At 44.4% G+C, this 54,529-nt stretch carries 44 protein-coding genes and 4 tRNA genes; 20 read left to right on the plus strand and 28 right to left on the minus strand.

From position 1 onward, the window contains the following. The first annotated feature begins 285 nt into the window (after positions 1-285). The 5 genes from ACFI6L_RS06690 to ACFI6L_RS06710 all read left to right on the plus strand — a co-directional run bounded on the left by ACFI6L_RS06690 (position 286) and on the right by ACFI6L_RS06710 (position 5,177). Positions 286-1,179: a type 2 periplasmic-binding domain-containing protein gene (locus ACFI6L_RS06690; RefSeq protein WP_462573640.1), complete on the plus strand. Its 894-nt coding sequence runs from the start codon at positions 286-288 to the stop codon at positions 1,177-1,179. After that, on the plus strand, positions 1,179-2,132 hold the full coding sequence (locus ACFI6L_RS06695) for a hypothetical protein (RefSeq protein ID WP_462573641.1): 954 nt from the start codon (positions 1,179-1,181) through the stop codon (positions 2,130-2,132). Before ACFI6L_RS06690 ends, ACFI6L_RS06695 begins: the two co-directional genes overlap by 1 nt. 188 nt (positions 2,133-2,320) lie before the next feature. Beyond that, entirely contained in the window at positions 2,321-2,944 is a 624-nt protein-coding gene (udk, locus tag ACFI6L_RS06700; RefSeq protein ID WP_014950808.1) for a uridine kinase, read from the plus strand. 12 nt (positions 2,945-2,956) lie between these two features. Beyond that, the gene (locus tag ACFI6L_RS06705) at positions 2,957-4,168 is read left to right on the plus strand and encodes a NupC/NupG family nucleoside CNT transporter (RefSeq protein ID WP_014950809.1); all 1,212 of its coding nucleotides are present in this window, start codon (positions 2,957-2,959) and stop codon (positions 4,166-4,168) included. A gap of 169 nt (positions 4,169-4,337) precedes the next feature. Next, a complete protein-coding gene (locus ACFI6L_RS06710; RefSeq protein ID WP_014950810.1) occupies positions 4,338-5,177 on the plus strand; it encodes an isopenicillin N synthase family dioxygenase in 840 nt (279 codons plus the stop codon). Between the two features lie 55 nt (positions 5,178-5,232). Here ACFI6L_RS06710 and ACFI6L_RS06715 read toward each other — a convergent pair whose 3' ends face one another. Next, positions 5,233-6,387, minus strand: a complete 1,155-nt coding sequence (locus tag ACFI6L_RS06715) for a tetratricopeptide repeat protein (protein WP_462573642.1) — start codon at positions 6,385-6,387, stop codon at positions 5,233-5,235. 285 nt (positions 6,388-6,672) lie between these two features. Between ACFI6L_RS06715 and ACFI6L_RS06720 the strand changes: the two genes are divergently transcribed. From ACFI6L_RS06720 to ACFI6L_RS06730, 3 genes are all read left to right on the plus strand, one after another. Further along, positions 6,673-7,179, plus strand: coding sequence for a fasciclin domain-containing protein (locus ACFI6L_RS06720; RefSeq protein WP_462573643.1), 507 nt, complete (start codon positions 6,673-6,675; stop codon positions 7,177-7,179). A gap of 222 nt (positions 7,180-7,401) precedes the next feature. Beyond that, positions 7,402-7,821: an MAPEG family protein gene (locus tag ACFI6L_RS06725; RefSeq protein WP_462573644.1), complete on the plus strand. Its 420-nt coding sequence runs from the start codon at positions 7,402-7,404 to the stop codon at positions 7,819-7,821. 134 nt (positions 7,822-7,955) lie between these two features. After that, the gene (locus ACFI6L_RS06730) at positions 7,956-8,936 is read left to right on the plus strand and encodes a GGDEF domain-containing response regulator (RefSeq protein ID WP_462573645.1); all 981 of its coding nucleotides are present in this window, start codon (positions 7,956-7,958) and stop codon (positions 8,934-8,936) included. Positions 8,937-8,968: 32 nt separating this feature from the next. On the opposite strand, the gene ACFI6L_RS06735 is transcribed toward ACFI6L_RS06730, so the two are convergent. The 4 genes from ACFI6L_RS06735 to ACFI6L_RS06750 all read right to left on the minus strand — a co-directional run bounded on the left by ACFI6L_RS06735 (position 8,969) and on the right by ACFI6L_RS06750 (position 13,567). Then, positions 8,969-9,658 (minus strand): 3'-5' exonuclease, encoded by a 690-nt coding sequence (locus ACFI6L_RS06735; protein WP_462573646.1) that lies wholly within the window; start codon positions 9,656-9,658, stop codon positions 8,969-8,971. Between the two features lie 4 nt (positions 9,659-9,662). Further along, positions 9,663-11,492, minus strand: a complete 1,830-nt coding sequence (locus tag ACFI6L_RS06740) for a putative nucleotidyltransferase substrate binding domain-containing protein (protein WP_462573647.1) — start codon at positions 11,490-11,492, stop codon at positions 9,663-9,665. A gap of 98 nt (positions 11,493-11,590) precedes the next feature. Continuing rightward, positions 11,591-13,297: a sodium:solute symporter family protein gene (locus tag ACFI6L_RS06745; RefSeq protein ID WP_014980378.1), complete on the minus strand. Its 1,707-nt coding sequence runs from the start codon at positions 13,295-13,297 to the stop codon at positions 11,591-11,593. Between the two features lie 3 nt (positions 13,298-13,300). Then, the gene (locus tag ACFI6L_RS06750; protein ID WP_014950817.1) at positions 13,301-13,567 is read right to left on the minus strand and encodes a DUF4212 domain-containing protein; all 267 of its coding nucleotides are present in this window, start codon (positions 13,565-13,567) and stop codon (positions 13,301-13,303) included. Between the two features lie 257 nt (positions 13,568-13,824). Between ACFI6L_RS06750 and ACFI6L_RS06755 the strand changes: the two genes are divergently transcribed. Continuing rightward, positions 13,825-17,268 (plus strand): PAS domain-containing hybrid sensor histidine kinase/response regulator, encoded by a 3,444-nt coding sequence (locus ACFI6L_RS06755; RefSeq protein WP_462573648.1) that lies wholly within the window; start codon positions 13,825-13,827, stop codon positions 17,266-17,268. A gap of 47 nt (positions 17,269-17,315) precedes the next feature. On the opposite strand, the gene ACFI6L_RS06760 is transcribed toward ACFI6L_RS06755, so the two are convergent. Continuing rightward, positions 17,316-17,939 (minus strand): mechanosensitive ion channel family protein, encoded by a 624-nt coding sequence (locus tag ACFI6L_RS06760; protein ID WP_014950819.1) that lies wholly within the window; start codon positions 17,937-17,939, stop codon positions 17,316-17,318. 276 nt (positions 17,940-18,215) lie between these two features. Here ACFI6L_RS06760 and rimK point away from each other — a divergent pair, with 276 nt between their 5' ends. The 4 genes from rimK to ACFI6L_RS06780 all read left to right on the plus strand — a co-directional run bounded on the left by rimK (position 18,216) and on the right by ACFI6L_RS06780 (position 21,713). Further along, complete coding sequence (rimK, locus tag ACFI6L_RS06765; protein ID WP_014950820.1) at positions 18,216-19,121, plus strand: 30S ribosomal protein S6--L-glutamate ligase; 906 nt, start codon at positions 18,216-18,218, stop codon at positions 19,119-19,121. Between the two features lie 48 nt (positions 19,122-19,169). Next, entirely contained in the window at positions 19,170-20,201 is a 1,032-nt protein-coding gene (locus tag ACFI6L_RS06770) for a succinylglutamate desuccinylase/aspartoacylase family protein (protein ID WP_462573649.1), read from the plus strand. Between the two features lie 17 nt (positions 20,202-20,218). Continuing rightward, positions 20,219-20,653 carry an ATP-dependent zinc protease family protein gene (locus tag ACFI6L_RS06775; protein ID WP_014950822.1) on the plus strand — a complete coding sequence of 145 codons (435 nt, stop codon included), beginning with the start codon at positions 20,219-20,221 and terminating at the stop codon, positions 20,651-20,653. A 61-nt stretch (positions 20,654-20,714) separates the two neighbouring features. Then, on the plus strand, positions 20,715-21,713 hold the full coding sequence (locus tag ACFI6L_RS06780) for an amino acid ABC transporter substrate-binding protein (protein WP_462573650.1): 999 nt from the start codon (positions 20,715-20,717) through the stop codon (positions 21,711-21,713). On the opposite strand, the gene ACFI6L_RS06785 is transcribed toward ACFI6L_RS06780, so the two are convergent. Then, positions 21,673-22,317 carry a response regulator transcription factor gene (locus ACFI6L_RS06785; protein WP_014950824.1) on the minus strand — a complete coding sequence of 215 codons (645 nt, stop codon included), beginning with the start codon at positions 22,315-22,317 and terminating at the stop codon, positions 21,673-21,675. The genes ACFI6L_RS06780 and ACFI6L_RS06785 overlap by 41 nt on opposite strands. A gap of 18 nt (positions 22,318-22,335) precedes the next feature. Next, a complete protein-coding gene (gene acs, locus ACFI6L_RS06790) occupies positions 22,336-24,282 on the minus strand; it encodes an acetate--CoA ligase (RefSeq protein WP_014950825.1) in 1,947 nt (648 codons plus the stop codon). 245 nt (positions 24,283-24,527) lie between these two features. Here acs and ACFI6L_RS06795 point away from each other — a divergent pair, with 245 nt between their 5' ends. Then, positions 24,528-25,691: a DcaP family trimeric outer membrane transporter gene (locus ACFI6L_RS06795; protein WP_014950826.1), complete on the plus strand. Its 1,164-nt coding sequence runs from the start codon at positions 24,528-24,530 to the stop codon at positions 25,689-25,691. Positions 25,692-25,783: 92 nt separating this feature from the next. Here ACFI6L_RS06795 and ACFI6L_RS06800 read toward each other — a convergent pair whose 3' ends face one another. The 3 genes from ACFI6L_RS06800 to ACFI6L_RS06810 form a co-directional block, all read right to left on the minus strand. Then, complete coding sequence (locus ACFI6L_RS06800) at positions 25,784-26,938, minus strand: Na/Pi symporter (protein ID WP_462573651.1); 1,155 nt, start codon at positions 26,936-26,938, stop codon at positions 25,784-25,786. A gap of 110 nt (positions 26,939-27,048) precedes the next feature. Further along, the gene (locus ACFI6L_RS06805) at positions 27,049-28,101 is read right to left on the minus strand and encodes an aldo/keto reductase (RefSeq protein ID WP_014950828.1); all 1,053 of its coding nucleotides are present in this window, start codon (positions 28,099-28,101) and stop codon (positions 27,049-27,051) included. Between the two features lie 82 nt (positions 28,102-28,183). Further along, the gene (locus ACFI6L_RS06810; RefSeq protein ID WP_462573652.1) at positions 28,184-29,242 is read right to left on the minus strand and encodes a chemotaxis protein; all 1,059 of its coding nucleotides are present in this window, start codon (positions 29,240-29,242) and stop codon (positions 28,184-28,186) included. 393 nt (positions 29,243-29,635) lie between these two features. Here ACFI6L_RS06810 and ACFI6L_RS06815 point away from each other — a divergent pair, with 393 nt between their 5' ends. From ACFI6L_RS06815 to ACFI6L_RS06840, 6 genes are all read left to right on the plus strand, one after another. Continuing rightward, positions 29,636-32,113, plus strand: a complete 2,478-nt coding sequence (locus ACFI6L_RS06815; RefSeq protein ID WP_462573653.1) for a S8 family peptidase — start codon at positions 29,636-29,638, stop codon at positions 32,111-32,113. 92 nt (positions 32,114-32,205) lie between these two features. Further along, the gene (locus ACFI6L_RS06820) at positions 32,206-33,051 is read left to right on the plus strand and encodes a DUF6689 family protein (RefSeq protein WP_423084026.1); all 846 of its coding nucleotides are present in this window, start codon (positions 32,206-32,208) and stop codon (positions 33,049-33,051) included. Between the two features lie 159 nt (positions 33,052-33,210). Continuing rightward, on the plus strand, positions 33,211-34,050 hold the full coding sequence (locus ACFI6L_RS06825) for a GAF domain-containing protein (protein ID WP_462573654.1): 840 nt from the start codon (positions 33,211-33,213) through the stop codon (positions 34,048-34,050). 79 nt (positions 34,051-34,129) lie between these two features. Continuing rightward, the gene (locus ACFI6L_RS06830) at positions 34,130-37,288 is read left to right on the plus strand and encodes a protein kinase domain-containing protein (RefSeq protein ID WP_462573655.1); all 3,159 of its coding nucleotides are present in this window, start codon (positions 34,130-34,132) and stop codon (positions 37,286-37,288) included. After that, positions 37,281-37,970: a sensor histidine kinase gene (locus ACFI6L_RS06835; RefSeq protein WP_014950835.1), complete on the plus strand. Its 690-nt coding sequence runs from the start codon at positions 37,281-37,283 to the stop codon at positions 37,968-37,970. The genes ACFI6L_RS06830 and ACFI6L_RS06835 overlap by 8 nt, the downstream gene beginning before the upstream one ends. Continuing rightward, the gene (locus ACFI6L_RS06840; protein ID WP_014977493.1) at positions 37,967-38,596 is read left to right on the plus strand and encodes a response regulator; all 630 of its coding nucleotides are present in this window, start codon (positions 37,967-37,969) and stop codon (positions 38,594-38,596) included. The genes ACFI6L_RS06835 and ACFI6L_RS06840 overlap by 4 nt, the downstream gene beginning before the upstream one ends. A 255-nt stretch (positions 38,597-38,851) precedes the next feature. Here ACFI6L_RS06840 and ACFI6L_RS06845 read toward each other — a convergent pair whose 3' ends face one another. The 17 genes from ACFI6L_RS06845 to ACFI6L_RS06925 all read right to left on the minus strand — a co-directional run bounded on the left by ACFI6L_RS06845 (position 38,852) and on the right by ACFI6L_RS06925 (position 54,329). Next, entirely contained in the window at positions 38,852-41,299 is a 2,448-nt protein-coding gene (locus ACFI6L_RS06845; protein WP_039228572.1) for a S8 family serine peptidase, read from the minus strand. A gap of 223 nt (positions 41,300-41,522) precedes the next feature. Continuing rightward, positions 41,523-42,065 carry a hypothetical protein gene (locus ACFI6L_RS06850; protein ID WP_462573656.1) on the minus strand — a complete coding sequence of 181 codons (543 nt, stop codon included), beginning with the start codon at positions 42,063-42,065 and terminating at the stop codon, positions 41,523-41,525. A 108-nt stretch (positions 42,066-42,173) separates the two neighbouring features. Next, a complete protein-coding gene (locus tag ACFI6L_RS06855) occupies positions 42,174-42,791 on the minus strand; it encodes an ankyrin repeat domain-containing protein (protein ID WP_014950839.1) in 618 nt (205 codons plus the stop codon). A 150-nt stretch (positions 42,792-42,941) separates the two neighbouring features. Next, positions 42,942-44,558 (minus strand): catalase, encoded by a 1,617-nt coding sequence (locus tag ACFI6L_RS06860; RefSeq protein WP_462573657.1) that lies wholly within the window; start codon positions 44,556-44,558, stop codon positions 42,942-42,944. Then, positions 44,555-44,731 carry a hypothetical protein gene (locus ACFI6L_RS06865; protein ID WP_155279885.1) on the minus strand — a complete coding sequence of 59 codons (177 nt, stop codon included), beginning with the start codon at positions 44,729-44,731 and terminating at the stop codon, positions 44,555-44,557. Before ACFI6L_RS06865 ends, ACFI6L_RS06860 begins: the two co-directional genes overlap by 4 nt. A gap of 272 nt (positions 44,732-45,003) precedes the next feature. Continuing rightward, on the minus strand, positions 45,004-46,356 hold the full coding sequence (locus ACFI6L_RS06870; RefSeq protein ID WP_462573658.1) for an alkaline phosphatase PhoX: 1,353 nt from the start codon (positions 46,354-46,356) through the stop codon (positions 45,004-45,006). A 548-nt stretch (positions 46,357-46,904) separates the two neighbouring features. Further along, on the minus strand, positions 46,905-48,089 hold the full coding sequence (gene tuf / locus ACFI6L_RS06875) for an elongation factor Tu (RefSeq protein ID WP_014977498.1): 1,185 nt from the start codon (positions 48,087-48,089) through the stop codon (positions 46,905-46,907). 67 nt (positions 48,090-48,156) lie between these two features. Then, a tRNA-Thr gene (locus tag ACFI6L_RS06880) sits at positions 48,157-48,232 on the minus strand. Positions 48,233-48,239: 7 nt separating this feature from the next. After that, positions 48,240-48,314 (minus strand) — tRNA-Gly (locus ACFI6L_RS06885). A gap of 33 nt (positions 48,315-48,347) precedes the next feature. Beyond that, a tRNA-Tyr gene (locus tag ACFI6L_RS06890) sits at positions 48,348-48,432 on the minus strand. 7 nt (positions 48,433-48,439) lie between these two features. Beyond that, positions 48,440-48,515 (minus strand) — tRNA-Thr (locus ACFI6L_RS06895). 109 nt (positions 48,516-48,624) lie between these two features. Next, positions 48,625-49,383: a type III pantothenate kinase gene (locus ACFI6L_RS06900; RefSeq protein WP_462573659.1), complete on the minus strand. Its 759-nt coding sequence runs from the start codon at positions 49,381-49,383 to the stop codon at positions 48,625-48,627. A 148-nt stretch (positions 49,384-49,531) separates the two neighbouring features. Beyond that, positions 49,532-50,518: a bifunctional biotin--[acetyl-CoA-carboxylase] ligase/biotin operon repressor BirA gene (gene birA, locus ACFI6L_RS06905; protein WP_039222269.1), complete on the minus strand. Its 987-nt coding sequence runs from the start codon at positions 50,516-50,518 to the stop codon at positions 49,532-49,534. Continuing rightward, positions 50,515-51,546, minus strand: a complete 1,032-nt coding sequence (murB, locus tag ACFI6L_RS06910) for a UDP-N-acetylmuramate dehydrogenase (RefSeq protein ID WP_462573660.1) — start codon at positions 51,544-51,546, stop codon at positions 50,515-50,517. The genes birA and murB overlap by 4 nt, the downstream gene beginning before the upstream one ends. Positions 51,547-51,718: 172 nt before the next feature. After that, positions 51,719-53,284, minus strand: coding sequence for a methyl-accepting chemotaxis protein (locus ACFI6L_RS06915; RefSeq protein ID WP_462573661.1), 1,566 nt, complete (start codon positions 53,282-53,284; stop codon positions 51,719-51,721). Positions 53,285-53,616: 332 nt separating this feature from the next. Further along, a complete protein-coding gene (locus tag ACFI6L_RS06920; protein ID WP_462573662.1) occupies positions 53,617-54,144 on the minus strand; it encodes a hypothetical protein in 528 nt (175 codons plus the stop codon). Positions 54,145-54,191: 47 nt separating this feature from the next. Then, entirely contained in the window at positions 54,192-54,329 is a 138-nt protein-coding gene (locus ACFI6L_RS06925; RefSeq protein ID WP_155279878.1) for a hypothetical protein, read from the minus strand. Positions 54,330-54,529: the final 200 nt, after the last annotated feature.

The following is a 54,529-nucleotide window of genomic DNA, read 5'->3' on the forward strand; positions in this document are numbered from 1 at the left end:
TGTCGTAAACATTCGTGTCAGTTTTATTACAGTTTTACATTTTTATTTAACAGCAATCGCCCGAGGCTACTGAGTTTGAAAATTATTTCTTGACCACATGGTCAAGTTAATTTACTTGTTATTATTATTGTCTATCCATAACGATTAGCTGAACCTATTCTTGACAGATATGCGACTAATAAACAGCGTTTAATAAAAATCAGGTTTACCCATAAAAATAATTTAAAAATCAAATATATAACTCTTTAAAATAAACTTACCTATTGCAATAAATAACCTTAACTGATGAAATCACACTATAAATCGTTAATTCATTTGGTCGTTTTTTTGACGAATTTCAGAATTGTTGCCTCCGGGAAATGGATAATTTTTATTATCGCTGCAGTCACCTGCGGTGCGGTGAACTATTTCCAACACTCAGTCACATACACTGATATCGCCCCTCAAACCGGTCAAAATATGAGCTGCAAGACAGACCTTGTGGGAAATTTCGATGTTTTTTCTGTTTATGTAACCGACGGCAGAATAGCTGAGATGGCAAAGGAGAAACTGTGCAGCGACCAAATTATTAAGCGTCAATTCGGCGAAGTAAAAATAATCATCGGACAAAGCGATTACGACACGTTTCGTTATATCAATCACGGCGTTGTCGATTTGGCGTTGGTCAAGAGCAACGTAGTTGATGCTTTCGGAGCAGATCAGATTTACGGCTTAACTAAGATCGCGTCGCATCCTAACTATTCTGCATTTTTCATTGCTTTACGAGAAAGACCCGAACTTTCAAAAGAGTACCTTTTAGGAAAGCGCATTGGCTTATTGGACTATCCTAGCAGTCGCTCAGGCCATATTGTACCGAAGACTGTGATGCAAGACTTAGGGCTGAGCGACAATAATGTCGATATTGTATATTTTAGCTCGCATCAAGAACTAAGACGCGCGCTGCTTGCCGGTGATGTGGACATTATTTCTTCTTACTGGGCTGAAGAAGATAAAGAAAGGTTTTCACGAAACTACGCCACGCCGCTTTTAGAGAGCGTAAGCGGAATGCAATGGTTTTTGAAAATGCAAACGCAGAATACCGACTTGTTTTGTGCAATGCAGTCAGTCGTTCACGATATAGCGATGTCTCACCCCAGACCCTATTACAAAACTATTACATTGGAAGAGGGGTGTAACTAATGGGTAATAAAAAGGTTTATTTCAAGTCCAAGCCCCTAATTGCTATTAACGTTTTAGCTTTAATAGTAGCACTACAATGTGTGGCGATAACCGCACAATATTTCTCATACCAATCTTCTGTTCATCAAGCGCTTGATAATGTTCAGCGAAGAATTAGTTTAGATAGCGCCTTTTTAGATGTGGGTAATAAAACACTTAACACGCCAGTCAATCAATTCGCGATTCACCGATATCTGAGTAGATTGAACAGCAGCCTCAAAGAAGAAGACTATCCAGTTCTGGTAAAGGGTATTCAAGGTATAGAAACGAATTCTGAAGACTTCAGCCCATACCCCGGTAAACTGTCTTCGCGTTTCGTTAATGCTGAACAAGACATTATCGTCGAACTTCGTCATAAACTTCCTTCAAGCGCCTTAACGTTCAGTTGGATTGCTTTAATTGCGTCACTCTTTGTAGCGCCGCTATTCTTTATTTCAAATAGAACAAGAAAGGCTCGCAAAGCGCTTGAAGAAGTCATCCCCCCTGCACCTAAGCTTGTAATTAATTTAAAAGACAAGACCATTTCTAATGGTATAGACGATAAAGTGGTTACGCTCCAAAACAAGCCGTTATGCTTTTACACTGCTTTAGTCAAATATTGTATAGAGTACCCACACACCCCTCTTCCTCCGCATAAGGATGTACCTTCTGAATTACTTACGCTAGCGAACAGAAGTTTTGGACGGCTTATTGAGCTTGGGCATACTAAGCGCAAACGCCCTGATTTCAATGCGAACTTGGACAAAACCCTAAGTGAAATAAGAGCCGCCCTTGATGAAGTGTTTTCGTCTTACAACGAAGAAAAAGAGAACTATTATCCGCCTCGTGCTCAGGGAGAAGGTTCGCGTTCAAAGCAACACTCTTACGCATTGCCACCGATAAAAGAAGAGGATATCGAAATTATTGGTAATTAATTAAAAACTGACCAATTGGAGAACTTTTTTGTATTTGAGGCGAGTTTAAAAAAAAGCCCGCAATACCTTGAAAACACAATAAAGTTCTAGCAAAGACCGCGCCCAAAAGTAATAACTTGTGAATATAACATTGATTCGCGAGGCCTAAACGCGTATCTTTGCACCAACAAAATCAGCTTTATAGTACTATGCAATCGCCACTAATTATTGCCATTTCTGGAGCTTCCGGCTCTGGGAAGTCTCTTTTTACAAAAAATTTGTTTAACGGCTTCAGTGCTCAAGGCCGCCCTGTTCAAGTGCTGCGTGAAGATCACTATTACCGCGCACAAGATCATCTTCCCATGGAGCAGCGTGAGAAGAATAACTACGATCATCCCAATGCGTTTGAACATGAGTTATTAAAAGCACACTTGCAAGCATTGCGTGACGGTCAACCCATCGACTACCCGCACTACTGCTATAAAACGCACACTCGTTTACCGGAAACGGAGCGCCTAAACCCCGCCCCAGTCATCATTCTTGAAGGCATTATGTTGCTTGCTCGAACAGACTTGTTACCCTTGTACGACGTGAAAATTTTCATCGACACTCCTCTTGATATTTGTTTGATGCGCAGAATGATGCGCGACCTAAAAGAACGCGGTCGTAGTATTGAATCTGTGGCAAAACAGTACGAAGAAACTGTTAAGCCTATGTATCATCAATTTATCGAACCTAGCCGCTTCACTGCCGACGTAGTAGTGACGCAAGGTGGCAAAAACCAAATTGCATTAGATGTGATCAAATCACACATTCAGCAAGCGCTTCTTTAAGGGAACATTACTATGGTGAGTTTACTGGGCATTGCAGTCCTTCTGGGTATTGCCTTCGCGTTATCATCGGCGAAACGCAATATAAATTGGCGCACCGTTGGTGGCGCATTTGCTATTCAAGCATCCGTTGGCGCGTTTGTCCTGTATTCTGAACCTGGTAAAGAAGTATTGTTGAGCGCAACGCGTTTTGTCGCCAACATCATTGCTTATAGCCAAGAAGGCATTAATTTCTTGTTCGGTCCTATTGGTGACAAGTCGATCGCGTTTATTTTTGCCTTTAACGTGCTTCCAGTTATCGTGTTTTTCTCGGCGCTTATTGCCGTTCTTTATCACCTCAAAGTAATGGGTTTGATCATCAAGGTTATCGGTGGCTTTTTACAGAAAGCGCTGGGAACTAGCCGACCTGAATCCATGTCTTCTGCTGCCAACATTTTTGTGGGCCAAACAGAAGCGCCTCTTGTGGTTCGCCCTTTTATTCCACACATGACGAGCTCTGAGCTATTTGCCATTATGGTGGGTGGTTTGGCGTCAATTGCTGGTTCAGTAATGGCGGGCTACGCTGGCATGGGGGTAGATCTTAAGTATTTGCTAGCAGCTAGCTTTATGGCTGCGCCAGGTGGCTTACTTATGGCAAAAATCATGTTGCCAGAAACCAGTAAGCCAAATGAAGATTTACATGACGTAGATGCGGAAGATACCGGCTACGCCAATGTATTTGATGCAGCCGCCAGTGGCGCTGCATCAGGCATGCAACTTGCGTTAAACGTAGGTGCAATGCTACTCGCTTTCATAGCACTTATTGCCATGTTTAACGGCCTTATTGGCTGGACAGCAGGATTATTTGGCTATGAAAACGTGACGTTTGAAGGGATCCTGGGTTATGTGCTTCAACCTCTTGCATGGGCAATCGGCGTACCATGGGAGGAAGCGCAACTTGCAGGCAGCTTTATTGGTCAGAAAATGGTAGTTAACGAATTTGTTGCCTACCTAAACTTCCTAGAGAACCAATCACAGCTATCTGAAGCATCTCAGGCCATTATCACCTTTGCACTTTGTGGTTTTGCAAACTTCTCTTCTATCGCTATTTTGATGGGTGGAATTGGTGCCATGGCACCAACACGCAGAAAAGAAATTGCGAGACTGGGGTTAAAAGCTGTTATTGCTGCAACGTTATCTAACTTAATGAGTGCCGCGCTAGCGGGCTTTTACCTCTCTCTTGGTTAAATTTCATTAATTTGGACCAGTTGGTCAAGATTTTACTAGACTAACTGGTCAGGTTTCTGTAAATTACGCGCAAATTCCTCGCGGGGTTGATTTATGTCAATTTCTGCGACTTTTTTCTGTAGCCCGTCTACCTTTATAATGCCGCAGTCAAAATATACGGGATAAAGTTATGCAATTAGTTGCTGTTGATTACCAAGCGGAAAACGCACAAGAAGAATTCGTGAAGTCACTTCGCGAGACAGGGTTCGGTGTTTTAAAAAATCACCCTATCCAACAGTCATTAGTTCAAGGTATTTACGACAATTGGCAGGGCTTCTTCGACAGTGAAGAGAAGAACGATTACCTGTACAACAAGGGTAAACAAGACGGATTTTTCCCTCAGAGCGTATCTGAGGTAGCCAAAGGCTTTACGAAAAAAGATATTAAAGAGTATTACCACTTCTATCCGTGGGGTCAGTGTCCAGAAGCGCTACACCCGCAGATTTCCCAGTACTATGGGGAAGCAAACACACTAGCGAAAGAGCTATTGGGTTGGATAGAAAAACATTCTCCTTCAGAGGTGAGCGATAAGTACAGTCAACCGCTGGGTGACATGATCAAAGATTCTGATCAAACCTTGCTACGTATACTGCACTACCCACCACTAAAAGGTGATGAAGAAGTAGACGCAATTCGCGCAGCTGCTCACGAAGATATTAATTTGATTACTATCTTGCCTGCAGCCAACGAGCCTGGATTGCAAGTACAAGCTAAAGACGGTAGTTGGATTGAAGTTCCGTGTGATTTCGGCAACTTGATTGTGAATATTGGCGACATGCTTCAAGAAGCATCTGGCGGATACTTCCCATCAACTACGCATAGGGTTGTAAACCCAGATGGTGCTGACATGACGAAATCTCGTATTTCATTGCCGCTGTTCTTACACCCTAGACCAGATGTTGTTCTTTCAGAACGTCATACCGCAGGGTCATACCTGCAAGAGCGCCTTCGTGAGCTGGGCGTTATATAAATTAAGTTCCTTTTGTAGTGTTATTCTTTTGCCGCAGCTAGTCTGCGGCTTTTTTTTAACTGCTTGCTAACGTTGCCAGTTTTGACGAATAGCGTTGCTTTTCTTGCTCATTGGGCGAATACCTGACCGCTCGCTCTAGATAACGTTGAGCTTCACTTACATCACCTAACTCGTGATAGGCCTTTGCCATCCCAAATAGAATCTCATGGCGCGCGTTATCAAGTCTTAGTCCTCTTTCGTAATGAACTATTGCCAATGCAATATCACCTGCCTCAAGCGCCTGTTCTCCTAAAATGTAATGGTAATATGGATTATGCTTCCGCTTAGCTTCTACCATTTGGGTTATTTTTAAAGCCTCGTCATCTCTATCTTGATAAGTGTAAAGAATGGATAAATTTTCCCATGCGGTTAAGTTTTCTTCATTTAACGATAGTGCGTGTTTGTATGTCATTTCAGCCTGCTCATATTCATCCACCATCCTATAAAGCACACCTAAGTTCACCCAGCTCTGCTGAAGTTCGGGAGCGACTTTTGCTGCTGCACGAAAATAGCTGTAGGCCCGAGTGTAGCTGTTCGCCACTAAGGCATCCGCTCCTTTGTTGTTGTAATACATTGCTATTACTTTGTTTTTGGAAACGGCATTTCTTGGGAAGTAATTTCGCAGCATTTGTGGATCAAAATCAACGTCTGCCCACGTTCCTCCCACAGCTGCAACAGGACTTTCATTTGGCAATGAGAGTCGAAGGTTAATGTGCCCATTCAGTAAGCTATACCCTTCTCGTCGTGTCCAGTATTCCGGAATTTCCACCTCGTAAAATGTTGCATTGAGTCCAACGTGTTCTGCCAAAGCGTACGTCATAATAGAAAGAGACAGGCAGTTCGCGGCTCGGTTATTAAATGTTGTATTTGCCGTTGTATTTGCACTGTTACGATAAAGCATCCCATGATCAGAATGATCGAAAATTGCTTTTACTAACCCTTTTACATTCTTTTGCAGGATACTTTTTTCGTAAACTGCCCTTTCGGCAAAAAACTGTGCGTCTTCGTCTAAGTAAAAAATTTCATCTGAAGACTCTACGGGAAATAACGTATAGGAAGGAAAGAGACTGTCATTTAACAAAGTGGGCGCAGCTTTTACATGCCGATTATCAGTAGATTGGCAAGCGGCAAGCACTATGCATAACAAAGGAACAGCGAGTCGAGCATTCATAATAGGCACCTTTCTTATTTACTCGATAGATTAAGTATAGCAGCGCGCCTTGAATTTACATTTTATTTACAATTCACTTTAAAGCTCGTTCAACGCATAATTTTACTCGCTTACTTAGGCACTCAAACATTGCGACTTGGCATTACACAAAGTTAATCATCAAATTTCCCTGAAATGCCGTAACAATTCTCAATTCAGTAGCTTTCAGTGGCGTAGGTCAGTAGTTGGCGAAACAAAGGATGTTGAATTTCACTTAACGTAATTTAATAGATAAAAGGAAAGAGTATGAAAAAGTTAATTAGTGCGTTCTTCTTAGTTGTATTGAGTGCCTCAGCGGTTGCTGGCCATCATGCAAAGGATGGCCATAAAGATATTGTCGATACCGCAGCAAGCAACAACATGTTCTCAACACTTGTCACCGCAGTTAAGTCTGCAGACTTGGTCACTACACTAAAGGGAGACGGGCCATTCACTGTTTTCGCTCCCACCGATGAAGCTTTTGCTGCACTCCCGGCAGGCACCATTGAAATGCTATTGAAACCTGAGAATAAGCAAACCCTTGTTAAAATTCTCACTTATCACGTAGTAACGGGTAAAGTCACAGCAAAAGATGTAGCTGGGCTATCTGATGCCACTACCGTCGAAGGAAGCAAGGTAATGGTCTCAACTGATATGAATAAGGTTATGATAAACGACGCAAATGTTATCAAAGCCGACATCATGACGAGTAACGGTGTTATTCACGTGATCGATACTGTGTTGCTTCCAAACGATGTTAAAGCGGCGCTGTAATCCCTCTTGCAACGAAAAGCGCTGGAAACGAAAGCACTAAAAATTAGTGCTTTCGTTCATCGATTTATGCATGTGCTTCGATCTCTTCAACAAGTCTCGGCGTAGAAACGTTAAACAGTCAATTGGTCACGGGCATGTTTAACATACGCATGTTTAAACAGGCCTTCGTTGTCATCTAACCAGTCGTCTGAATCCATTCAAGGAATAAAGAAAGGAGTTCACGTGTTCACAGTCTACACATATAGTATTGCGGGCCTTTTGCTTATAAGCTTTACCGTTTTCGTGCAAAACATCGTTGCCGCTATCGCTCACAGAAAACAGTCTCGCTATATTCCAGGGAAAGTCAGCGAGGAATTGAGTCATGATAGTTTCGTATTCAGAAGCCACAGAACATTTCACAATTCGCTCGAAAATATTCATCAGTTTACGCTCCCAACTCTTCTTTGCATTTTTCTTGGCGCATCAACCAGCATACTTGCAGCACTTGTTTGGATTTACGCGCTAAGTCGCATCATTCATATGGGGCTGTATTACGCAATCGCTACAGAAAAAAATCCAAGCCCAAGAAGCTATTTTTATATGATAGGCACGCTGTGTACCTTCGGCGTATTTGGTCTTGCAATGTTTAATTTGTTTTCTTAGGAACGATATAAAGTAAGAAGATAAGAGTGAAATTGAACCAAATGGTTAAATATTAAACTTTTGGTTAATCCACATTTTCTAAAATTAGGCGTACTCTTGAACCTGAACACTCACCTTTGTGTTTAGGAGTACTTGTGTATATTGAACAAGTTGGCGACCGAACTTTAGCAGATTGCAAAGTACTGATTGTCGACGACCAAGCCAGCAGCAGACTTGTTCTGGAAACTTTACTTGAAGACACATTTGCCTGCGCCTCTGTGGGCTCAGGTAAAGAAGCAATTGAATATTGTAAGTACCATACGCCTGACCTAATCCTCATGGATGTTTCAATGCCCGAAATAGACGGGCATCAGACCACCGCATTGTTAAGAAAAAAGCCGTTGTGTGCTCACATTCCTATTATTTTCGTGACCTCTTCGTCAAGTGATGAAGAAGAGTCGAGATGTTGGGAATCAGGCTGCGTTGACTTTGTGGTGAAGCCTGTAAACGCTTGTACCCTACGCAACCGTGTAAAATCACACATCAATCACAAGCTTAGAAACGATTTGCTCGAAAAGCTTATCTATGTAGATAAGTTAACAGGTGCCTACAATCGCCACTATTTAGACGACTATTTACCCCGTTTAGTGAGAGATGGGTTACGTAACGTTACTCCTCTCTCCTTGGTTATTTTTGATGTTGATCACTTTAAACTATTCAATGATATGTATGGTCATATAGATGGCGATAGCTGTTTGTGGAAGGTCAGTAAAACGATTAACGACGCCCTACTTCGACCTATGGACAAATTAGTGAGAATTGGCGGTGAAGAGTTTTTGGTTATTCTGCCTAACACCGATGTAGACGGCGCGAAGGCCGTCACTGAGCGCTTATTGCGAACGGTTTATGACCTGAATATTCCTCATGCAGCTTCTGAGTATGAACGCGTTACGCTAAGTGCAGGCTTAGCCGTCAAGCATGCTGATGACAATAAAACTATAGACTACGTCATGTTAGAAGCAGACAAAAATCTGTATGTGGCTAAAACCTCTGGACGGAATCAACTCGTGGCGCCGACAGCAGTAAGCGCTGGCAAAATAAAAGCACCGAGTCATCCCACAAAACTCAAGGCCTAAGCGCTATAGCTAGAATTGCCTTGTCTTCGACGCTAGTGCAGTACTCCAAGCCTAAAACGGCCAACAGCATTCGTATGAGCCAAAGACTCGAGTGAATTCTCCAAAGTAATTCCCAATTCATTTAGCTGGGCGTAAAACAACTGCATTGTCGCTAGCGCGTCATCTAGTGCGTTGTGTTCAGGAAACGCGGGTAAGTCTAACCGTTGCCTACAAACCGTTAGCGTTGCACTATTACTCGGTAGCACCTGATGTTGTTTGTTTAACTGATAAAGTGCGAGCTGAAGCGTATCAATATAGAGCACTTCCAACTGCGGTAATCCACACCGTTTGAAGGCACTATCAAGCGCCATCAAATCTAATCGCGCATTGTGAAAAATTAGAACATGTGTCTTCAGTAGTGGTAGCAATGAATTGATGGCGTCTGCTAAGCCTTCGCCTTGTTGCAAAATATCTAAGGTCAATCCGTGTATTACAGGGCTTTGTCCTAAGTCCGCTGACGTATTAATAACGTGATAGCCACTGGAGGAAAGCGTAATTTTTCCAGCTGAACCACTTACATAACCAATCGATGTAATTTGAGTTGTCACAGGGTCTAACGATGTGAGTTCTAAATCAACAGACGCCAAAGGGGTGTCGCCCAACGTTTTATCACGTAACGACTTTCTGAATTGACGATTCCCAAACAGTACCGATGCACAGGCTTCGATTATTCGCGTTATCATGGGGTTAACTTACGCCGCCAGAGAACTTCATAACCATTGCTTGATTGGTTCGCTCTATAGCCTTGAATGCGGCTTTTAGCTGATGCTTTTCTATCGATGATAAACTTGAAACCGACACACGGTTGTCCGTTACTTTATTTTCCAACTGATGACGCCAACGCAAACGATTTAAGAACAGCCAAATATCACGTAGGTTAGTCGCATCTCTTTTTGAGAGCTGTGAACTTTCCGATAGCGCGTCTAGCCGGGCAAGTGTATTAGGCAACGTAACGCCATCAGCTAGCGCGTATATGCGGGCGATATTGTTGATTAAGGCCACGGCTCGGGTTTTAAGGTCGATCACGTCCTTCTCTTTACGGCCTTTTTCATAAATGAACTTTTGAAACATGGAAAGCGGAACCGATATTTCGTTACTATTTCTCGTAAGCGCTGCTAAGAACATATTTTGCTTCATCAAGGGGGCCCTTTGACGCTGCAACTGCTTAAATAAACTTATATCCCCGGCTGCGCAGCGAACATCGAGAAAAATATTAAAGTGCATAATCGCATCTTTAGTTGGTGCTTTTACCCATCGCTTAGCTTCTTCAATGGCTTCTTCAAGCGAGAGTCTAAGCTTAGGATTGCTCGCCATGATATTACCATCGCACAGTTTAATGCCGCATTTGGCCAAACCGTTACACACATAATCAGCCATTTTTGCGAAATATTCTGCTTGCGTTTCGCTTGGGCGCTCAGCAAGAAGCAATCCATTGTCTTGATCCGAACCCATCGTCTGGTCTTCTCTTGCCTGTGATCCATAAACAAGCCACGCAAACATCATGGGGGCTTTCCCGTTAGCCTGTTGGAAAAAGCCAATAAGCTTTCTTGTCATAATATCGGTAGCTTGAGATAAAATTTTGCCAGCAATGTCATAGTCCCCTGCTTTTTTCGCATGAGCAGAGAAATAATGCGGTAACTGCCAGGATAGCCGTGTTAATTCGTAAAGGTTCTCCGCTTTGCTTAGCTCTCCAATAATAAAAAGAACATTACCACGCTGATGACGAATAATATCGCTGGCTGTCACCATACCCAATGGCACAAGGGTTTGCTGGTCGATAACGGGGAGGTGATGAATGTTCCTTTCGGTCATAAGCGCCAAGGCATCAAATAGCGTTCTATTTCCCATTATCTGCGCAGGATTAGGCGTCATTATATGGCTGACTGGAAGATGAATATCGAGAGAGGCGGCAACCACTCTTGAACGTAAGTCTCGGTCGGTGATAATGCCAATAAGCTTATCTTCTCGTGTAACCAGTAATGACGATACCTTTTGATTCGTCATGATCTGCGCCGCCACTGTTATTGAGGTTTCTACATCCACCGACACGGGAGACTTATTAATAACATCCTCAAGCCCTTTATAAAGCCACATGGAGTTGCTATGGGAAATAGCATGGTTTTGAAGGGCATTATTGCGCAGCCCATCAAAAAAATTTCGAATTGCTGGCAGTTCAAATAACGGAGTAACAGCAGACGCTTCAAAACAGTAAACCAGACCTGGACTGTCTACACTGATGCTTAATGAAAAATTACGTTTTTCCATTATATTGGTGTAGCCGAAATAGTCCCCCTCACTTAAATGGCGTAAAGGGGCATCTGAATCTTGGACGGAAAACTGTCCATTTTGAATAAGAAAAAGTGACGCTTTTCCCTTTTGCAGGTCGCCCACATTATCCGCTGTCAGGTAAATCAATTCGGTTTGTTTTATTAGCTCAAGCTTTTGCTCTTTATCCAGTATGTCAAAAGGTGCTGAAGTGTTGAGAAAGTCTTCAACTTGTTTGGCCATCGCAGTCATAGGTAATGTCCAGTTCACAAAAAGAAAAAACCAACCTACTCACTTTCGCCAGTAGATTGGTTTTATTTTGCTAAAGCCTATCTTAAGGCAACATTAGTTTAGTGCGCTGATGCTTCACCCGCACCCTTAGGATAACGAATGCTTTCAACCAGTTCTTGGATTTCTTCTGGCGCTTCATCTGTTGCTTTGAACACAAGGAAAGCCACAATGAAGTTCACCATCATACCTAAGGTACCAATACCTTCAGGAGAAATACCAAACCACCAGTTGTCAGGCGTATTGGCCGCTGGGTTTACAAATTTGAAGTAAATAATGTAAGCCGCAGTGAAGGCAATACCTGAAATCATACCAGCAATAGCACCTTTATCGTTCATGCGCTTGCTGAAGATACCCATAATAATTGCCGGGAAGAAACTCGACGCCGCTAAGCCGAAGGCAAATGCCACCACCTGTGCAACAAAGCCTGGCGGATTGATACCAAAGTAACCGGCTATGACAATGGCCACCCCAGCAGCAAGTCGCGCATACATGAGCTCGGCTTTATCGGTAATGTTTGGCATAAAGTTTCGTTTCAATAAATCATGGGAAACAGAGGTTGAAATAACCAGCAGCAAGCCTGCGGACGTTGACAATGCTGCTGCCACACCACCCGCTGCAACGAGTGCAATAACCCACGCAGGTAAGTTCGCAATTTCAGGGTTAGCCAATACCATGATATCGCGGTCGACTTTCATTTCGTTGCGCTCGTCACCCGAATAGAACATCTTGCCATCACCGTTCTTGTCTTCATATGAGATAAGGCCAGTTTGTTCCCAGTTTTTAATCCACGACGGCGCTTCTTCATAGCTGGTTCCCGTCATTTCAGGTCCATTAATGGTTTCGATCATATTCACACGGGCAAACGCTGCTAGTGACGGTGCTGTGGTATATAGAATTGCGATAAACGCTAGTGCATAGCCTGCAGATTTACGCGCATCGTGAACTTTAGGCACAGTGAAGAAGCGAACGATTACGTGTGGAAGACCCGCTGTACCTACCATTAACGCAAAGGTGATAAAGAATACATCAATGGTACTTTTTGTTCCTGAGGTGTATTCGTTAAAGCCTAACTCGACAGATAAATTATCGAGTTTCTGCAGCATATGCACCCCCGAACCGTCTGCTAAGGTTGCACCAAAGCCGGTTTGCGGCAGGATATGTCCTGTTACCATCATAGAGATAAATACCGCAGGTACAATGTAGGCGAAAATCATTACACAATACTGTGCAACTTGCGTGTAAGTAATGCCTTTCATACCGCCAAGTACGGTGTAGAAGAACACGATAACCATACCGATAACCACGCCAGACACAATATCAACCTCTAAGAAGCGGCTGAATACCACACCTACGCCACGCATTTGACCTGCAACGTATGTAAAGCAAACGAAGATTGCACAAAATACAGCAACCGTACGCGCGGTTTGTGAGTAGTAACGATCCCCAATGAAGTCAGGTACCGTGAATTTGCCAAATTTACGTAAATAGGGAGCTAAACAAAGCGCAAGTAGAACATAACCACCTGTCCACCCCATTAGATATACTGCACCGTCATACCCCATAAATGAGATAAGACCCGCCATTGAAATGAACGAGGCTGCCGACATCCAATCTGCTGCCGTTGCCATCCCATTCATAACGGGAGGTACGCCGCCACCTGCAACGTAAAAATCGTTAGTTGAGCCTGCGCGAGCCCAAATAGCGATAGCGATATAAAGCGCGAACGATGCGCCAACGATGATAAACGTTAAAGTTTGAACGTCCATGATTTACTCCTCATCTACGCCGTAGCGTTTGTCCATGGCGTTCATCTTCGCCATGTAGACAAAGATCAATGCAACAAATACGTAAATTGCGCCCTGCTGCGCAAACCAGAAGCCTAATTTAAAGCCAAAAAATTGGATTTCATTTAAGATATCGACAAAAATAATGCCGGCACCGAATGATACGATAAACCAAACGACTAAAAGCTTGGCGAGAAGAGCGAGATTCTCCCTCCAATACGCTTTTTTGTCCTCTTCGTTTCTAAATGCCATTGTTTCACCCTCATGTCAGGTTAATTGATTGTTATGATTTTACATATTCCTAACGCCCGGCTTTGTTAACGTTATTGCTGCGTGTTACGTGATTAAGGAAAGACAATCACAAGCAGCAAAGTCAAGCATTTAGGAGCTCGCGTATTACTCTAGACCTGCCTTTAAAAATTCAAAATGAGACCATGGTCGTAGGTAGACCATGGTCGAAATGATTATAATAGCGACAGCATTGTTAAAACTAAGTTAAAAGGAACGTTATGGTTTTTGGTTGGGTAACACTTGCAGTACTGTACCTCTTCTTGCTGTTTTCACTGGCGAGTTGGGGTGAAAAGAACTCGCCCACCGCTAGAGCACTAACGTCACATCCCGCTATATATTCGCTGGCCCTCGCTATTTATTGTACCGCATGGACTTTTTTCGGCATGGTAGGCCAAGCAAGTAGAGACACCTGGATTTACCTGCCAATCATGCTTGGGCCTATTCTCGTTTACGTCTTGGGTTATAAGTTTATTTACAAGTTAACCCTCGTCAGCAAGAAGCAACACATCACTACCATTTCCGACTTCATCGCGTCGCGCTATGGAAAGCGCCAAACCGTAGCTTTGGTAGTTACGCTTATCGCGCTCCTTGCCACTATTCCTTATATCGCGCTTCAATTAAAAGCAGTGGGCGCTACTTTCCAACTTCTTACTCAGCAGCCTAACAGCAACGGCATTATTATTGCCGCCACTGGCTTCATCGCGGCATTCGCAATATATTTCGGTACCCGGCAAACGGACGTCACCGAATACCGACGGGGCTTGATGCTGGCTATCGCCTTCGAGTCGACCATTAAATTGCTGGCGTTAGTGCTGGTTGCCATTGTTGGTTATAGTGCGTGGAAGCGCACCCAGTCTGGTCCATTCTTCGAAAGTTTCACCAATGAAATAGCCTTGGCGCAGTTTGGTTCGTTTACTTTCATCGCTCAAACTATCATGGCGGCAGCGGCCATTGTTTGTTTGCCTAGGCAGTTTCACGTTGCCATTATTGATAACCTAAGCCTAGGTCATCTGCGCACGGCAAGGTGGTTATTCCCTCTCTACCTGACCATTATTTCAGCGGTAATTCCTATTATTGCCATTGCAGGCAAAGCCATTTTTGCTGGCGCTAATATCGAGCCCGACTCTTACGTACTGTCGCTGGCTGTATTTTCAGAGTCAGTTCTTCTTCAAGTGATTGTCTTTGTAGGTGGGCTCTCTGCCGCAACAGCTATGATCATTGTAGCAACACTCACACTGAGTACTATGCTCACCAACGATGTGATTCTGCCGCGCATTCTTGCATTTACAGGTAATACCGATGACAAACAGGACGTGTCGAGCAAAATCAGGCTTATTCGCCGTATCGTCATCGCGTTTATCTTGCTTATGGCGTTTTTGTACCACCAGCAAATGACCAGCAGCCGCTCGCTTCATTCAATTGGGCTTATTGCGTTCTCGTTAGTTATCCAGCTTATGCCAGCCATTGTTGGCGGACTTTACTGGAAGCGCGCGCATGCGCACGGCGTTTACGCAGGGCTAATGGTGGGATTAGTGATTTGGGTGTTGTGGCTCGTGCTTCCCATTGTGAGCGAGCAAGTTTCACAAATGGAACAAAACGAACTCATTAGCCAAGGCGCTATGATTAGCCTAGCGGCAAACAGCTTTGTTTACATACTCTTTTCACACTTTGCACCGCAGCGTCTTATCGACAGAATGCAAGCTGAAGCCTTTGTGTCTCCTGCCATTTCCACTAACAATACCGTTAAAGCGCAGGCAACTAACGTGACCGTCTCCGATCTTATAACGCTATTGTCGACCTTTATGGGATCCGGTCGTTGTGAACAATTGTTGGAACAATATCAGCAACTCAATAATTGCCAATTAAAGCACGACGATACGCCGAATGAGTCGTTTTTATCATTTTGCGAACGCGCCTTGGGTGGCGTTATTGGCGCATCGAGTGCCAAAGTACTGCTAGACAGCGCATTGCGTGGTAAGAAGATGGACTTTACCGAGGTTATCAACTTCTTCGATGACACAACGCAAGCCATGCAATTTAATATGACTGCACTACTCACGTCACTTGAAAACATGGACCAAGGCATTAGCGTAGTCGACAAACATTTAAATTTGGTAGCGTGGAATAAACGCTATGCCAACCTCTACCCTTACCCTGATAACTTGTTGGCAGTAGGTACGCCCATAGAAAAGCTTATTCGGTATAACGCTTCACAAGGTGAGTTCGGCACAGATAACGTAGACGGTGAAGTAGAAAAAAGGCTGGCTCATTTGCGCTCTGGTATGCCCCATCGCTTCACGCGACAGCGAATGGATGGACGGGTTATTGAGATGGTAGGTAATCCTTTACCTGGCGGAGGCTTCGTAACAAGCTTCAACGACATCACCGGACACGTGGAAATACAGCAAGCGCTTGAAGAATCAAACATTGACCTTGAGGCTCGTATTAAGAAGCGCACTGAAGAAGTACACTCCATAAACGCCGAGCTTCGACTTGAAATAGAACGGCGCTCTGATGCCGAGAAAGAACTGATAAGGGCACGAAAGGCTGCAGAAGATGCCAATGCCAGTAAAACCCGCTTCTTGGCGCTCGCTAGCCATGATGTTTTGCAGCCGCTAAATGCGGCCAAGCTCTACGTGAGCGCCCTTGAAGAACAAGAACTGACTGAGTCAGCGTTAGCCATTATTCAAAAGCTTAGCCATAGCGTGACGTCTAGCGAAACACTCATTGGCACTTTGCTGGATATTGCACGCTTAGATCAAGGTGAAATGAAACCCGATATTGAGCCTATTGATGTAAGGACCCTGCTGTCACCACTTGTGGACGAAATGGCGATGCGCGCGCGGGAAAAAGGACTTAGTTTTAAAGCGATTATACGCCCGTGCTGGGTAAAGGCTGACAAAACGTACTTATACCGAATAACGCAAAACTTGCTTTCAAATGCGGTGAAATACACGGAAAATGGCCGCGTCTTGTTCATTATCAAGCCTGTCAAAGACACCGTTTATTTCAAAGTTATCGACACTGGCATTGGCATATCTACCGATAAAAAAGACAGCATTTTTGGTGACTTTTTCCGCGCAAACGAAAGTAAGGAACACGGTATTGGTCTTGGCTTGGGGGTTGTTCGACGTTTAAGTCTGCAGTTGAACAGCGATATTAGTGTTACCTCGAAAATAGGCAAAGGCAGCTGCTTTGCGTTTAGCTTGGATAAAGCTGAGCCAAAACAGGTATCCAACGTTACAGCAAAGCCCCGCAGTACAACATTTACAGGCATGGACGTGCTTTGCGTGGACGATCAAAGAGAGAACTTAGATGCCATGCAGACCCTATTACAGAAATGGGGAATCAATGTGGTGCTTGCGAACAATTGGGATGACGCGTTGAAAGTCTGTGAGACTATTCAGCCTCAAATCTTACTCATGGATTATCAGCTCAGTCATGACAGCGAGAAAAATGGGCTAGCTTTGATTGAAGAGATAAGACATCGACTTAATATTGTGGTGCCAGCAGCGCTTATAACGGCGACACCAGATGAAAGCTTAGTTACACAGTGTAAAGCCCAAGGCGTAAACTTCTTAGCTAAACCGCTAAAACCAGCGAAACTGCGCGCACTACTTCAAAGTATGACGCGCTACATTAGGGAGGCGAAAAACGTGTAGCTAGTAGCTCGCTGCAGGTTTTTCGCTATATGAGTAAGGAAAGACGTCTAGAGTAATTCGTCGTGTGGTTTACTTTCTTCAATTTTAACCACCGGCGTCTCTACGCTCGACTTTGCCACCACTTTTCCCATTGCTCCCCACTTCTCTTTAGGGTTGAGCAAAACAGGACGGGTTAAAATCAGGTTGTTAGGATACATGAGGGTTTCACGCTCAGCGGTAAGCAAGCGCGTGCTAAACGGCCCTACATCGGCAATCACACCTTCAATGAAGTTATCGCCGTCGAGAATGCGCACATAATTACCTCTGCGATAGGCTACGTTTGTGAGCAAAATAAAGTACGCAGTGATGTTACTGATGAGTGACCAACTAGCAAAAAGCGCAACACCGGTTACCGTGATGATAGAAGTGGAAAGCACTAAGAGCCCAGAAAAATCGATCCCCCATGCTAGCAACAATAAGGCTAACGATACTGTAGCAACAATAACCCGTGCAGCAAAAAGCCCTTTAATAGCACTATTTGATTTTAGCTTTGACTTTACGATGTTGGTTTCTAATTTTGGCAGCAACTTACGAGACATCGCCAAATAAATTAGTAAAACCAAACCACTCCACACGACATTTGACTGGTACTGAGTTAACCACGCCAAAAACCCATGCCACCACTCATTCATTAACCCAAATCCTTACATTTTTTCGTTAAGCAGACTGACCTTAAATTCTGATTTTACGTTAAAAAGGCCAACGCGCTCTAATGCTAACGTGAAAAACAGTCAAGTTCATGCATTAAAAGCAATCGACACAACAAGAATTATTCGTAAGACACCCCCGAACACTTACATTAGTATGCGCGCAAAAATGACTTGTCTATTTAACAATCACGTTCTAACGTGGTAATAGATTGGTCGATAAAACGACAAAATAAAACACAAACTACAGGCTTTTTTATAATGCGCATTGCAATTCTTTCTAGAAATCCTCGTCTTTACTCTACTTCACGCTTAGTCGAAGCTGGGCAGGCTCGCGGGCATCAGGTTGACGTTATCGATACCATGCACTGCTACATGGATATCACCAGTGCGCGACCGTCAGTTCGCTATAACGGTAAGCGACTACCCTATTACGATGCAGTGATCCCGCGAATTGGCGCATCGGTTAGCTTTTACGGCACATCGGTCGTTCGCCAATTTGAAATGATGGGCACATACAGCCTTAACGAGTCGGTTGCTATCAGCCGCTCTCGAGATAAATTGCGTTCGTTGCAGCTTTTATCACGTAAAGGCATAGGTATGCCGAGAACAGGCTTCGCACACCACCCTGACAAAATCGACGATGTTATTAAGACGGTTGGCGGCGCCCCAGTGGTTATTAAGTTACTTGAAGGCACGCAAGGTATTGGCGTGGTATTGGCAGACACGCAAAAAGCGGCAGAGTCGATCATTGAAGCCTTTATGGGTCTTAACGCCAGTATTTTAGTGCAAGAGTTCATTAAAGAAGCGGGCGGTGCAGATATTCGTTGCTTTGTGGTAGGTGGAAAAGTTGTAGCAGCGATGAAGCGCCAAGCAGCACCTGGGGAATTCCGCTCTAACCTTCACCGCGGCGGTCAGGCAAGTTTAGTTCGCCTAAGTCCAGCGGAACGCAAAACAGCGGTAGATGCGGCTAAAACGATGGGACTAAATTGTTGTGGCGTAGATATTCTTCGTTCGAACAACGGTCCAGTCGTTATGGAAGTAAACTCTTCGCCGGGCCTTGAAGGCATTGAGAAGGCGACCAATAAAGATGTCGCCAGTATGATCATCGAGTTCATTGAAAAAAGCGCAGAGCCGCACAAAACAAAAACCCGTGGAAAGGGCTAGCGCCCTTTAACCTTTGCTATGCAATAACGTAAATATAGGAAAACGTTAGTGGTAAATGATGTTTTAAGAATTGGGGGTGAAAACATTGCTCCTGGCGAAACAAAAAAGATTGAGTTAGAAATGCCGCCGTTGTACACGGCCACCAATATGAGCATTCCGGTTTACGTTAAACGAGGAAAGCGACCAGGTCCCATTATGTTCGTTAGCGCAGCCATTCACGGTGACGAATTAAATGGCATCGAAATAGTAGGCAGACTTATCCGCTCAAAAGCGATTGAACGCCTAAGAGGAACCTTTATCGCGGTGCCTATGGTTAATGTGTACGGCGTACTAAACCAATCTCGTTATTTACCCGATAGACGCGATTTGAACCGCAGTTTTCCAGGGAGTAAAAAAGGTTCGCTTGCCGGTAGGTTAGCCAACTTGTTTTTCAAAGAAGTGGTAAGTAAGTGCGATGTCGGCATTGACCTTCACACCGGCGCTATACACCGTAGTAACTTGCCACAGATTCGCGCTGACTTAGACGACCCAGAAGTACTGGAAATGGCAAAAGCGTTTGGCGTACCTGTACTTCTTAACGCAGAGTTACGCGACGGCTCTTTGCGCGAATCGGCCAGTGAAAGTGGCGTTAAAATTCTGCTTTACGAAGCAGGCCAAGCGTTACGTTATGACGAGTTTTCTATTCGTGCCGGCGTAAGAGGCATTATTAATACCATGCGTCATTTGGGCATGCTAAATAAAAGCCGCAGCAAGGGCCACAGTATCGAGCGTTTTATAGCGCGCCAAAGTGGATGGGTTCGCGCACCAGAAAGTGGCTTTGTGACGCATCTAGCACAGCTAGGTGACCATGTTGAGAAAGGTGACAAACTGGCCATTATTGCTGATCCGTTTGGCAATTATTTAGACAGCCTTGAAAGCCCTGCAGAAGGTGTTGTAATTGGTAAACAAAATATTCCGCTTACCCAAGAAGGTGAAGCGGTATACCACATTGCATACTTTTCAGAGCCTGATACTGTTGCAGAACACGTAGAATTATTACAAGACAATTTATTGCCACCAGAACAGGGTCCTGTTTTATAAAATTGGTAGAAAAACTGATGAACAATAAAAAAATTGTTGGTGCGGTAGAGCTGTGCGATTTACCCAAACTCGCCATCTCTGATTTGAACGTACGCGTTGATACAGGGGCGGCAACGTCTTCACTTCATGTGGACAACATTGAAGAGTTTGATCAAGACGGTGAATTATGGATTAAATTTGATATTCATCCGGACATTCACAACGTCGAACGCGTGGTTCGCAGAGAAGCACGTGTAGAAGGACAAAAACGCGTAAAAAGCTCAACGGCTACACTTGAGAAGCGCTATGTTATAATTACGCCTATAATAATGGACGGGTACCAGTGGGATATTCAGTTAACCCTAACGGACCGCTCTGAAATGACCTATTTGATGCTGCTCGGAAGAGAAGCGATGAGTGGTCAATTTATTGTAGACCCCGAACACGACTTTTTGCTGACGGGGAAAGATTAACATTACAAGTTAGCCATAAGGGAAATGTTAGCTGGATCCCTTGGGCAACTTGCAGTAAGGCATGCGTTTAGTGCATGAAAAATACAATATGGACGTTACGAAAAAAGCCCGAATTGTTGCCGCTTTGCTGTTGAGTGTAGTTACACCATTGAGTGCTCATGCTCAGCAGATAAACACAAACGAGGTAAGTACTGACTTACCTCACACCGTTCTCCGCCTGCCAAACATTCATCCTGGGCGAGATGCCGTATACGCCTACGCTAAACGTCTTCTCACAGAATCGCTGCGCGTTACTGAACCTCAATACGGCTCTTTTGAACTGATTGTCAGCGACCAAGAAACGGCGCAAGAACGTCAACTACGCAGCCTTGAACACCACATGCTAGACGTGACGTGGAGCGTTACCTCAACAGAGCGTGAACGTCAGTTCCTGCCCATTCGCATTCCCATTATGGCGGGTCTTTTAGGTAAGCGTGCGCTGCTGGTCAGAGAAGGCGATACGCGACTTAAAGAAGTAAAGTCATTAAACGCGTTACGAGCATACCGCGCGGTTTTGGGCTACGACTGGCCCGATACGAAGATTTTTCGCGCAAACGATATCCCGGTGTTGGAAACGACCTACCGGGCGTCATTTCGAACTGTTTCGGAGGGCTTCGCTGATATGTTTCCAAGAAGTGTTGTGGAAATTAAAGAAGAGCTCGCTGACAAGGCGCTCTCACGCGGTCTGACTATCGACGATCACCTTATCATTTCATACCCGAGCCCCATCTTTTTCTTTGTAGGAAGCGACAATCAGGCATTAGCAGGGCGGATAGCTGAGGGTCTGTTAAGGCTCTTCGAAACGGGTAAGTTTCAGGAGCTACTGTTAGCTCACGATAACTTTAGAGAAGGTATGGCACTTACCGAAGGGCGAACGGTTATTGAAATTGACAATCCTTTGCTCAGTGAACAAAGCCGCTTGGCATTGGAAAAGTTCTTACCGGAATTTGCTACCTCAGAAGCCGTGCTTAAGTTCGACGCTACTGAACCGGCGGCTCCAACTCAAGTTGTGAAGCAATAAGTACCGCTTGTGTGCGGTTGTTTATGCCCAGCTTTTTAAAGATAGCAGTAACATGCGCTTTAACCGTGGCCTCTGCGATATCTAAATTAAAGCCAATTTGCTTGTTCAGCAAGCCGTCTCGCATGTAACAAAGCACCTTGTATTGCGAAGGCGTTAGCGAGGCAACTTTGTCCGCTAATTCAGAGAACTCTTCATTCACCTCATCAACGTCTTCACTTAAGTTATCAGGTAGCCATACATCGCCATCCAGAATTGCTTCTACGGCGTTTGCAATATCTTGCGCACTGGCAGTTTTTGGGATGAACCCTAGCGCGCCCACGCTAATAATCTTTGAAATAAGTGTGGTGTCTTCTGTGCCAGAGACTACGGCAACAGGAAGTTCGGGAAAGAGTTTTCGAATATGCAGCAAGCCAAACAAATCATTGCTACCCGGCATGTGCAAATCAAGCAGCAATAAGTCGATATCCTCGTTGTTGAGAATATCGACTGTAGTGTTAAGGTCTCCCGCCTCTTTGAGGGTTAAGGCTGGAAGTGACAACGACAACGCGCCTCTTAGTGCATCGCGATACAGCGGATGATCATCAGCGATTAGAAGGGTTATCATTGTCTATATCCTTAGTTTCTACTTATTTAGACGTTCCTCTATCAGTGTATCAACAACCGATGGATCCGCCAACGTAGATGTGTCACCTAATTGCTCATGCTCATTGGCGGCAATCTTACGCAAAATACGGCGCATTATTTTACCAGAGCGGGTTTTAGGTAATCCACGAGACCATTGGATCATATCAGGTGTAGCAATCGGGCTTAGCTCTTGACGCACCCACGCCTTAAGCTCTTTAGTAAGGGCTTCATCTGCTTCAACCCCTTCATTTGGCGTTACGTAAACGTAGATACCCTGCCCTTTGATATCATGTGGGAAGCCAACAACAGCAGCCTCAGCCACTTTAGGATGGGCAACAAGTGCACTTTCGATTTCAGCGGTGCCCAAACGGTGTCCAGAAACGTTTAACACGTCATCTACACGACCGGTGATCCAGTAAAAGCCATCTTCGTCGCAACGAGCACCGTCACCGGTGAAGTACACACCTTTGTACGCGCTAAAGTAGGTGTTAATAAAGCGCTGATGATCGCCATAAACCGTTCGAGCTTGGCTAGGCCAGCTGTCTTTAATAACAAGATTACCTTCTGCTGCCCCTTCAAGCTCATTACCGTCAGCATCAAATAGCGCAGGCTGAATGCCGAAGAATGGACGAGTCGCTGAGCCAGGCTTCAACTCCGTAGCGCCAGGTAAAGGCAGGATCATATGTCCACCTGTTTCTGTCTGCCACCATGTATCGATGATAGGACAACGGCTCATACCAATTACGCGGTGGTACCATTCCCATGCTTCAGGATTAATAGGTTCACCTACTGTTCCTAACAGACGAAGCGATGAGACATCACACCCTTCAGCTGGAACATCTCCGTGGGCCATTAATGCGCGGATCGCAGTTGGTGCGGTATATAAACTATTTACTTTGTATTTTTCCACTACCTGAGCAATACGCTTAACGTCTGGATAGGTGGGTACACCTTCAAAGAACACTTGTGATGCGGCGTTCACCATAGGGCCATAAACCATGTAGCTGTGGCCTGTGATCCAGCCTACATCAGCGGTACACCAATAAACATCGTCTTCTTTGTAGTCAAAGGCATATTTAAAGGTCATCGCAGAATATAAGAGATACCCGCCCGTAGTGTGTACTACACCTTTTGGCGTTCCAGTAGAGCCTGATGTATAAAGGATAAACAGTGGGTCTTCCGCGTTCATTACCTCTGGTTCACACTGCGCTGACACGCCATCAACAGCGTCATGCCACCACACATCGTGCTTAGCATTCCAGTCTACTTCTCCTCCTGTGAGCTTATGAACTAAAACATGAGTAATAGACGGACACGCATCACCAGACAGTGCTTTATCCACATTCGCTTTCAGTGGAATACTTCTTCCAGCACGACGGCCTTCATCAGCAGTAATCACGACTTTGGCGTTGCTGTCATTGATACGATCGGCAATAGCGTTAGGTGAAAATCCACCGAAAATCACCGAATGTACTGCACCAATTCGGGCACACGCTAGCATGGCGTAGGCAGCCTCAGGTACCATCGGCATGTAAATCGCAACACGATCACCTTTTGCTACGCCCATTTCTTTAAGTGCATTCGCTAATTTACAAACTTCATAGTGCACTTGTTGATACGTGATATCTTGGCTATCTTCTGGTGAGTCACCTTCCCAGTGAAAGGCGACTTTTGTGGCATTATCAGCTAGATGGCGGTCAATACAGTTGTAGCTGGCATTTAACTCACCATCTTCAAACCACTTAATAGACACATCGTTTTCACCAAACATTGTGTTTTTAATTTTGGTGGGCTTTTGATACCACTCAAGCATGGATGCGTGCTCAGCCCAGAACGCTTCAGGTTGCTCTACAGATTGCTTATACATCTCATCATATTGAGATGCGGTTAAATGTGTAGACTGAAGAATGTTCTCAGGCACAGGATAAGTTTTGCTGGCGGTCATAAAGATTGCCTCCAATATCAATGATGTAAAATTCTTGTTGTATGGTGAAACACTCTAGCCATTCACCCACAAAGCAAAATGAGACTTTGGTCTTAGCAGCATACAACTAAGGTTCTACTAGAAAAGTATTACGACTATAGTCTTATGCGACCATTGGCTTATTTAATTTTGAGATAATAAGTACACAATCAGCAATGTTAACGTTGAATTTACATTTATTTAACCACTTTTTTGGAACAGACACGATGAAAGCTAAAATAAAAAATACGGCTACAGCAGTAGCGCTGTGCCTGGCAGCATCTACAGGTGCAGCACAAGCAGCAACAATCGGCGACACAAGTGTGAAATTCACAGGCTACATTAAAGTCGACGCTATGGTTAGTGACTACTCAGATGGCACCATTGCATCAGGTAGCGTAGGTCGCGATTTCTATATTCCTTCACTAACACCTGTTGGTGGCGTTGACGAAGATCCACAATTTGACGCGCATATCAGAACGTCACGATTCCGCTTTGCTACTTCTACTCCAACTGCTGAAGGCGATACCATTAACGGTGTTTTCGAGCTCGACTTCATTGTAACGAGCGGCGGTGATGAGCGTATCAGTAACTCTTACGTGCCTCGTGTTCGCCATGCATACCTTACCTACAAAAACTGGTTGGTAGGTCAAACTTGGACGACATTCATGGACGTTGGTTCACTACCAGAGTCTCTTGATTTCATTGGTACGACTGACGGTATTACCTTTGGTCGTCAAGTTATGGTGAGATATACCAACGGCGGCCTTCAGCTTGCGCTAGAAAACCCAGAATCAACCATTACGCCATTTGGCGGTGGTAGCCGAATTACGAGTGACGACAACAGCGTTCCAGACTTTGTAGCTGCCTATACGTCAAAGTATGACTGGGGTTATGTAAAAGTTGCGGGCTTATTAAGACAGTTGTCTTACGATAATGCCGCTGGCATTGATGCGGACGAAACCAGCTTTGGTGTATCGGTAACCGGTAAATACAATTTGTCTAATGGCGACGATATTCGCTTCACGTTCAACACGGGTAAAGGTTTAGGCAGATATTCCGCGCTAAACGCAGTTAATGGTGCAGTACTTACCGAAAGCGGCGACCTTGAAGCCATAGACTCAACAGGTTACGGCATTGCGTATCGTCACAAGTGGAGCGAAAAAGCGCGCAGTAGCATCATGTTCTCGGCGTTTGAAGCAGACAATGACGTATCATTAACAGGTTTAGCCACCACTGAAAGCACTTATAGTACACGTGTAAACTACTTGTACTCGCCAACTAAAGCGCTAACCGTTGGTGCTGAATACGCTTTCGCAAAGCGTGAGATTGAAGCCGGCCTTGAAGGCGACATGAACCGCTTCCAAGTTTCAGCAAAATACGCATTCTAAGAAATCCGCTAAGTTAAAAAAGAAAAACGGCACTGAGCTCATCAGCGCCGTTTTTTTGTGCATACAGAAAATAGAATGGCGCGCTACGTTAGCTACATAGTGGTGAAGATAATACCCAAAGGCATAATAAAGAATAAGCCACCGATATAAGCTGCGCCGTACATTTTCCGCTCTGCCGCTATCACTGATAATTGATAAGACAAATTGAGCGGAATATTGCGCAATAAAGGTAGCCCGTAAATAAGCGTAACGCCCAGAACGTTATAAATCAGGTGCACTAGCGCTATTTGTAGTGCAAATCCACTATTAACCCCCACTACACCCAACGCTGCGATAAGCGCAGTGATACATGTACCTATATTCGCGCCCAATGTGAACGGATAGATATCCTTAGCTTTTAAAATTCCACTACCAACCAAAGGTACCATAAGCGATGTAGTCGTTGACGAGGATTGCACTAGCACGGTCATCACAGCACCCGACGTTATTCCAGAGAGCGGACCTTTTCCTATGCTGGTATGCAATAGCGCCTTTGCCTTGCCCACCATAAGTGATTTCATAATTTTACCCATGTAGGTAATTGAAAACAAAATAAGGCCAATGCCAAGAATTATTTTCGCTACGCCCGGATAAATAGAAGGTAAAAAGGAGAATGCTTGTGTAACTAAGTCTGTTACCGGTTGCGTCATCGCTTTAATAGGATTAACACCAGACACACCGATGGCTTCACCAGTATGGAGAAGCGCAACCAATTGGGCACTTAAAAACTCCAAAATACCAAACGCCATTTCAAGAGGTAAGAAAATTAGTACCGACAGTACATTGAAGAAGTCATGAATAGTGGCCGCATTGAAGGCTCTTTGAAACTCATCTTTTTTTGCAACATGACCAAGGCTCACCAATGTGTTGGTAATACTGGTCCCAATGTTGGCACCCATCATCATGGGTATAGCGATAGTTATGGGTAAACCACCCGCTACCATTCCGACAATAATAGAGGTAACCGTACTTGAAGACTGAATAAGTGCGGTACACACCATACCAATAATCAATCCCATGACAGGATTAGAAGCAAAACTAAAAAGAGATTTCGCGTGATCGCCAGTAGCAAATTTGAATCCGCTGCCAATCATGCTGACAGCTAATAACATCACATAGACTAACAAGGCTAAAAGAAGCCACTTACGCCAGTTATGTGCTTTTTCTAGCACGCTGTTCTGGGCTAGTTGAGGGTCAATCATTGACATAATACGCACAACTTCATACTTGAAAAACTCATAATATGACGTGCGTATTACACAAAAATGACGGGGAGTGAAGTGCTACCCCGCCATTCTTAGGAAGAAAATAAATTCGCTTAGAAGCCTAAAGGATACTGCCTTAGTACACTGTGAATGTCGTCCAATGTTTCCTTCGAAAGTGAAATATCAAACGCGTCTATATTTTCTTTAAGTTGAGGCACAGTGGTAGCACCAATAATTGTTGAGGTAACACCAGGCACTTGCTTACACCACGCCAACGCGAGCTGCGAAGGTGTTATTCCTGCGTTTTCTGCAATCTTCATATATTCTGCTGTAGCTGCCTGCGCTGGCGCTTTATCTCTAAATAACCCCATACGCTGAGCTAGTGTCCAACGACTACCTTCCGGTCTGGCTCCATCCTGATACTTACCACTTAACATACCCGTTGCTAACGGCGACCACGGAAGGTAAGCAATGTTCTCTAGTTCACACATTTCAATTAAATAAGGCCAGTCTTTCGCATGAAGTAAACTGAACTCATTTTGGATAGAAACTGGAAGCGGCATATCCAGCTCTTTGCAAAGTGTAAGAAAGGCGTGAATGCCCCAAGGCGTGTCATCTGACAGCCCCCAGTGTCTAATTTTCCCTTCATCCAGCGCGCGCTTAATGCCTAAAAGGATATCACGCATACCATCCAGTTCTTTTTCTCGATTGGTTTTGGTTGGATCAGCACCATCCGGCCAATGCTTACCGAAATGAGGTGTAACTCTATTCGGCCAATGAAGCTGGTAAACGTCGATATAATCGGTTTTTAAGCGCTCTAATGAATAGGTGAGTGCGTTTGCGATAGCGTCAGCTGTAATGGGCCCTGCGTTGCGAATGTACTTCAAACCGCTGCCAGCAATTTTAGTCATTAAAACAATGTCAGAGCGCTTTGATTCGTTCCGCGAAATCCAATTACCGATAATGCGCTCTGTATCGCCATAGGTATCTACATTTGGGGGAACAGGATACATTTCGGCCGTATCGACAAAGTTCACGCCTTTATCCAGGGCAAACGCCATTTGCTCGTCTGCATCTTGCTGGGTGTTTTGAATGCCCCATGTCATTGTGCCCAAACACACATCCGACACCTGTAAGTCGCTATTTCCTAAGCGGTTAAACTTCATTTTTGCTTCTACCTTGCTTGGCTTATACCTTATTGATGCAATAATGAGTCGACCGCTTAAGAAATAAAAGTGCCCTCTGTGGTTATGAGGCTTTCTTAGTGGCCAACTCGGCTTCTACACTTGCTAGCCGCGCCTCAATATCTCTTTTGGACTCGACCATTTCATTCGCCAATTCTGCGAGTGATTTTAACTCTGCAAACCCTAACTTTCTCGTATCAATCATTTGATACTGACGCTTACAGCGATAAAAGAAAGTAAGAAAGTTAACAAAAGCGCGGTGAAATGTCGCAAAACTCTTGATCAATACCAGAATTAACACGATAGACGTGAGCGCAGCAATACTTAGACTGTAAATACGCACTTGGCCTTCTTGTTGTTCAATCATAGGTTTCAATGCGGTATCGACACCCTTTAGCTGTGTCTCCACATTATGTGCGCTTTGTCTGAACTCTCCGCGAAGGCCTTCATTGTGAGTTACACCAAACGTTGTGAACGCATCAACTAATTGCAACAGCGCTTCTCTATATTGTATCAATGACTCATCAAGCGCCGAACTATTGCGGTAATCAGCAACTAAACGCTCAGTCATTTCGTTCATCAACTTCGCATAATACCCTTCTTGGGTTATTTGATAATTTCGCGTGGCGAGTTGAATATTGGTTAACAACTCTCTTGATAATGGGTTTTGAGAAAGTGCCCCTTCGTTGAGTACTTTTTCTAGCTCGGAAATACGCCCTCTCAGCCCGTCATTTTGCGTGAGCCCAATTCGCTCTTGAAGAGAGACAACATGTTGGAATACCCCGCTGTAGGCCTCCATTGAGGCAGACAGGCTTTCGACATCGGCCACAGGAAGACGGTATTCATTGAACATGGGAACAAGGGTAGTAAGTCGCCCTTTGAACAAATACGACTGCTGAAGAAACTTGTCAAAGTAATCGGTGTCGTGGCGAAGTAAAAAATCCTTTTCGTGTCGTCTCATCTGAAGCAAATCTTGCCCCATTCTCAGTAGCGCATCTCGCTGCTGATTTAAGCCAATTAAACGCTGAGTGAAATAATGCTGACTTATCACCAGCATAGCCATTCCAATCACACAGATAAGGGTCATTAAAACCAATCGAGACTTAATTGAATCAAACTTCATGACAAACTCCTCTTGGGAGAAAACAGAGCGAACAAGACATAAACAAAAACTAATAAATGTTTAAATTTCGCCAACATACGTCATTACTATAGGTGCTTAACGTGACATTTTTTATTAAACCTTTGTAGCAATTTTGCACATTATTACATCAAAAAAAGTCACACATTTAGGGTGAAACCCCTATGTTCGAACAAAATTCAAACGGCCACTATTAGTGCGTACTTTGCTGCGATGACGTTAATCCAAAAACGCCGCGTTTTAATTAAGTACATGGCACGAATGCCATGCGCTTCAGCAACATAAACGCGTTCGGTAATGCTAACGACACAACAAGTCAAATGATTGTCTTAAGCATCTAAGAAAAAGCGCAGCCTCAAGAATTTGGAGAAGAATATGAAGAAGTTCGCCCTATCTACGTTAGCTGCAGCTATGCTAGCAAGCCCTTCAGCCCACACACTTGCCGATGCTTACATCGGCTCACAAATGGCTGAGAAACTTGTGTCGCTCTCCCCTGCTGAATCGCTGATGGCTGTTGTTACGTACGATCAAATGTCACCACTTGCCGAGTCACAAATTACGCAACTATTAAACTTGGGTATTACAGAAGGCGTGCAATTTAAGAACCTTCCAATTATTGGTGTGGTGGCAACGAAGGCGCAAATTGAGGCTATTGCTCAATTCGACGGTGTACGCTCAGTTTTTGCGAACCGTGAAATGAAGCTATACAACGCTGATGCTCGTGAGATCACAGGTGTTGCTGATTTGCAGGGCGAAGGATTTGCTTCAAGAAACAACGTTGAGTTCACTGGTAAAGGCTCAACTATTTTAGTGATTGATTCGGGTATTGACGCTTCTCACCAAGACCACTTCTTTGGCGATACTGTGGTTGATAACGTGCAAGCAATATTGAATCCGGGTGCGCTTTCTATCGTTGGCGTAACGGGTCCAACACTATCAAACCAAGTGAATACCGACCTAAACTCAGGACACGGCACACACGTTGCCGGTACTATCGCGGGTAGCGGTGTAATGTCTGATGGCAAGCACCGTGGAGCAGCCCCAGATGCTGACATCATTGGCTATGGTTCAGGCGCAGCAGTGCTGCTTTTAGATACTATCGGCGGCTTCGACTACGCAATTAGCAAGCAATACACCTTCGACAACCCTATCAAAGTTATCAGCAACTCGTGGGGTTCTAGCGGCAAGTACGAACCACTCGGCCCTGTTTCGTTGGCAAGTTACAAAGCACATAACATGGGAATGATTAGCGTATTCGCAGCAGGTAACGATGGCCCTGGTGAAGACTCGCATAACCCATATGCACAAATTCCTTGGGGGATCTCTGTAGGTGCGGGTGACAAGTTCGGAAAACTCGCTGGCTTTTCATCTCGCGGATTAAAAGGCGAGACTGGCGACTTTACTATGCCTGACGGCACGCAATGGACGTATAACAACGAAGTATCGGTTGTCGCTCCAGGTGTGGACATTATCTCTACTCGCGCCGTACTGAACGCTGCCGCGAATGGTGGAGACGCAGACATAGATGCAATTGAACCTCAGAACCTTCCTTTCTACACCATGATTTCTGGCACATCTATGGCGACACCGCATGTTTCAGGCATTATCGCATTGATGCTGGAAGCGAACCCGAACCTTGATAACGCGACAATTAAGCGCTTGCTGCAAGAGACAGCCACTAACATGCCTGGTTATGAGCGCTGGGAAGTCGGAGCGGGTTACGTTAATGCACGTTCAGCAGTTGCTGCTGCCCTACTTGAAGATATGGACCATAAAGTTACGGTTAATAACTTAGATGGTAAAAGCTTTAAGGCAAATGCACTTGTAACCACCAGCGATCGAGTGGAAAACTTCGATGTTTTTTATTCACCGGTAGGAGAGCCTGACGTTATTCCTTTTGAAGTAGGTTCAGAAGAGGTACTTGTCAAAGCGTCTGCCGATAGTTTTGCAAACTTAACCAAGCTTGTTCTTGTAGCCCCTGACGGCACTGAATATCGCGGTAACTTAACTACGCCAGTACTTTCTACCACCATGCGTGTTGCTGCACCAGCCATGCCTGGTACGTGGGGCGTATATGTTTATGGTTTAACATCACTCTCTGGTGTAGAAGCTGACCCATTAGGTTTAACTAACGGCCCAGGTTTACCTGAAACATTTAACGTGACCGTGTCGTTCGAAAATAGCGGCGGCTTTGAAGGTATGGACGACGTAGAAGGTCACCCTCAACAAAACGCCATAGAGTTCGCGGTAAGTGAGCGCTTAATGGACGCCATCAATAGTCGAGGCTTCTCACCTGATGCTCGTCTTAAACGCAAGGACTTTGCGCGCTATGCGGTAATGGGTGGAGCCGTTAGACAGTACCGTGACCTTTTGAATGAAGAGCGTCCTAATATTGGTTCAGTACCTGGTTTTGACAAAGCGTTCGTTGAATCAGTAATGGTTAAAGGTGGCGCACTTAAAGATAAGCTTCGTACACAGTCTCCTGTACTTCGCAGCGAAAATGGTAGTGCTGACCCGTTCGCTAGTGTTACTAAGCTAGATATCGCTTACTCACTGGTACAGATGCTTGGCTTGGAAGAAGCAGCACTTAGTTTTGACCCTAACGCCAACATCGTTGTTGACTATAACGGTGAGCAAATTGTGCTAGAAGATCAAGACAGTATTCCGGCTGATATGAAAGGCTACGTTCAGTTAGCACTTACTTTGTCGTTGATTAACGCAGAGTTTGGTGTAGAGCAAAGTCCATTCAGCATCACGCCTACTATAACTGCGAGCTTCGCGCCAGATACGGTTATAACCAGAGCGCATTACGCTGTATTGGCTTCGCGCTTCTTTGCTCAGTATTTCGAATAAAATCGCAAACCACTGAAAACGGTGCCATTATATTAATTGATAATGGCACCATTTTAGGTTAAATTTTAACCAATACTGAAAGAGGTCATCCTATGATGTTTACTGCGATGAAATTCAGACAACTTACCACCGTTGTTGCCACCACAGCTCTACTTTTGTTTTCAACTGCACAAGCACAGGTAGTCACGCCTGCAACTCTCACTGTCGACGACAATAAGATTCAGGCAAAACTGACGCTAAGCAGCTTAATTGAAGTAGATTTAACTGTAGAGTTCGAAAACAGTATTGGCCTAAATGCTAACAACATTGACATTACCGCTGAGCTGCTTGATCCCACAGATTTGACCATTACAGACCGCCTGCCCTCAGCACTAACAAGCGCTGTTTCGGGTTTCCCGGTTCTTGTATCAATCTCTCCGAAAGCTAACGCCGGTTTTGGGTTTGAAGGTTTGGCGACGGTTGAGCTTTACACCAAAGCTATTCACTACACGCCAACCATTCCATGGCGTTTGTTTACGTCTCACGACGGTGGCGAATTTGAAGATATAACCGTACTCATGTCATCAGGTAGTATCCGCGCGCGTGGCAGCACAGGTCAATTTTCTGATTTCATTATTTTATTAGACAATCGCCCGTCAGCTTCTGTTATCGATGACAAAGTTGCTTCGTTAAGCTCGATAGTAAATGGTAACCGCGATAAAATTTCGGCGCTACTAGAAACAGCGATAGACAGTGGAATAAACGATGTCCAGTCGGCATTGGCGGTAAACGATGACGATGCGGCACTGGTTGCTGTAGATAGCCTTATATCGCTTGTTGAAAATGCGTCTGGCAATGAAATTGCAGATGTGTGGCGCTCAAGTGGTGATGTTGTGAATGTGAAAGGTTTACTACTTACACAGCTGCAAACATTACGCTTTAGCTTAAGAACATTATAAGTCATATACCAACAGTCTCTGACAAGTTTAATTGCGTTGAAATCGACGCAATTAAACCAGCGTTTGGCGTGCACTTATAAGCAAAAGCTCGCTCATTTGTGTGATTTTATACAAATAAATGAAAAGAGATGGCACCAGTGACGCGACGAGGAATATGCCATGCCGTTACAAATAGCCTTTACAGAAAATAACGGAAGCGTAAGTGAGCACTTGCTTTTTGAAGGTCGCGAGTATCAGGTCGGCCGCTCTGAAAGCGCGGACATCGTTATTCCCCACCCCCAAGTTTCTCGCGCTCATGTTGTATTACGAGCAAACAAACAAGCTGACAACGATCACGTTTGGCAGCTAAATGACATGAGCTCTACAGGGTGCTTCAGTGCGGGAATTCAAATAAAGCACCTGACGCTAGACAAACCCCATGTATTACAGCTTGGTCCAGTACCCTGTGAATTTACTCCCCTTGCACTCAATAATGTCGTTAGGCTTGATAGCCAACGGGAGTGGAGAAAGCAACAACTAAAGCAGTACCAAACGCAGCTTCAACAGTGTAATAGCAGTAATGCTCTTATTAACCTTGCCAGAGAATGTTTAACCCAATCATTAGGGTGTGAACGGGCATCACTCATTTTGTTTGATAAGATAAATAACTATCAACTCGGGGTAGGCTATGAAAGCTGGATGCAAGGTGAGGACTTTACCGGTAGCCGTACTATCATCAACCAATGCATGCAAGGAAATGCTGTTCGTGCGATTGGCAATATTGTTTGCGACAAATCGTTAAACAAGCAGCATAGTATAATCAGTCACGGCATTCAGGCTGCCATCTGTGTACCTGTTTGTATTGATGAAAAGCCCGTTGGCGTATTGTACGCAGACTCGACGCTGGGACGCCGTTACTTTACCCAAACGGACATAGATTTTGCCACCTCTTTAGCGAATATGATTTCGATGCGTTTGTTATTCCACACAATTGAGCATAAACTTTCACTTATAAGCTAAAATAAAAATAACAATTTAGTGACGCAATTCGTCTATTCGATTGCGTCGCTGTAGTGGTTAGTGAAGTGTGGAGAAGGCTTTGAACAGGCCCGATGTATTCTCGTCGCAAAACAATTCTCTTAAAACTGAGGCGCTAGCTTTAGGGACTTCTATTGCGCCAAATTCCCGTCTAGCTAACCGGTTTCGAATTGTTGAACAACTTGGCTCAGGTGCTCAGGCCGCCGTTTTCAGCGCCATCGATGAATTACTTGATGTGAAAGTTGCACTTAAGGTCATTGAGGGTGGCGCCAGCGACCCGGTTAAAATGCAAACCATCCGCAATGAAGTCAACATCGCTAGGCAACTACAGCATCCTAATATCATCCGTGTTCATGACGTTTTCTCTGATGGAGATACCGCCTTTTTTACAATGGCGTTTATTGAAGGCGAGCCTCTGTATACACGCATTCAACAACCCATCAGCAAAGCCGATTTCGACAAGTGGCAGCAACAGCTCGTTGAGGCACTGTTGGCCTGTAAATCGATAGGCATTAAACATGGCGATATAAAGCCAGACAATATTCTTCTTGATCACAATGCAGACATTAAACTGATCGACTTTGGAATTGGGCAGAGCGCTGCGTCTGGCGCTCAAACGAGCGGACACCAACGCTATACCGCTCCTGAAGTCATCCAAACTGGAAAAGCGAGCGAACATTCTGACACCTACAGCTTAGGAAGAGTGTTAGAAGATATGCTGGGCTGTGTCCAAAAAGAAGGATTGGGCTTTTCTCATTACCTGTGGACGAAAAAACGCAGAGCTTGTATTGATCAATTAACACACCATTTGCCCGCGAAGAGACTCTCTTTGAAACAGGCACTTAACATCAGCTCATCAAGCGATAATGGCAGTGCTAATGTAACTTACAAAACCCTTGTCACCTTTTCCGCCATTGCCATATTGGTACTTGTGATTAGCGCCAGCATTTTTTCTTACTCTTGGTATCAAAAAGCGCAAACCAGACTGCCCTCTGATACTCCTATTCAGCTACTCGTACTCAATGACCCTCAATATCCACTTTTAGATACGATAAACACGTTACTGCGCTACTCCCTTTCTACTCACCCTAACATTGTTTTAGATGATAAAGCGCAAACCCAAGCATTGGTGTCAAACTTAGCGTTATCCCCATTTAATAACGACAATGACAGAGTAGACTTAGCGGCTTCCACGTCGGTAAACAGCGTATTATTACTTGATGCTACGCCTACCAGTAGCGATAGCTACTTACTTCACGCTAGTGTTCTTAGTATGCCCGCTAACGAACCTATATTTACCGTGTCACATAATGTAAATGCAAACACCCTGTCCGATGATTTAAGTGTATTTGCTAACAAGCTCATTCAATCGCTATTTGACGCCATCGAAACGCAATCGCCTCAACCACTTCCTGACTTACGCTACCTTGATGCCTTGGATACCGCTTGGCAAAAAGGAGAAGCGTTAAATAGCGCAGACACCGTTGAGGCGATTATAGCAACCACACCGGACTATCCGGGTGGATGGGTGGCAAAGGCTCGAAACGATTTAAATACGGGCGACTATGACGGTGCCAGGCAAGCGATAGAAACCTTATTCCAACTCTCTGACTTGGCAGTGTATTGGCGTTTACAAGGCGAGCTATTAAGAGCAGAGCTAAACGAAGATCTATCTCTTGCTCAACAATCAATAGATGCGCTTGTATCTCAGTTCCCTGATAGACCAGACTTGCTGTCGATGCGTGCAGACATATATCAGTGGGCTGGCGAAGATGCCAAAGCAATGTCCGACTATAAAGCGGCTTTAGCCCTTCGCCCCAATAATGGACAACTTTGGTTTGAACTTGCTCGTCTGCAAATTATTAATGGGGACATTGAAACTGCCACCAGCGACTCATTAACTCGAGCACTCGTAGCGTTTCGTCAAGCAAAAGATCCCCGAGGCGAGAGTTTAGTACTTAACGCTTTTGGTATTGCTTACCTACGTACAGCTGACAATGTGGCTGCAGCGCAGTATTTTAAAGACGCACTGGCATTGCGTGATGCAAAAACGCAGCCCTCTCAGCGGGCTAAAACCTTAGCCAACCTTGCCATCGCCACATCTCTTACGGGCGACTATGCCACCGCAGAGGCGTCATTGGAAGAAGCGGTAAAACTACTCCACGATTTAGGTGACTTGGCACAAGAAGCCCATGTAAACGATACACTAGGTTTTATGTTTGAAGAGCGAGGCCAGTTCGCAAGAGCGTTAGAGTACTACAAACGCGGTCTTGATATTCGTGTGCAAACCGATGACAAGGTGCTTCAGCCGCAAAGTATGAGCAACGTGGCCTATATGCATTTTTTAATTGGAGATATCTCTCTTGCTGAGATTTACTGGCAACAGGCGAAAATGCTATTTGAAAGAAATGGGGACGAATCTCACTTACTTCGAACCCATCAAAACCTTGCACAGTTGAGTTTGGTAAAAGGGGACAAAAATACTGCTTCTCAATATTTAAGTACCGTCGACAAAAAGCTTGGAAATCAGCATAACCAAGAGAGAATGATAAACCACCTGCTATTCAGCTACTTAAACTTTGCAAACGGAAACTTGACCGAAGCCACGCAGCACGCAACTGACGCAAGGCGCTTAGCTCTGGCTTCTGAAGATGCCAGAGCCCAAACCGAGGTATTATTATGGCAGGGAGAGATGTGTTTACTTACCGCAAACTGGTTGTGCCTAGAAAACAGTCTTGAAACCGTGACGCCTACCATTAGCGAAGAGCGCCACGAGCAATTTGCCGTTTATCAATGGTTAACATTGGGATTGAAGCATCATAAAGGCACACTAAATAACGAACGTGACGAGATCTACACTACACTTGTCGATAACACCAACGTACCGGTCATCACTGAAATTAAAATTCTGCTCGACATACAGCAGCGACTTTCTTTGAATGAAAATAGCAGCGCCATGGAGAAGCTTGGCTCGCTCATTAAACCAACCTACTACCAGCCTTACCTGCAGTGGCTATACGTAAAGGCGTCACTAGGTGATGAAGAGTCCATCGAAAAGTTAAAGCAAAAATTAGCGTTATATCCTACCTACTGGCGGAACCACCTTTACTATCGCGCCATACCAGGTAAAGAAGACACGGTGGATGACTTAACATCCAAATGGCTATCTCAATTACCTGAGCAACAGGTTGGAGACTACAGGAACGCCTATTTTGACTGACTTGGCCACCGAGATAGAGAACATTAAAGCGTTACAGGCGACCCTTCAGGCTCGATTAGATGCTGACCAAGAGGTTTTGCAACAGCTCGCAAAACGATTGTGGGCTCAACAAGAATCAGAAAAAGCGAAGCTTTCTCGTGAATTACATGATGGGATTGGTCAGCTGCTCACAGGGCTGACACGAAGACTGCAAGCATTATCAACCTCATCGCCTGAGCTTGAGGCACTACACGGCATCGCTGAAATGGCGTTAAATGATGTCAGACAATTATCGCGGCTAATGAGCCCAACAATCCTTGATGACTTAGGTCTTAAACCAGCACTTAACTGGCTTTGTAGAAATTTGCTTAGTGGTGAAGATATTGAATATCACACCGAGATTACCGTACCGCCTGATCTGCCCAAAGATATAAGCACTTTATTATTTAGAATTGCGCAAGAAACGCTGGTTAATGCTATAAAACACAGTGAGGCCACCAACCTTACTTTATCAATTTCTTACCATCATCACGTTATTCGTTTGGATATTCTTGATAATGGTGTAGGGTTTGACAGTAAAGCCATAGAGCCCGGCATTGGCCTTTCTAGTATTCGCGACAGAGCAGAAGCGTTCAATGCGACACTGGAAATAGACTCTGCAGTAGGGCAAGGCACCAGAACAACAGTAACGGTACCCGTATGACAATTCGTGTAGTGCTAGCCGATGACCATGTGCTTATGCGTCAAGGCGTGTCTCAAATGCTAAATGCCAACCCAGATATCAGCGTAGTGGGAGAATGCGACGATGGTGTCGCGCTAATCGCTGCTGTGTTAAAGCTCTCGCCAGATGTTATTTTAATGGACATTTCGATGCCACGTATGAGCGGTCTGGTCGCTATTGATAAAATTCTATCTCAGCGCAGTGACGCGAAAATTCTTGTGCTGTCTATGCACAACGAAGTGGAATACATTGAAGCCATGCGCGACGCAGGCGCTAAAGGCTACATATTAAAAGAATCTTCCGGTGAAAGCTTGGTTGAAGCCATCAAGAAAGTGGCCGCAAACAAAACCTGTTTTCCCGATGAACTAACCCAGTCATCTAGCGATCAATGCCAAAAGCACGTATCGCCACTAAGTGTATTAACTAGAAGAGAGCGAGAAGTTTTTTTCTTAGTTGCTGCAGGCAACACCAGTAAGAAGATTGCTGAGCTATTAGATATGAGCCTTAAAACTGCAGAAAATCATCGCAGTAATATTTATAAGAAGCTTAATTTAAGCAGTTCGGCAGAACTTATCAGAATGGCAGGAAAAGCAGGTTTATTAGAATAGTTGGGATTTATTCTCAGCGTAGAACTCTTTTCCATTTCCCCTCCTCCCAAATTCCATATTCAGCGAATGCTGGCTGCAGTAATTAAAGCCCTAAACAAAAAAGAAGGGCCTTACTTCAGCCACCCCTCTCTAAAAAGTGTGCGAGGGCCGGTTGTGGCATTCAAAACCCTCAGCAGCAGGGATGCTGCTGTGGAGCGCCCATGGATGGGTTTACCGCGTGTTTTGAATGTTACAACCGGCCCTCGCCTCAAAGGACTAAAGTTCTGCGTATTGCGTTAGGATAAACGCGGCTTCGCCTCTTGATACCCCATTTTGTGGATTAAAGAAGGCTTTAAGCGTAGGCTGTAGGTCAAATGGACCTTGCTCTACTTTCACTTCTACCTGCATTAGCCCTGCAGCCAGTGCTTGTTGAACATAGCCGCGATACTCAGGAGCAATCGCATCGGTGTCTTCAACTTCCACCGCTTCACCAAGAACAATTGCGATAACCTTCTGAGAGTCAAAGCTTTGCGCTGCATCTTCAAGACCTAATGCTTGAACCATTGAGTACGCCATTTCTTCTTTGCTCACCTGCATGTTGCTACCAAAGAAGTCACCATCAGCTTGCATTACGGGCTGCGTATTCATCTCTAAATCTCCCAACACCGCACCTGTCGCTGTCGCAGAGTTTACCGCTGCAGCATTTTCTGCACTCACATCGGTGTAGTTAACTGTGTTACCGTCGTTTGTTTGACGAAGGTTTGCACTAAGCGCCAACGTATCAGCAAGCTCTACACGAGTTAGTGGTGCGTCTGGCGCAAACCCACTTTCTTTTGCATCCATTAGCTCATTAGCAACGACGTATTCAATGAAAGGTTTAGCGGGATGACCTACTGCATCATCAATACCGGTGTAACCTGATGTGACTAACAAGCGAATATTCACATCGTTAGTGCCAGGGATACCCACACCGTTTGTAACACCTAGTGGGTCAACTGACACACCACTAATGCTACCAATTCCGCGGCTATATAGTTTCCATGTACCCGGCATACCCGGCGCAGCTGTGCCAACAGAAGAACCTAAAACAGGTAGGCCGATACCAGAGCCATAACGGTTGCCTGCCGGGTCTTCTAGTACGAACGCTGTTGCCGTTTCAATTGACGCGCTCGCCACCACCATAGATACGTCAGACGTTACTTCAAACTCTTCTACAGGTGACTCACCTACGGGTAGGTAAGTCGTAGGTAGCGTAAAGCTGTCGCCTTCAGCAACATTAGCAAATGCGTTAAATTCGCGATTTTTCTTCACGGTATCGCCGAATACTTCTTCACCTTCAAGCACTGCAGTTACCGCAGCATAAGCGTTAACATAACCAGCGCCCACTTCCCACTCGTCCATACCAGCCATTGGTGTTGCGGTTTCCTGAAGAATACGCTTCACATCTTCCCACTGAAGGTTTGGATTTGCTTCTAGCATTAGTGCAACAATACCAGACACGTGCGGCGCAGCCATTGAAGTACCGCTAGACACGGTATAAAACGGTAGGTGTTGTGGTTCAATCATTTCCGCGTCGTCAGCTGCACTTAAACCGCCTAGGCTAGACAGTGATGCACGAGCAGAAATAACGTCTACACCTGGCGCCGTTACGGTAGGACGGTCTTCCCACGTGAACACTTCACCATCAACAACCGCTTGTCCGCCTTTTCCGTCGACACCGCGAGAACTAAAGTCAGCTAGCTCGCCTTGCTTGTTGCCCGCAGCCACTGTAATTACCCAAGGTGCTTTTTTGAAGTTACCGGTAATTGTCGATTCGCCTGGGCCTGAGTTACCTGCCGAGAACACGGTAATAATACCGTTGTCTGCCAGTGCTTTAGTCACAACATTTGTTGGATCATCTGGATTAAATTCTGTACCCACATCGCCAGTGTTACCGAACGAGTTAGAAATAACACGAATGTTGTAATCGAACTGGTGTGTTAACGCGTAGTCGAAGCCACCGATCGTATCTAAAATAAATAGACCTGCGCCCGAGCCATAACCGATGATGTCTGCACCCGGTGCTACACCTGCATGCAAGCCACCGCTCTTGGCGCCATTACCGCCTACTGTGCCTGCCACATGCGTTCCGTGACCGCCTAAAATATCGGTGTTAGATACGTTTTCTTGGTATGTAATCGGTAAAATGCCGCTGTAGCTGTTTAAGTTTACTTGCGCTAAGACGTTTTGAACTACGTGATCAGGGAATGCTAAATCACCGTGAGTGCCGTCAACACCCGAGTCGTTTACTACTACACCAATGCCTTTACCTGATACCGGCATGCCATTTATGCGAATGTCACGGTCAGCCTGTAGTGCCTGTACACCCGTGATTTGGGTAGACTCATGGTTTTCTAGTTCTAGTGGGTCGTTGTTCCACACTGACACCACGTCATCGCGTTGATAAAGCGCTTCAACTTGCTGTTTGTTGGCTAACACACCAACAATAGGCACGTTACGTAGGCTAACACCTCCAGTGATACCTAACGATTCAAGTGCTGTAATTTGTTCTGTTGTGGCAGGTCCCTTACCTTCGAATGTAACAATAACTTGTTGTAGTTCTAGTGGCGAAGCCGCAAGCGCATCAGCCAATGTTTTATCGAAAGTTTTTGCATTCACCATGCTCGCTGGTAGGGCACAAGCAATAGCTACTGATAATACTGTTTTGTTATTAAGGAACTTCATAATACACCTCTCTTTGAGTACCCCTTGAGTATTTAACAACCAAAGAAGCAAAACTATGGGGAGTTCCCCCTATTCGATGTAATTTATAAAAGCGTTGAAAAAGCAGAAACTTAAAAAGAAAAAAGCCCTCACAAAAGGAGGGCTGAAAACACCAACTATCGAGAAACATAGATATGTTGGAGGGAACGAACGAGGTACCAGAAACACATTAACTTAAAAAGGATTACTGTTTGCGCTTTCTCATTGAAGTAAACGCAAACAAAATTAGCATAGCAGTGGCAAAAGAAGCAGGTTCACTCACTTGAGTAGATCCATTATTAGATTCAACAGTTTTAACTACTTGAAACAAGCCACCCGCACAGCGGTCGCCACCGTCAAAGAAAACACAGGTGTCTGTTTCGCCTAGACCGGCTAAACCTGAGCTAATAGTGAATTCGTAGGGAACGCTTGAATCTTCAATGTAGAACTCAAATCCTTCACCGCTTTCATCACCAAACACACCATTATTTAAATCAACTACTGCAAATTCAGCGATGTCTTCTTCTAGAATGTAGTAAGAGACGTTATCGAACTTTAACTGAAAGAAAAACGATAGCCATGTATTCATATTGAACTGGGTTTCGTTTTCATCAAAGGTGATTTGCCCAATTAAGCTGGTTTGGTCAGCTTCGTCACCTAACACTAATCGTGTGAAATCATAGGTAATTACGCCAGCGAAAGAAGGCATAGAAAACAGAACGAACACAGCGGCAATTAATGACTTCATAGTAAACCCACGTCTAAATTCTTATGGGCTTAGTATTGAACTTAATGCATTGAATACAAATAGGGAGTTCCCCCTAGTTGTATTCAATGCTATCTAATATGACGTGGTTTAATTAGCGTTTTGTTCGCGTAGTACTTTTGCTAGTTCGTAATTACCTTGCGAAAGAGCGATATCCGCTACCGAATTACCCGCTTTATCCATGTGAGCTGGGTTAGCCCCTTTATCGATAAGCGTATTGATAATTTCTTGTCTATCGAAAAGGCTTGCGAACATCAACGCCGTTTGGCCTTGCTCGTTTTCTTCATCTATATCGCAATCGGCAAAAACCAATTGCTTAGCTACACTGACGTGACCTTTAAATATGGCCCCCATAAGTGCGGTGTTTCCGCGGTTGTCTTCTTGACATGGGTTGGCATTAGCTTCGCTGATAAGAAAGTTCACGGTGTCGGTATGCCCATGGTACGCCGCAAGAATAAGTGCGGTGTAGCCTTTTTCATCGGCCACATTAACATCTAAACCGGCTTGATAAAACGCACTCAGCATGGCGCTATCACCTTCCCGCGCTGCATCAAAATAACGTGCTTTCAAGGTCTCCATATTAGGCCTAGTTGCACTTTGTTGAGTATCAGCTTGAGTGGTTGCGTCACTTACCGCACTAGTATAAAAACTGGTGAAGGTGGCAACGACGAACAGTGCTGCCGTAAGTGTTTGCTTTAAAAAAGACATTGTGCCCCCTTACTGGTAAATCTAAATTTGGTTACTACAAAAGTGTTTTCAGTAAAGCTGTTACAGAAAGATTGTTAAAGAAGAATTGTTTGAGAAAAATGGGAGTTACTCAACACTGTGATGTAACTCCCAACCCTATTGCTACTTAGCTTATTGCATTAGTGCGGTTAGGCTTTCAGCAACTTGCTTTGCTTTAGCGGCACGTGCAGCTTGCTGTTCCATTAAGTCTTTCGCCGCTTGACGAACTTTAGACATTGGTGCTTTCGCTAATTTTGCTACACCTGCACCGTAGTCTTTATCAGCGTTGTACATATAAGCACTAATAATGACGCGAATTTCTTCTTCAGGCACCGATGCCAACGCACCACCTAAGTTACTAATTAGGTTTTTCTGACCTTCTTTAGTTAGGTTTCTGAAAAACTCCCCTGCTTGTTTAAAGTTCTGCTCTTTGTAGAACGGAATTTGTTGCGTCATACCAGCAAGCGGTTTGCTTGAGTAACGGAACGCTGGATCTTCGTTAAGATCAAGACGTCGACTTGGCTGGTAGTTCACATCGCGATTAGTACTCGTTGTGCGTAGCTGACCATGCTGTTCGTGGTTATTAATAACCGCGTTTTTAGGCGCATTAACCGGAATGCGGTACGCGTTTACACCTAGGCGATAGCGCTGTGTATCAGCATACGAGAACAAACGACCTTGAAGCATTCTGTCTTCTGACGGCTCAATACCAGGAATTAAATTGCTTGGTGCAAATGCCGCTTGTTCAGTTTCTTCAAAGAAGTTATCTGGTACACGATTAAGCACTAGACGACCAATCTTTTTAGCCGGCACAAGCGATTCAGGCCAAATCTTAGTGGTATCAAGTGGGTTAAACTCGAAATCATCCAATTGCTCTGGCTCCAGCTCTTGTAAATAAAGATCCCAAGACGCCGTTTCACCTTTTTCACCAATTCGCGTGTAGATGTCGGTAGTATGCGGCTGCATATCCATTCCCTGCACTTTCATGGCTTCTTCATTGGTAAAGTTCTTTATTGGCTGGTTCGACTTCCACGTGAACTTCACGTACTTGTAATTACCTTCGTCATCAACAAACTTGAAAGCATGTACACCTGAACCATCCATATTTAGATAGCTTGACGGTGTGCCGTAGTCAGAGAAAAGCATAGTTAACGTGTGCGTTGACTCTGGTACGTGCGAGAAGAAATCAAAAATGCGCTTAGGCTCTTGCTTGTTCGTTACCGGCGATGGTTTAAATGCATGCACCATATCTGGGAACTTGATTGCATCGCGAATAAAGAAAACCGGGAAGTTGTTGCCGACGAGATCCCAGTTACCTTGTTCAGTGTAAAACTTCACTGCAAAGCCACGCGGGTCGCGCAGCGTCTCAGGTGACAGATGACCATGTACTACCGATGAAAAACGAACAAAAACGTCGGTCTTTTTACCCGCTGATTGAAACGGCGCAGCCAGTGTTTCATCTGAAAGGTCGACTAGGTTTTCATAATACCCATAAACGCCTGTACCACGTGCGTGAACAACGCGCTCAGGAATACGCTCGCGGTCAAATGCAGCTAGCTTTTCAATAAGGTGCGAATCTTGTAGTAAAACCGGTCCCCATGGGCCTGCTGTTTGCGAGTTTTGATTATCGCCTACGGGGGCACCATTTTGACGTGTTAGTGTATCGGCGCTTACGCCTAAGGTAAGCATACTGGCAGCTACGCCGCCTAGGACAAACTTAGTTAACGTTGATTTCATTGAGGTTCTCACAGCTGTACTCCAACATGAAGGTTGGTACGAGGTTTAGGGGCTTTGACTTCTACGCAAACTTGGTCGCCATAATAGTTATCAGCGTAATTGCATTGCGTTCGAATGGGTTGATTAGTTGTGGAGGAAACACGGTGGCTATTCGCCGTTGTTAGCTTTTTTAATAGTGCGCTCATTTGGCTCTCCTTCTTAAGTTGAGAGCATTATCATTAATTGAACAAAACTATTAAAACGGGTTAAAACGATTCAAATAATTAATTTATTTGATTGTAAAGATGCTAGCTAATCGAGAAAAGGTATGAAAGTAAGTAAATGATGCGTGACGAAAGAAAGGTTGATAGAAATTTGCAGTTCACACTTGGGGATAACGGCGCCATTTTAAAGTAATGAGAATAAATGACGCCAGTTTTCTAGATAACCGTAATATCTGGTCTCCAACTTCTGATCTCTAACCTTCAAGCCATGGCCCGGTTATAGCTAAGGTCTTCGTTGGAGAGTAAATATTCACGAAAAGCGTATTGCCGTCGGGCGAGAAACACGCGCCGGCAAGTTCAGTTTGCGCATGGAGCTTTGCAAAGTTATACACTTCTCCATTTGGTGTAACACCGCGTAAATGATTATCAACAATGTCGGTATATTGGTCTTCGCACACCAATAGATGCCCATTTGGACATACGGTTAGGTTATCGCCGAAGTTATATAAGTTCTTGTCTTCACTTTCTAAAAATAGCTGAAGCTTGTCTTGTTTACCATCAGCAGAAGGAACAAGTTTCATCACCTGACCGAGCTGCTTTTGGCCACCATTAGTACAGCAAAAATAAAGCTCATTTTCACCCCAATGTATACCTTCACCGCGAGCGAATAAGGCCGCACCTTTCTCATATCCTCTAGCGCGTAAGTCATCGTTCGGGCTTTCTGGATTGTCTAATGCTATCCACTCAACGTCGAACCACGTCGCCAATGGCATAGTTGTGGAACTCCAGTTACGTGTATCAAACTGAGGTTTGTTTTTTACTACCAGGGCTTCTAATTGGCCGCCAGCTGCCAATTTAGCGTACTCGTTAGGTACAAAGCGATATAGCAAGCTGTCACCCTGATCTTCAGTCAGGTAAACAATGCCTGTTTTGGTGTCAACACATGCCGCTTCATGGTTAAAGCGCCCCATTGCTTTAAGTGGTTTAGCTTCAATGAGTGAGTCAGCATTTGCAGGTACTTCAAATATGTAGCCGTGATCTTTGTTTACCACATCACCGTTCGGGCCATGAGGTCGGTCTACGGACTCTTCACAGGTTAGCCACGTGCCCCAAGGCGTAATGCCGCCCGAGCAGTTTCTTACCGTTCCAACAAGACTGATAAACTCTCGCTCTACCGTTTTGGTGGTAAGGTTATACACCATGGTTGTGGTGCCGCCTGGTAAAGCAACCCCACTATGATAGTTGTCGTAGGCCAACTCGCTAGTATGCATTTGAATAGACTGTGGCTGAGCACTTAAGTGTTTGGGGTGCAGTTCGTGGTTACGTATTAGCGCAACCTTGTCGCTAGTACCTTCTATAGGAAGACACCCCATGCCATCCGCTCTGTCAGGTACATGCATACCATCAGACATGCTATTTCCAAGGCTTGATATAACCTTATAGCTAAAGCCTTTAGGTAAATCGAGCAGCTTTTGAGGGTCGGCGATTAATGCACCATAGCCTTCACAAATCGGCATAGACGCCAAATCCAACTTTTTACCAAAAGCACTGCTAGCTAGGCCACCAAATGCCAAAGAACCCACTAAAAACTGGCGTCGTGTAATCATGAAAATCTCGCAAAACTGATAAACAGAGCATAGTACCCTTTAATTGTTACAGTATCACAACAAAGGGGTTAAATTTCCACTTCTTAGCTTCGTGAATATCTTATACCGTCAGACGGGAGTGAATGCTGAGCCTTTTTAATTCCGACAACGCATCGTGCGATTCAGGAACTCTTACATAAAAGCGGGGATGGGTTCGCGGCGTGTTACTTCTTCTCCCCCTCAAATGTTTTGATATGCTTCGAGAAGGGAGTGATTGTTGTGCCCTCTGAAACCCTACACCGCAGGGACGCGGTGTCGGAGCTCTTACTTAAAAACAAGGATGGGTTTACGGCGAGCTCCCTCCTCTCTCCAAAGCTTTCTGGTATACAGATTGCGGAGGGAGTGAAGCCCCATCAAAAACTCTCAGCAGCAGGGACGCTGCTGCGAAGCCGCTATGGATGGCTTTACGGCGTGTTTTTGATGGGGCTTCACTCCCGAAATTCCAAATCGCAGGCATAAAAAAAGCGCACCTAAGTGCGCTTTTTTTGGCTTGTGTTGCTAAGTCTAGATTAGTCTAGGATCTTAGATACAACACCAGCACCTACTGTACGACCACCTTCACGGATTGCGAAACGAAGACCTTCTTCCATCGCGATCGGAGCAATTAGCTCAACTTTGAATTTAAGGTTGTCACCAGGCATTACCATTTCTACGCCTTCTGGAAGCTCTACAGCACCAGTTACGTCAGTTGTACGGAAGTAGAACTGTGGACGGTAGCCTTTGAAGAATGGAGTATGACGGCCACCTTCATCTTTAGATAGTACGTATACTTCTGCTTCGAAGTTAACGTGTGGAGTGATTGAACCAGGCTTAGCTAGTACTTGACCACGCTCAACTTCATCACGCTTAGTACCACGTAGAAGAACACCAACGTTCTCACCTGCACGGCCTTCGTCAAGAAGCTTACGGAACATCTCAACACCAGTACAAGTAGTCTTAGTAGTATCTTTGATACCTACGATTTCTACTTCTTCACCAACCTTGATGATACCTTGCTCAACACGACCCGTTACAACTGTACCACGGCCTGAGATTGAGAATACGTCTTCGATTGGAAGAATGAACGGCTTGTCGATTGCACGCTCTGGCTCTGGGATGTATGAATCAAGCGCTTCACCAAGCTCGATGATTTTCTTTTCCCACTCTGCGTCGCCTTCAAGCGCTTTAAGAGCTGAACCTTGGATAACTGGTAGGTCATCACCTGGGAATTCGTATTCGTTTAGAAGTTCACGAACTTCCATTTCTACTAGCTCTAGAAGCTCTTCATCGTCAACCATGTCACACTTGTTCATGAATACGATGATGTAAGGAATACCAACCTGACGACCAAGTAGGATGTGCTCACGAGTCTGTGGCATAGGGCCATCAGTCGCAGCAACTACTAGGATACCACCGTCCATCTGAGCAGCACCAGTGATCATGTTTTTAACGTAATCAGCGTGTCCTGGGCAGTCTACGTGTGCGTAGTGACGAGTAGGAGTGTCATATTCTACGTGTGAAGTAGAAATGGTGATACCACGTGCTTTCTCTTCAGGCGCGTTATCGATTTGATCGAAAGCCTGTGCGTTACCGCCGTAAGTTTTAGAAAGAACTGTAGTGATAGCTGCAGTTAGGGTAGTTTTACCGTGGTCAACGTGGCCGATTGTACCCACGTTTACGTGGGGTTTCGTACGTTCAAACTTTTCTTTTGCCATTTCTATTATCCCAGCAAAGTTACATTAAAAAATTTAGAAATTTTACATGAGCTGGGGAGAAATAAACTGGTGCTGATAGGCAGATTTGAACTGCCGACCTCACCCTTACCAAGGGTGCGCTCTACCAACTGAGCTATATCAGCACTGATTTGGAGCGGGCAGCGGGAATCGAACCCGCATCATCAGCTTGGAAGGCTGAGGTAATAGCCATTATACGATGCCCGCAATCCTAATTCTCTGGCCACCTCATAGAGAAAGTGGTGGAGGGGGCAGGATTCGAACCTGCGAAGGCTGAGCCGGCAGATTTACAGTCTGCTCCCGTTGACCGCTTGGGTACCCCTCCAGATTGATGGTGCCGACTGCCGGAATCGAACTGGCGACCTACTGATTACAAGTCAGTTGCTCTACCAACTGAGCTAAGTCGGCACTACATCAAGTGGGTGCGCATTCTAGAGTATTGTTTAACTCTGTGCAAGTGTCTTTTTGAAAATTTTTCAATTTTCTTTTTTGACCAATTTTTCAACTAATCAAAAACTTACCTCGATGTTCCCTTTAGAAGTTCACTTCGAGCGTAGCGGGCAAGACCCTGCATCACCAAATGAGCGAGGCGCATGTTATCAGCAGATTTTAAGAATGCAAACACTTTTTTGTCTCCACCCCCTAAAATTATGTCAAATTCGGTTTGTTTGCTTGATATGTAATCAACCGCGCTCAAATAAACACCATATAGGGCAGCATGACACCCTGTTGCCACACAATCTTCTGTATCAGTCCCCACTCCAAAGGTGGTCGGAATTTCATCATTCGCGAACACTTTTTTAGTTGAAGCAACCAATGCATTACGCATTACTTGAAAACCAGGCACGATCCAACCGCCTAAATGTTGACCATTCACCACAAAATCAACCGTTATTGCCGTACCTACATCCATAACAAAAAATGCTTTTTTTGATTTTTCTGCAGCACAGACCATGGCAAGCCATCTATCAACGCCCATTTTTTGAACATTCGCGTAACTATTTTTTATGCCGAAGGCTTCTTTCTCGGTGTGCTTTTCTACAAAAATAATATTTCGCTCGTTACACATGGCGGATATTTCATCAACCAGCTCCTGATTTCTTACTGAAGCTATATATAAATGGGAAATTTTTTTCTGAGAATCAATAAAAGAGAAAAGAGAATTGGCATCTTCGCACGCATTAGGCTCTTCTTCTGCATGACAAAGCAGTGAATATTTTATTCGGGTGTTACCGATATCCACTAATATGACGTGGTTTTCTTCAATGTTGTTCATATTTTTGGTTTCAATCGCAAAGCAATGCGTAAAACGAACGGATAAAACGCTATTTAAAAATCACAAAGATGAACTACGAAGTACTTCTATTATAAATAATGGCTAAAATCTTCGTAGCTCAGCTATAAAATAAAACAAAAATAAAAAGTTAATTGCCTCTAAGGCTAACTTCGCCACCGTGGAATCGGGTAATACCGTCTTGTGTTTCAACTAGTAGCGCGCCGCTGGCGTCCACTCCCCTATCAATTCCGGAAAAACGCTTCTCACCCATTTGTAAAACAATGCGTTTATCGGCGTATAAGTCGAGCGCTTCCCAATATGCTGTGAATGGCCCGAAGCCCTGCTGGGTAAATTTAGGTAAATAAGACCAAAGCGATTTAATTATTTCTGCCGCCAATGCATTTCTATCTGGGATAGTGCCCAAATATGACGCAAGATCGCTATGAGGCTGACCAACATCGTACTGATTATCGGGTACGCAAACATTCAAACCTATGCCGATAACACTATGCGCCGTAGCGCCTATTTGCCCTTCTACTTCAATAAGTACGCCCGCAAGCTTTTTACCTTGCAAATAAATGTCATTCGGCCATTTAAGCTCGGCGTCTTCTACGCCAAATTCTTTAAGTGCATCGCAAACTGCCAAGCCTACCAATAAAGAAAGTCCTGCCATGCTTTGATAACCGTCGGGAAAAGACCAGTACATAGAAAAAGTTAAGCTTCCGCCAACTGGCGCTAACCATGAACGGCCGTGTCTACCGCGTCCATCGGTCTGAATTTCAGCAAAAACGACATCGCCGTTTTCAAGATCTTCTCGTTTGCTGGCAATACGCTTCTTCATTTCCGTATTGGTGGAAGGTAATACCGACTCCACATCAATAACCGCTCGTTTTGTATTGCCTAAATGACGTTTAATGCTGTCGGCACTTAACAATGGAAACCCTCGTTCTAAACGGTAGCCTTTACCTTTTACTTTAAATACATCTAATCCCCAATCGGCGAGTTGGGAAATATGGCCTGCAACTGCTGTGCGCGAAAGGCCCACTTGCTGTGCAATGGTTTCCCCTGAGTGAAACTGGCCGTCGGACAACAAAGCGAGTATATGTTTTCTTATAGCTTTTGATGCTTGTCTCATAGCGAAATAAGTCCTTTGCTTCCTAATAAGCGCACTTCTGGCTCAAGCTGTATGCCGAACTTCCCCTGTACGCTTGCTATGATATCTTTTGCCATGGTTATTACATCGTTTCCGGTGGCACCACCTAAGTTAGTAAGTACCAATGGCTGTGTAGGGTGGCATCGTACTTTATTCAAAGTCTTGCCTTTAAAACCTGCCTGGTCGATAAGCCACGCGGCAGGAATTTTTATTTGTTCTTTTTCAGTGGCTGGAAAATCAGCACTTCCGCTCACCACAAAATGGGGCACTGAATCATAGTCTTGTGCAATCGCTTGAAACACTGCTTTTGAAACCACTGGGTTTTTAAAGAAACTTCCAGCATTGCCTAGCTCACTCGGGTCAGGAAGTTTGCTTTTTCTGATTTCTATTACCTTACTATACACCTTTTCTGGTGTAGGCTCAGTGAGTGCCGCTAGTTCGCCATAGCTGGTCTCGAGTTCGTAGTGCTTGGGCAGTTTAAAGTTTACATGAGTGATTAGCACTTTGTTCGCTAGTGCATGCTTGAACACACTGTCTCTATAGCCAAATTGACAGTCTTCATTGCCCAACAATACCTGCTCGCCGGTTTCAAGAAATACACACTCTACTTTGTCGATCAACGTATTCACTTCTCGTCCGTACGCACCAATATTCTGAATTGGGCATGCGCCTACTGAGCCAGGTATTAAGGCGAGATTTTCGAAACCATACCACTTCTCTTTCATACACAAAGTGACGAAGTCATGCCAGTTTTCACCTGCACCTACACGTAAGTAATGGTGACTTTCAGTATCAAAATGGCTTATTCCCTTAATCTCGTTAACCAGAATTGTACCGTCAAAGTCGTCAGTGAAGACTGAATTGCTTCCACCGCCTAATATATAAATGGCTTTGTTATTGTTTTTAGAAGTTTTGAAGATAGACAGGAATGAAGTAATGTCGCTAAACGACTGGATAGAATCACAAGAAGCGGCGAGGCCAAATGTGCTGTATGGTTGTAGTGAAGGCATAGAGTTTTACGAACTGCGAACAATTCGCTAATGGTAGGGTAACGAAGCAGCAAATAAAAGCGCAAAGAAGGAATAATATTGTTGCCAATATTGCTAAGCGCTAGAGCATTACCACTTTCATTCGTTAAAGTGAGAAAACGGAAGCTAGCGCTTATACGTAAATACAGAGAACTTACTGCTCTTTGGCTTTATAACCAATACGAAACCCTCCCCAATGTTTACCGTTCACATATATCGGTGCAGATAGATCATGCATGACCTCACCTGTATCTCGCTTGTAAGTTTGTAGCAAGAAAGTAGAGGTATTGCTGCCACAACGACTTCCGGTTTTGTCATCGAATATCCGTTTCGTTCTGTTATTTGCTAAATCCGTATCGTAATTACCAGTAAGGGGCTGACTAAACTTCTTGTTGTGGGTAGGAAAGTAACCATTTACGTCAACTGCGCCGGCATAAATAATGAAACTATGTGTTTCTAATAACGGTTCTTGGATAGCGGGAAGTACGTCGTCGGTGAACTTATCAAAAGGTGTCGTGTGCTTTATAGGATTAGTGTTCGGTATAGGTGAATAGTCAAAATTAAACAGCTTTGCTTCCGATATTTTCCCTTCTGAAATCGCTTGCTCGAAACGCTTTCCAACAGTTTTAGCTGCATTTACTGCAATGTCTCTAACTTCGCTGTTTCGATCATTTACGTCGAAGCTTTCCAGCAGCCTGAAAATATCTTCAGCTTGACTACTCAGTGATAGCGCCTGAGTAGAAACATCAGTGAGGTCGTGCTCTAATTTTTCTGTCGTCGTGTGCAACTGAAGTATATTGGTACTTATACCTGCGCTATGTTCTGCATTATTTTCTACCATTGCTTGCATAGCGCCCATCGATTCCCGAGCTTTTGTAGAGAGCATACTGGAGTGTGAGATAGCTTCTTCGCTCTCCTTTAATTTCACATTCATGTTATCACTAGAGTTTAGCACCGTTTCCATTGTAGCCACTGCGGCCTGGCTACTTGTATTCATATCCTGCAGCAAACTTTCTATTCCAGACGTGGCGTCGGTTGTTTTCTTGGCAAGCTCTCGTACTTCATCAGCAACAACGGCGAAACCACGTCCTTGGTCGCCCGCTCTTGCAGCTTCAATAGCCGCATTAAGCGCTAGCATATTTGTTTGATCGGCCAATTGGTTAATGGTGTTTGTTATTGTACTTATTCCCTCGGCCTTACTTTTTAATGTAGTAAGCGCTTCAGATGACGCATTTATGTTTTTAACCAGCTGCTGTTGCTGGCTTAATACTTCTTTTAACGACGTACTTCCGAACTGCGTTTTCTCGTCAGATTCATTCATAGAAGATGCAGCATCCTTGGCAAGATCATCTAACTGAGTTGAGGAAAGCTCTAATTGTTGGAGTCTACCGCTCATCTCGCCGATGTTCGCGACTTGCTCATTAAATGCTTTTGATAACTGCTCTAAAAAGAAAGAGATAGAAGCACCACCAATTGCAATGTTACTCGCGGCATGACTAACTTTCGTTGCATCATTGCTGTGTGCATTGTTCTTATAATCGTCAGTTAGAACAATTTTACTAGCGGCTATATTTTGGTTTTGAAATACCTTCTCAATAATAAAGGCCGCGAAAAGGATAGTAAGAAACGTAGCAACTGTAGAGATTAGTAGATGTGAAGTAACAAAAGACATCACTACATTAACGAGACCGGCAATAACAGCTAAAACTAAATACTTCATCATGCGCACTTAACATTTTATTAACACCTCAAAAATGTAAAGCGTTTTAAACCAATTATCCATAAGCGGATAGTATTAGTTATGGGGTCAGAGTACTTTATTAAGTGAGCATTGTATTCATTAGCAAATGAAATAAACGCTTCAAGGTACGAGTTGTCAGATTAATGAAGTGAGTAGATTGACTCTACCCCATTAGTAATGGGGTCAGAGTACTTTATTGGCTGGGTATTGTATTCATAGTAAATAAAATAAACACTTCAAGGTACATGTTGCCTCACTCGTAAGGAGTCTACTTTACTTGGACTCTATCGCTTATAAACGCTTTTTTATTACTAACTGTTATCTGGAACTAACTCGTTAAGGTGCAAAACCATCCAACCGTTAATATAAATATTTCGAGGCCGCCTAGCATCGTAAATGGCACCAGAAGTAACCAAGTCATTTACTTTTGTTTTGCTAAGCACAAGGTTATCAACACGATAGTAATTGCGCAGTAATAACGCTTTATCAAATTTCGCATGTTGACTCGGCGAGACAGGTGTTGTGTGAGCAATGTTTCCGACTTTAAAAGTAAGAGTATCATCATCAACACTAAGTAATTTCAGGGGGACATAGCGAAATCGAGCATCCGATGAAGGATCTATAGCTCTATAATCAATATAGAAAAAGTCATTTTTCTTAGGATTAGCCAAGACCCGCTCTTTTTCACTATTTTCAATAAATGCATTACCAACAAAGAAGAATGCTATTAGAAGAAAGCAAACAAGTTCTGAATGCAGCTTTAATAGAGCGGTCACTGGTTCAAGTTGAAAATTACCCCGCAAATAAGCTGGGTTATTATTGAATGGTAAGGCTGACATACAAACTTCCTAGCTGTTTAGTGTTTTTATACCATACCGATTATTTTTCAACCTGTCGCTTTTTCTATACATTCAAACAAGTCCACAGCATTGATCCCTCGAATAATGGGGTCAGAGTACATTTCTCTAATAAGGTATGCTGGCGAATTAGAGTACTTCTCCCACACTGTTATGAAATCACGCATAGTTAAATTCGTTTTTTAAAAAAAGTACTCTGATTTAACGGCATTGGGGGATAAGGGAATAATTATGTCCTGATGTTTAAAGCAATAAAGTACTCTGACCCCAATTTGAGGTTTTGCTGGGGGGATTGGGGATTAATGTACTCTGACCCCATTATTTTTCTTTCTGCGGAAAGCAAAAAACCCGCCGTTAGGCGGGTTTC

Source organism: Alteromonas sp. G4i35 (genome assembly GCF_054960375.1).

Coding starts and splice junctions, on each gene's coding strand:
- murB (WP_462573660.1), bottom strand. CDS start 51,546: ATGCCTTCACTACAACCATACAGCACATTTGGCCTCGCCGCTTCTTGT.
- ACFI6L_RS06920 (WP_462573662.1), bottom strand. CDS start 54,144: ATGTCAGCCTTACCATTCAATAATAACCCAGCTTATTTGCGGGGTAAT.
- tuf (WP_014977498.1), bottom strand. CDS start 48,089: ATGGCAAAAGAAAAGTTTGAACGTACGAAACCCCACGTAAACGTGGGT.
- ACFI6L_RS06825 (WP_462573654.1), top strand. CDS start 33,211: ATGCCGTTACAAATAGCCTTTACAGAAAATAACGGAAGCGTAAGTGAG.
- ACFI6L_RS06855 (WP_014950839.1), bottom strand. CDS start 42,791: ATGTCTTTTTTAAAGCAAACACTTACGGCAGCACTGTTCGTCGTTGCC.
- ACFI6L_RS06850 (WP_462573656.1), bottom strand. CDS start 42,065: ATGAAGTCATTAATTGCCGCTGTGTTCGTTCTGTTTTCTATGCCTTCT.
- ACFI6L_RS06865 (WP_155279885.1), bottom strand. CDS start 44,731: ATGAGCGCACTATTAAAAAAGCTAACAACGGCGAATAGCCACCGTGTT.
- ACFI6L_RS06690 (WP_462573640.1), top strand. CDS start 286: ATGAAATCACACTATAAATCGTTAATTCATTTGGTCGTTTTTTTGACG.
- udk (WP_014950808.1), top strand. CDS start 2,321: ATGCAATCGCCACTAATTATTGCCATTTCTGGAGCTTCCGGCTCTGGG.
- ACFI6L_RS06820 (WP_423084026.1), top strand. CDS start 32,206: ATGATGTTTACTGCGATGAAATTCAGACAACTTACCACCGTTGTTGCC.
- ACFI6L_RS06925 (WP_155279878.1), bottom strand. CDS start 54,329: ATGCGTGATTTCATAACAGTGTGGGAGAAGTACTCTAATTCGCCAGCA.
- ACFI6L_RS06870 (WP_462573658.1), bottom strand. CDS start 46,356: ATGATTACACGACGCCAGTTTTTAGTGGGTTCTTTGGCATTTGGTGGC.
- ACFI6L_RS06915 (WP_462573661.1), bottom strand. CDS start 53,284: ATGAAGTATTTAGTTTTAGCTGTTATTGCCGGTCTCGTTAATGTAGTG.
- ACFI6L_RS06845 (WP_039228572.1), bottom strand. CDS start 41,299: ATGAAGTTCCTTAATAACAAAACAGTATTATCAGTAGCTATTGCTTGT.
- ACFI6L_RS06745 (WP_014980378.1), bottom strand. CDS start 13,297: ATGGACGTTCAAACTTTAACGTTTATCATCGTTGGCGCATCGTTCGCG.
- ACFI6L_RS06785 (WP_014950824.1), bottom strand. CDS start 22,317: ATGATAACCCTTCTAATCGCTGATGATCATCCGCTGTATCGCGATGCA.
- rimK (WP_014950820.1), top strand. CDS start 18,216: ATGCGCATTGCAATTCTTTCTAGAAATCCTCGTCTTTACTCTACTTCA.
- ACFI6L_RS06750 (WP_014950817.1), bottom strand. CDS start 13,567: ATGGCATTTAGAAACGAAGAGGACAAAAAAGCGTATTGGAGGGAGAAT.
- ACFI6L_RS06695 (WP_462573641.1), top strand. CDS start 1,179: ATGGGTAATAAAAAGGTTTATTTCAAGTCCAAGCCCCTAATTGCTATT.
- acs (WP_014950825.1), bottom strand. CDS start 24,282: ATGACCGCCAGCAAAACTTATCCTGTGCCTGAGAACATTCTTCAGTCT.
- ACFI6L_RS06795 (WP_014950826.1), top strand. CDS start 24,528: ATGAAAGCTAAAATAAAAAATACGGCTACAGCAGTAGCGCTGTGCCTG.
- birA (WP_039222269.1), bottom strand. CDS start 50,518: ATGAGACAAGCATCAAAAGCTATAAGAAAACATATACTCGCTTTGTTG.
- ACFI6L_RS06800 (WP_462573651.1), bottom strand. CDS start 26,938: ATGTCAATGATTGACCCTCAACTAGCCCAGAACAGCGTGCTAGAAAAA.
- ACFI6L_RS06810 (WP_462573652.1), bottom strand. CDS start 29,242: ATGAAGTTTGATTCAATTAAGTCTCGATTGGTTTTAATGACCCTTATC.
- ACFI6L_RS06840 (WP_014977493.1), top strand. CDS start 37,967: ATGACAATTCGTGTAGTGCTAGCCGATGACCATGTGCTTATGCGTCAA.
- ACFI6L_RS06805 (WP_014950828.1), bottom strand. CDS start 28,101: ATGAAGTTTAACCGCTTAGGAAATAGCGACTTACAGGTGTCGGATGTG.
- ACFI6L_RS06900 (WP_462573659.1), bottom strand. CDS start 49,383: ATGAACAACATTGAAGAAAACCACGTCATATTAGTGGATATCGGTAAC.
- ACFI6L_RS06775 (WP_014950822.1), top strand. CDS start 20,219: ATGAACAATAAAAAAATTGTTGGTGCGGTAGAGCTGTGCGATTTACCC.
- ACFI6L_RS06735 (WP_462573646.1), bottom strand. CDS start 9,658: ATGATAACGCGAATAATCGAAGCCTGTGCATCGGTACTGTTTGGGAAT.
- ACFI6L_RS06705 (WP_014950809.1), top strand. CDS start 2,957: ATGGTGAGTTTACTGGGCATTGCAGTCCTTCTGGGTATTGCCTTCGCG.
- ACFI6L_RS06720 (WP_462573643.1), top strand. CDS start 6,673: ATGAAAAAGTTAATTAGTGCGTTCTTCTTAGTTGTATTGAGTGCCTCA.
- ACFI6L_RS06710 (WP_014950810.1), top strand. CDS start 4,338: ATGCAATTAGTTGCTGTTGATTACCAAGCGGAAAACGCACAAGAAGAA.
- ACFI6L_RS06760 (WP_014950819.1), bottom strand. CDS start 17,939: ATGAATGAGTGGTGGCATGGGTTTTTGGCGTGGTTAACTCAGTACCAG.
- ACFI6L_RS06740 (WP_462573647.1), bottom strand. CDS start 11,492: ATGACTGCGATGGCCAAACAAGTTGAAGACTTTCTCAACACTTCAGCA.
- ACFI6L_RS06715 (WP_462573642.1), bottom strand. CDS start 6,387: ATGAATGCTCGACTCGCTGTTCCTTTGTTATGCATAGTGCTTGCCGCT.
- ACFI6L_RS06815 (WP_462573653.1), top strand. CDS start 29,636: ATGAAGAAGTTCGCCCTATCTACGTTAGCTGCAGCTATGCTAGCAAGC.
- ACFI6L_RS06780 (WP_462573650.1), top strand. CDS start 20,715: ATGCGTTTAGTGCATGAAAAATACAATATGGACGTTACGAAAAAAGCC.
- ACFI6L_RS06755 (WP_462573648.1), top strand. CDS start 13,825: ATGGTTTTTGGTTGGGTAACACTTGCAGTACTGTACCTCTTCTTGCTG.